This window comes from Cupriavidus sp. 01T418, from assembly GCF_056398885.1.
Genome location: NZ_JBFTQG010000012.1, coordinates 1 through 56,607, shown reverse-complemented (window position 1 = coordinate 56,607; position 56,607 = coordinate 1). Strand labels below are relative to the sequence as shown.

The following is a 56,607-nucleotide window of genomic DNA, read 5'->3' as shown; positions in this document are numbered from 1 at the left end:
CCGAAAGTGCCCGCGCATAACCTGAAGGAGCTGATCGAGTACGCGAGGCAAAAGCCCGGCAAGGTGACGTTCGGTTCAGGCGGGCCAGGCAGCGGTCCCCATGTCGCCGGGGAACTGCTCAAGTCCGTGGCAAGAATCGACATCAGCCATGTCCCCTACAAAGGCTCCGGGCCGGCTTTGAATGACCTGCTTGGAGGGCAGATCGACATCCTGATTACCGCCGCGCCGACTGTGGCCGGCTTCATCGAGTCAGGCAAGCTACGCGCCATTGCCGTGGCAAGCGACAAGCGTATTCCGATGATGCCATCGGTGCCGTCCTCGGCCGAATCAGGTGTGCCGGAGTTCAAGGTGAGCAACTGGTTTGGCCTCACGGCGCCGCGCGGCACACCCGTGGACGTGCAAAAAAGCCTACATGCGAAGGTGAGGGAGATGCTGAAAAATGCCGCTATGCTGAAGAACCTCGAATCCGCCGGCGCACTCCCTGCCGAACTTGGCCCGGAGGATTTTGGCAAGAAGATTGCAGCCGAGGCGCAACGCTGGAATAAATTGCTGAAATCAACCGGGGCCAAGCTGGACTGAGCGGGCGCAATGCCTACGCTGCGGGGCCGCGCCTTGCTGTCCGACGAAGCGGGGTAACCTCAGTTCGACTTTCTGTGCTACACGTTCAGGCCGCGAAGTGTCAGGAATCGGGCCGGTCGGTGGGTTTCGTGCCGGCGGTCAGCAACAAGGTTGCAAAATCGATGCGGCGGGAAATGCGTCGCCGCAGTATGTTGCACCGTTATGAGCATGAGGTCAGGCGCGTTGCCGGACACATTCATGGCATCACGCGCGGCCCGATCTTGGCGCCCGCCTTGGCGCGCTCTCCAGTTCGCTAGTGGCTCTGGGCGAAGAGCCGTGTGACGTAGGCCGGCCGCTACCCCTGACGCTTACCCCCACTCCGCTTAACCACCTCCCGCCCGACCACGGGCGCCTTCTCCGCCGGCACCTCGATACTCTCCCGGAAGGAGACCACGCCAAAGCGCGGCTGCAGGCGAGCGAGGCGGAGGCCCAGCGCGACCAGGCGCGCCCCGCGGTGGTGGTCGCTGAGCAGGAGACGGCGGCAGTGCAAGCCGAACTCGACGGCGCGCGGCGAGCAGGTGGCCGTCGCGCAGGAGCGGGCCAGCGCCACCGAGCGCCGCGCACTGCGGGAGATCGACCAGCCAGAATGCCGAGCAGGCGCTCGCGGGAATTGCGCGCTGAGCTGGCGGCAGTGCAGGCGAGGGCGCGGCGTTTGATATACTTTCACGATAGTGAAATAACCGGGAGAGCAGCCCCAGTGCTGGATCTCCCAGTCTCCCAAATCTCCGGACCTCCCCCAATGCCACGACCGCTAGCCGATGCCGCGCCACCATCGCGGGCTGCCATCCGCACCATCGACCAACTGGGTGATCGCATTCGGGCGACGCGGGTTGCCGAGGGGATGCCAATTGACCAGGCGGCCAGGCATTGCGGCGTTTCCGTCGGCATGCTGTCCAAGCTGGAGAACGGCAAAGGGGTGAATCTGGAGCACGCACTACGCGCGCTGGAAGGACTGGGATTGACGATGCTCGTTGTCCCAAAGGCGCACGCGCCCCTGCTCGAGCAGGCCGCGACCCACGCGGCCAAAGCCTCCCAGCTCGCAATGAGGGCGGATGGCACCCACATGGAAGAGGGCGAAGCCCAGTACTTTTGAGCGGTCACGCTAGAGCGAATCAAAATCGCCCGCGGCGGGAACCCCTTCGCCGATCAGTTGGCAGTGGCTTGTATTTGCTCGGTTCTTCGTTGACCGGCGTGGCCGCACGTCGTTGCGGGCGGACAGCAGCCATCTGGCCTCGGGAAGCCGGTACAACCCGTCGTGCCCTTCCAGGGACGTCGGCAGGCTAGCTTGTCGAGCGGGACCAGCGCGACCGAACCGCACAGACTCAGGCTATGCAAACTCGCTCTTAAGGCAGTTCTCTTGTGGGTGATCCGGAAACGGGTTRAGTTCAGGTTGCATTCGAAGCCATATCGAACTCAAGTCMCTCATTCAAAACAATACACTCTTCAATCCACAGACAGTGCTGATATAGATCAATAGATTGAATCACAGATTGCTTCCACTATCGAAATTCATGAAGGCATTTTTCAGTACACTGACCAGATCTGCCACGATCTCCACGTTTTGGAGAACAGGGAATTCCTTTCGGAGCTTGTTCGAGACTACTCCCTGGTTGTCCCTGACCGACCGGATGATCCGATCGATATCGGCGTCAGGGCCGTCGATGATGTCCTTCACCATCCGTCGAGCGGTGGTCCATTCCTGCAGAATCCCGGCCTCCGTCCTCATTTCTTGCCTGATGGTTCGGTCGATGACGTCGGCCATGTACTCTACCTGCACAGTCAGGTCAGGGTAACGCCAAGCCGGCAATGCGGCGTCGTAACCGGCGAACTCAAAGTTCGATTGGACGCCATCTGGATAAAGCATGCGAGTTGGCGCGAACTCGCAAAATTTGCCATATGTGAGCATTAACGGCTTCGAGAAGCGTTCGAGGATTTGGTCGTAGCGCGCGATGTTCTGCGGTTTCTCTGTGATGACAGCCGAGATCGGCAGGATAAATGGCCGCGGAACGGCGCCATCTCTTCGAAGGACGTCGTTAATGATGAAGCGGTGGATACGCCCATTGCCGTCGGCCAGCGGGTGGATGAACACGAACGCGAACGCGGCCGCTCCAGCGCGAATTACCGAAGATTGCCCGGCTGTACGCTCGAGAAAGACCTCGAGCCCGCGTAGCATGTCATGCAGCCGATCCCAATGCGGGGCGACATAGTGGACGATATGCTCAAATCGATGCGTTTCGCCGACGAACACAGGCGATGCGCGCAACCCGAAACGGGAAATGGTGCTGCGTTCGCTCACGATCTCTCGCTGCAATTCGGCTAGCGTGTCAGGGGACAGCAGCGCGGGATACTCACCGATCCGGCGTTCCATCACTGCCGCGAATCGGCGAATTCGGTCCATCTGGTCCTGCTCGTGTTCGATCGCAAACGACGACTTGGATTCCTTGATAGTTAGCCAGACGGCACTGCGCATCAAGACGTTGCCGCCGAACTCCGCGTTGAGCTCGTCGAGCCGGGCCGCGCAGTCGTAGTCCTGTGCCGCGCGAACGTCCGGGGTCTTTCGAACCAGCGGGCAGAAATCCCGATTGCCGGGCAGGTTGTCTCTCACGCGCCAACGTGTATTTCGAGTTGGCGCCGTCGCGACGAAATAGGCCCCAGGGTCGATCGCGTCGACGTAGTTGCCCCCGGTCACGGCATCGATGCCTTCGATCTGGCGGCCGGTTAGCCATTCATATAGAAAGCCAATCCGTCTGGCATACTGGCCTGTGCGCTCCCGATTCAGCCAGGCGGATAACTCCGCCTGCGGAAGTACATCGAAGAGTCGCGCCAGGAACTCTAGATGGACCCCTTCCTGTCGGAGCGCGTAAGTCAGGTGGGCCTGCAGCGTTGGCGCCGGGCGAGAAGCAGCGGGGTAGGTTTCGAGCGTTCGACCATAGGTTACCACGGAGCGCCTAGCGGCGCCGATCTCGCTGGCAATCTGAAAATCCTGTACTGGGGCAACGTCGTAGTGCTCCGAGAGCCATTTGTACCCGATCCATTCTGCTGTCAAAGTGCGCTCCAGTCGTTTAATCGGCCAGGCAGGCGTTTAAAAAAACTCCCGTTTCTAAATTATCGTTTAAACGGCACATTTTTGCTGCGCCTTTCCCATCGACTGGGGCGAGGGCCGATCAGGCCAAGCAGCTGCGGCATGATCTGCCGGCCAACCCGGCGCACGAAGTTACCGCGACGTAACCGCGTAAGTCGCGGGCGTCCATGATTCAACATAATAAACGGTCCGCGAAAAATGGATGTAGCGGCAAAGTTGTAATGTCCGTCGGCGAGCGGTTGGTTGGAACCGGTGCAAAGTCGAAATGGGCGGCGGCATACACTGCATTGCACGCCCATACTTCTTCCCCGTCCTTATAGAAGGTGACCCATTTGCCGTCGCTGATGCAGTAGGCGCCGGGGAAGACCTCATCATGGCCATTGGGACCGTCCAGCGGGAAGGGCGCGCGTGGCGTGGCCCAGTAGCGGCCGGTCGGTAAGGCCTCGATCGCTTTTCGGGACATTCTTTTCAGTACCGCCATGCGTTGTCACGCAACGCGCGATCCGACCCGCCGCGGCGAACCGGATTGTGTCAATCCCGCAACGGCGTGGCGCCGTCCCGAGACATCCTCGTGTAGCCTCACTGCCAATTACCTTCTGTTATACGGTGCAAGTTCGCTATGGCGCAATACCTACAAATTGCAGTCCGAGCCGTCGGCGTCGGCGCCATCCTTGTGATCGTCGCCGTTGCCTCCCGGCAACTATATCTGCGGGTCGCTGCTGAGGCTGGCATTGCCGGCGGTGAAGAGGATCCCGCGGCAATGATGTTGATCCGATGCGATGCCATGCACAGCCGCCTGCAGAGTCGGCATATTTCCGAAGACGCTGCGGATGCTGACGAGGGGCCGCGTGCCCGGTGTATGGAGTCCTGAGCTCGCAGCGAACCTAAGCGGTCTGCAGTTCAAGCTCCGTGTGTGACGCTAATGGACCGTCCCGCGCGCCAGCCCTGGTTCCATTCAACTCCGGAATCACGGTCGGCGCGCATGTGGCTGGCATGCGGCTGGAACCTCCCCGCAAGCGCCCCTCGCACGCGCCCAGCCTTGGCGCATATCCTCCCCAAGGGCGCTTACCGCAGTGGGGCGACAAGGTGAACATCAGAGGCGTGTCATGCCGAGCGGCAAGCGCATGCCGCAACCCAGGCGCGGCTGGAGGCCGGGCAGGCGGTAGCTGGTCGTCAGCTGCTGGAGCTACGTACCTAATTCTCGACCGAACTGGAACGGGCGCGCGAGCAGGTGAGCATCGCCCAGGAACGCGCCGAAGCCAGCGAGCGGCGCGCGCTGCGCGCTCGGGCAGACGGTGGAACATTTCCGCGTCAAGCAGACCGGGTGATTTGAATAATGCTCAGACCTGCTGCATCGTATAGGGCACATAGAGGTTGCAAACTCGTTTGCTCAAAGTAAGGAATCGCGTTACACTCGGCAAATGATCTTGTATGCACGATAAGGCATGTCTGCGCTAGGGCCCGATCGGAGTCAGGTTGCGTTGCGCGCTATCCAGGCGCAGGCACGTTACCTCTTCACACCCCAAGAATTCGCCCGCGCGACCGGTCGGGAGCCGGGTAGCGCCGCCGTCAGAATGGCCCTCCAACGTCTCGCGCGGCAGGGGCACGTGGTCAATGCGACCAAAAGGCCGGCGCGGTGGCTCATCATTCCGCCCGAGCAATCTCACTACGGCGCGCCGCCGGTGGACTGGTGGCTGGACGACTGCCTGAGCGACCAGGAGCCCAACTACTATGTGGCGCTGCTCTCAGCCGCTCGCCACTGGGGCTCATCGCACTACGCCGTGCAGACGACCCAGGTGATGATAGGCAAGCCGCGATCCTCACTTGCAGTAGGTCGCATCCGGGTCGACTTCTATGTGAAAGAACGGCTTGCGGAAACCCCGGTAACTCGAGTGCGAACGCACGTTTCACGCTGGCGCGTGAGCACGCGAGAGGCCACACTCCTGGACCTGGTCCGACACCAGACCGCGATTGGGGGAATTGAAGCGGTGGCTCGGATTGCGAGGGACTTCGCGAAGGATCTCGACCTCGACGGTTTGACTCTGGCATTGGATGCGCTGGGGCAGGTCGCCGCGGCACAGCGCCTCGGTTTCGTCTTAGACCGCCTTGGCCAGACCAGGGCCGCGAAGAGCGTGGCCGCCTGGTTGGACGGCCGGCGCCGCGCAGTTCAACTACTTGAGACGGGCCCCGTCGATCGCATGAAGCACGCGCTCATGCAGGATCCGAGATGGGCCGTCGAATACACCACAGATCAAATGGCACTCTTCAAGGAACTTCAATGATCTCCGCGCGAGAGCTTGCACAGTGGCGCACGCAGGCGCCGTGGAGCAACGACCTGATGGTCGAGCAGGACTACCTGATCAGCCAGGTCGTAGCGGCGATTTTTGAAGACAAGTTTCTGTCAGGGCAGGTTGCCATGCGCGGCGGCACGGTCCTCCACAAGGGGCATCTGGCGCCAGCCAGCCGCTACTCGGAGGACATCGACCTGGTGTTGGTAGGTGATCGCCCGGTCCGGCACATCCAGAAGGCGCTCGCCCGCGTCGTCGCGCCAATCCTCGGGGAGCCGACGGAGTCGGTCATTGCAAGCATCCAGCTTGCCGTGCGCAATCTCGTTGCGAAGTCGAAGATCATACGAATGGTCTATACCTACGACCCGGCAAGCACCGAAGCCGTGCTCGCGCAACTAAAGCTCGAAGTCAATTTCAACGAAAACAAGAGCTTCTTTGATCTGGTGCCTATCCAGATAGCCGTGCCCACCGAGCAGGGCATCAGGCAGGTCGATGTTGTGTCCTACGATCTCGATGAGATGCTCGGCACTAAATTGCGAGCGCTCCTGCAGCGCGAGCATGGCCGTGACCTGTTCGACCTGTGGTGGGCGTGGTCCTGCAGCCAGTCGCCGGGCTCAACGTCCAAAGTCGACCCGGCCCGGGTGGGCGCGGCCTTTCGGTTCTACATGAACCAGGAGGGCAGTACGTTCAGCCCCGAGGACGTGCGCGCTGAACTCGCGCGGCGGATGACCTCGCGGAAATTCCTGTCGGACATGGATGGGTACCTTCCATTTGGCAAGGAATACTCGCCAATACGCGCGCATGAGGAATTCTGCGACGTTTTCCTCCCGCACTTAGCCGGCTGAACCGACCAGAACAGGTCGAGGGAATGCTGCCAGGGGGCGGATCGATGCTGCTAGACTTCCTTGCTCTGCGCAGCGGAGCAAAGGATGGAATTGGAATCGGATGTTGTAGCGCTCGGGCGACTAATGGAAGGCGATTTCGACGTCGACGCCACACGCGCGACCGAATACCTTGCCTGGGAGTTAGCGGCGGGCGTCATCGCACCCCAGGTTGTCAACGGGCTCGCCTGCCAGCTCCTGGACTCCGCGAATCCAGTCGGGGAGGCGGTGGCACGCGGACTTTGGGAAACACTTTCCGAGGGGCCTTCGCCATTTCCCGACGCACTCGCCAACCTGGCCATCGCCTGCCCGAATAGCGCCGGTGGGAATTGTGATCCCGCGTACCCCAATCGCCTTTTCGAGAGGATCCTCTCCATTCCGGGCGCGCCCGCGCAGGTCCGTCTGCGGTCTCGGGGACAGTCTAATGCTGGGACGCGGCGCCCATGTGGATCGCTACCGCGCGCTGGTACTCCATGAGGAAGCCGCGGGCCAGGGGATTTCATCGGCCGCGATGAACGCAGCAGTGGCGTGGGACGATTATCCCGGACAGAGCAGGGAGAATTTGCCACCGGTCGACTAATTAAGGCGGCCCATTTCTATGGCCTCGTTGCGGCCGGCGGGATTGTTCACGCGACGGCGCGACTGGCTCTCCTGCATCTGCATGGGCGACACTCCGCCGCCGATGCCAATCACGGATTTTCGCTTCTGCGAAAAGCAGCGAAGCGCGGCGATGCGGCGGCCCGGGCAGCGCTTCAGGAGATTGGGGTAGCTTTGATTTCGGTGCAATGTGTGCCAAGAACGTGAGCATCAGATGACCGATGCCTGCGATGCTTTATCGAAGATGAGGGACGGCCCCTCGAAGTCGGCTTGCGGGAGCAGGCTTCAAACCGCCACAAGCTGCGTGGGTAAAGAGCCGTCGTGGTGAGCGTTGTTGGAAAAGTCGGGGGCAACCCCGGCAGGTGGGAGTCAAAGAGACGAACGCGAGTGAACCGCTGATGACGTGTCGTAAAAATCATAATCGATGTCAAAACCGGGGGGATTGCACGCTCCGGGACAAGTTTGGGCGATGCCTGCTGACGGCCCAATCGGCATCCGGCATAAAGGTGGCGTGACTTTGATTCAGGCTTCGATAAGGAACTTGGGAACCTGTCGTCCCGATGCGAAGGGAGAAATCCAAGCGGAAGGCCTCCGCAAGGATGAGAGTACCGATGCGGGGCACAGGGGCGGAGACGTCCGTAGTAGGGTTGAAGGTCCTGTAATGGGGCTGGACCGAAGGGGCGTCATCGTCTGGCTTTATGCTGCGGGCAACCCGCAAGGGGAGGACCCGCATGGATAAGGCAAAACCGTTTTGTATTTCCAAACGTGAGGTGTGGGAAGCGTATCAGCAGGTGAGGGCCAACCGTGGGGCGGCGGGCGCGGATGGGCAGTCGATGAAGGAATTCGAGGCGGATTTGAAGAACAATCTGTATCGGATCTGGAATCGGATGTCCTCTGGCAGCTACATGCCGCCGCCGGTGCTGCGGGTTGACATACCCAAAGCGGGAGGTGCGGGTACGAGGCCGTTGGGGATACCCACGATCTCTGATCGCATCGCGCAGACGGTGGTCAAGCGATATCTGGAGCCGCTCGTGGAACCCGTGTTTCACCGCGACTCATACGGCTATCGTCCCGGACGGTCGGCGCATCAGGCGCTCAACGTGGCTCGGCAGCGATGCTGGGAGTACGAGTGGGTGCTCGACCTCGACATCAAGAACTTCTTCGGCAGTATCGATTGGGAATTGATGATGCGAGCGGTGCGTCGCCACACGGATTGCGCGTGGGTGCTGCTGTATATCGAGCGCTGGCTCAAGGCGCCCGTGCAAATGCCTGACGGGACTGTGGTGCACCCGGACAAGGGCACGCCGCAAGGCGGTGTCGTCAGTCCGGTGCTGGCTAACCTGTTTCTCCACTATGCGTTCGACCGGTGGATGCGGAAGCATCACCCGGACGTGCCATTCGAGCGTTATGCTGATGACGTCATCTGTCATTGCAAGAGCGAAGCGCAGGCGCGACGGCTTCAGCAGGGGCTTGAGATGCGGCTGGCCGAATGCAAGCTGGATCCGCATCCGGAAAAGACCAAAATCGTGTACTGCAAGCAGGCCAACCGGCAGGCAAGCTATCCGATCTGTCGGTTCGACTTTCTGGGCTATACGTTCAGACCGCGAAGTGTCAGGAATCGGGCGGGCAAGTTGTCGGTCGGCTTCTTGCCTGCGGTCAGCAACAAGGCTGCGAAGGCGATGCGGCAGGAGTTGCGTCGCCGCAGTGTGTTGCACCGCCATGACCTGAGTCTGACTGAGTTGGCGGACCGAACACGTCCGACATTGCTGGGTTGGATTCAGTACTACGGTCGATTTTATCGGTCTGCGCTGGGGCAAGTGCTGCTTGCGGTCGATGCCGCGCTGGTCCGCTGGGCCCAAAGGAAATACAAACACCTCCGCGCTCGGAAGGTGCGTGCAGCGGCATGGCTGAAAGACGTCAAGTCTCGGCAGCCAGGCTTATTTGCGCACTGGGCCATGGAAACCACGGTTGGACAATAGGAGCCGGATGAATCGAGAGGTTCATGTCCGGATCTGTGAGGGCGTGAGGGTGCGATTCCCTTGCGCTACTCGACTTGCGACGGTTCGCAAGCCCAGCATCAGCGCGGACGGTTTCTCGTAAGCTGTTGATTAATAGAGGATTTCTGTTGGGCCATCGATCAACCGCAAACGGCGTCATTGCGAGCTCGATTTCAGCCCGCAGCGCTTGTTTTGGGTGCAGTTTGTGACGGCAGTAGTTGTCCGACGTAGCGCTCCACTGAGAAGCGGAAGACGCCCCGGAGATTGATGCCCTCTAGCCGTGTTGGGGCGATTCGCCCGAACGACTCGGGTGGCACGGGCTGCCGTCGGCTCACTTGCCGATCGAGCACTGTCTGCATCTGAGCGGTATTCCACGCCATCACGATGTTAGCCAGCAAGCTTAGCGCGTCGGCGTCGTCGGCGCGCCTAGCCTGCGTGGGTGCGACTCGGCCTGTATAGATCGCCCGCTTTAGCGAGTTGACCGCCTCGCCGCGATTAAGCGCGCGTAACAGCTCACGCCGGAACCCGGCATCGACGAAGTAGTCGGCAAGGAACGCGGTGCGCAGCAGCTTGCCTAGCTGCACGCCGGCGTCATAGATAGGGTCGCCCCGCGCGGCCAGCGCCAGCAGGAGTTCACAATCGCGTCCGAACCGTTTGCCAAAGCGCTGCGGCTTGGCGGATGGAACAGTACCGAAGTCCGAAATCTGCGCCTGGCATGGGCCGACAGCGAACTGAGTGCCGGGCACCCCTAACAGGCGCTGGAAGCTATCGAACCGCTTGCCTCGCAGACGGAGTTCGCCAGTGACAGCGAGGTGCAGTCACGCGTCGAACAGGCTAAGCGCGGCATCGAGGCGGGACAGAAGCGAGGGAGTCAATCTGATTCATCCTGACTATATGTGCTGCGGTTCGCTTTCCCCGCAGACCTTGTGCCGCGTTCGCGAAAAGACCTGCCTGTGAAGGCCGACCGCGTTCCGTGATCGCACGCGGCGGTCGGGGTGAGGGGAGGTTGCCGCTTACACCGCTGAGACGCCGCTCGCTTGCGTCGCTGCGCCGAAGATCGGCGGCGCAGTGACGATAGAACGAAGCGCGGGCTCGGCAGGCCTGAGCGCGGCGAGGTCGGGAACGGGACGGCGCAATGCTGCCGATGCGGCAAACGCCGTTTCCATCGCCTGGGCCACGCCCAGGGTTTCACCGTCGCCCCGGAACCGGCCGGTCACCTGCAGGCCGAACGGCATGCCGAGGTCGTCGGTGCCGCAGGGCAGCGAGATGGCAGGGTGCGTAGTCAGGGTCACGACATACGTCAGGGCCAGCCAGCGGTAGTAGTTCTCCTGTTTCTCGCCGTTGATGGTATCCGCGTACAGACTGGTCCACGGGAACGGCGAGACCGGCGTGGTGGGCGACAGGATGACGTCGTAGTCCCGATAGGCCTGCTGGAAGCGCTGCAGGATGCGGTTCTGCTCGGCCTGCGCCCACGCGCTATCGGCCAGCGACATCTTCGCGCCCATCTCGTAGTTCGCACGGGTGTTGGGGCCGAGGCTGGCGGGATCGCGCTGGTAGGCCTCGTGCATGCCGGCGACGAAGCTCTCGGCGCGCAGCACGTCGAAGCAGCGGTGCACATCGCCCAGGTCAAAGGTCACCTCATCGCACTGCTTGAACAAATGCCGCATCGCAGCAATCTTCGCGCGGAACACGCGGCGGATACCGTCGTCCACCGCGCAGCAGCCGAAGTCCTCCGTCCAGCCGACCCGCAAGGCCGACAGGTCCACGCGTGCCGGCGAGAGGAAAGCGGCCGGATTTACCTCGTAGCTCAGCGGATCGGTGACCGATACACCCGCAGAAGCCGCGAGCTGCAGGCAGGCATCGGCGACTGTGCGGCCCATTGGGCCGACCACGGAGATCGGGGTCCAGCCCAGCAGCTTGCGCGAGTTGGGTACGATGCCTGGCGAGGGCCGGAAGCCGACCACGCCGCACTTGGACGCGGGAATGCGCAGCGAGCCACCGGTGTCGGAGCCGGTGCAGACCGGCAGGAAATCGGCCGCCAGCGCGGCGGCCGAGCCGCCGGAGGACCCGCCCGCATTGAGGTTCGGGTTGAAGGGGTTGCCGGTCGCGCCCCAGACGGCGTTGCGGGAGTTCGCGCCGGCGCCCATTTCCGGGATGTTGGTCTTGGCAACGACGATGGCGCCGGCCGACCGCAGCCGTGCTACCAGCACGTTGTCCTCGGTGGGTAGATGCCCGCGAAACAGCGGCGAGCCGTAGGTGGTGAGCAGCCCCGCGGTTGCCTCCAGGTCCTTGACGCCAAGCGGCAGTCCGTGCAGCAGGCCGAGTGATTCGCCGCGCATGACCCCCTGCTCGGCGGCCCGGGCTTCCGTGCGTGCCCGCTCGTAGCAGGTCCCCGTGATCGCGTTGATGGCCGGGTTGTAGGTTTCGATGCGGGAAATGCACGCGTCCAGCAATTCGACCGGCGAGATTTCCTTGGTGCCGATCAGGCGGCGAAGTTCGACTGCGGAAGCCGAGGTCAGCTTGTCTTGCTCGTTCATGAAGTAGGGGTCTCCTCGGGCCGTTTCGTCCTGGAACCGGCGGCCCGCGTCTGGAAGGTCAATCGAGCTTGATATTGGCGCGTTGCGCGATGGCGCGCATCTGCGGCATTTCCTTTTCGATCATGCTGGTGACTTGCTTGCCCGGCGCGTAGAAGGGCTCGATGCCGTTGTCAGCCAGTTTCTTGCGCGTAGCCGGATCGGCGATGGCCTCGGCCAGCGCCTTCTCCAGCTTTGCCTTGACTTCGGGCGGCAGGCCTCGCGGCGCGACGAGCGCGATCCAGGTGCTGGTGTCCATGCCGGGATAGCCACTTTCCGCCACGGTCGGCACGTTCGGCAGCAGCGACGAGCGCTTGGCCGTGGTGACTGCGATAGCCTTGATCTTGCCGGATTTGAGTTGCGGGATGGCCGCGGCCACGGTGTCCACGCTGAAGGGGATCTGGCCGCCGATCAGGTCGGTCATGGCCGGAGAGCTGCCCTTGTAGGGCACATGGAGCATCTTGATGCCGGTGAGGTTCAGGAGCGCTTCGCCGGCGAAATGCGCGGTCGTGCCGGCGCCGAACGAGCCGTAGGAGTACTTGCCGGGGTCTGCCTTTGCCGCGGCGACGAACTCCTTGAGGGTGTTGACGGGAACGTCGTGGTTCGCGAGCAGTATCAGGCCAGTCGAGCCGATCAGGCCGATCGGCTCGAAGCTCTTCTGCGGGTCATAGGGGAGCCGCGGGTAGACAGCGGGGTTGACCGTGAACGTGGTGCCGGAAGTCGCCATCAGCGTGTAGCCGTCCGGCGCGGACTTTGCGACATAACTCGCGCCGACGACGGTGCCGGCGCCGGGACGGTTGTCGACTATCACGGTCTGGCCAAGCCGTTCTCCCAGTTTCTGGCCGACCACGCGGCCAACGACATCGGTGGCGCCGCCTGGCGGAAACGGCAGGACAAGCTGGATCGGTTTCGACGGGTAGCTTCCCTGCGCGGCGGCGAGGGCTGGCGCCAGGCCAGCCCCGGCGGCAAGGCTGCAGGCCATGAGGAGGGACAAGACGTGGCGGGCAGGGGATCGCATATTGATGCTCCGGCAGGATGGGTAAGCGACGCGCGACAGTGGTGCGTCGAGTAACACCTTCATCGTACGATCAAGTCGGAATGAAATCGTAGCAATGTTTAGAACTATTGATTGCCAAATCGGCAATCCGTAGAATTGACCGCATCCCCGTTCATTTGCGCCGAGGCGCCCCCATGTCCTACCGCATCCTGCAGGAAACCGCCGTGCGTTACTTTCTCGAGGTGGTGCGCACCGGCACGGTCAAGGACGCTGCCCTGAAGCTGAACGTCGCGCCGTCGGCGGTGAGCCGGCAAATCGCCAAGCTAGAAAGCGAGCTCGATACCCTGCTGTTCGACCGGCGGGCGAGGGGGCTGGTCCCCAATGCGGCAGGAGAGCTGCTGGCGGCACACGCCAAGCGCACGCAACAGGACATCGACCGCGTGGCGGGCGATATCCAGGCGCTGCGCGGCTTGCGCGTGGGGCGGGTGCGGCTGGCGAGCGTGGAGGGCATCGCGCACGAATTCATTCCGATGCTGGCGGCGAGCTTCAGGGAAAAGTACGTCGGGATCCGCTTCGACCTCGACGTCTGCCCGCAAGGCGACATTGCCCGGCGTATCCGCGACGGCGAGGCCGACGTGGGTATCACGCTGAGCGGGCTTCCCGAGCCGGAGATCGAAGTGGAACTGCGTCATCCGGCCCCCGTGCTCGCCATCATGGCGCCCGACCATCCGCTGGCTGGACAGCGCCAGATTTCGCTGTCGCAGGTCGTCGAATATCCGCTAGCGCTGCCGCCCAAGGACAGCTCGCTGCGGCAGTTGCTCGACACCAGCTGCAGTCGCCAGGGCCTGCGCTACCAGACCGTCTTTTCCAGCAACCATCTGGACTCACTGGCCGGATTCGCGGTAGCGGGGGGCGGTGTCATCACTTTCTACGGCGAACTTTCCGTGCGGGGCCGCCTGAAGGCCGGCACCGTCGCCGCCGTGCCGTTGCGCGACCGGGAGCTGAACGAGCGCTATATCGAGATCCAGACCCTGGCCAAGCGAAACCTGCCGCCGGCAGGGCGGGCCTTCGTCCAGCACCTGGCGGAGGCCATCACGGCGTGAGCGATGAATGATTGCCTTATCGGCAATCATTTATTCGATTAATTGCTCGCGAGGCATATTCCGTTTAGCCGGGCCAGCGTGGAGAATCGGGGGCAGGGATTCTCTCCCTCCTGCTACCCTTCCGGCTCGCCATGACCCAGATCGCAAACCTGCCCTTTTCCAAAATCCGCATCAGCAACGGCCTCGCCTTCCTCTCCGGCGAGTTGCCGCTCGAGGCCAACGGCAGCATTCCCGAGGGCATCGAGGCCCAGACGCACCTGGTGCTCGCGCGGATCGCGGCCACGCTTGAAGAGGCCGGCCTGACGCTCGGCGATGTGGTCTCGGCAACGGTCTATCTCACCGACAAGACGGATTTCGCGGGGTTCAACCAGGCGTATCGCGAGCATTTCCAGGATCCACTGCCGGTCCGCACCACGGTCTGCTGCGACCTGGTGCTGCCGGCCCGCCTCGAAATCTCGGTGGTCGCCGCGATCCGCTCCTGAACCACGGACTACCGGCATGACAACGGACATCGTGGTACTTGGCGCCGGCATGGTCGGCGTGTGCACGGCAGTCGCGCTGCGCCAGCGCGGGCATGCGGTCGTGCTGGTCGACCGGCAGGCGCCCGGCAGGGAAACGTCGTATGGCAACGCGGGCATCATCCAGCGCGAAGCGGTTCAACCCTATGCTTTTCCACGCGAATGGATGGCCGTCCTTCGCGTGATCAGCCGCCAGGGCAACGATGTCCACTACCACCCTGGCGCGCTCGCGGGCCTGCTGCCGACGCTGGCCCGCTACTGGCGCGAGTCGGCGCCCAAGCGGTATGCGGGCACGGTGACAGCCTACAGCGCGCTGATTCGCCACTGCCTCACCGAGCACGACCGGCTGATCGCGCTGGCCGGCGCGCAGGACCTCGTGCGCAAGTCGGGGTGGCTGCAGGCTTATCGCAGCAGCTCGCCATTCGACCATGCGGCGCGCGCCGCGAGCGCGGTCGCGCGCGAGCACGGACTCGATTGCCGGATCCTCGACCGGGCCGGGCTTGCCGCTGCCGAACCAGCGCTGCACGGGACGATGGCCGGTGCGATCCACTGGCGTGATCCCTGGACCATTGCCGACCCCGGTGAGCTGGTGAACCGCTACGTCACGCTCTTCGAGAAAGAAGGCGGCATCATCCGCCGCGGCGACGCCACCACGCTCAAGCCAGCCGGCACCGGCTGGACCGTGGCAACGGAAGACGGCCCGCTCACGGCGGCGCATGCCGTGATTGCGCTAGGCCCGTGGGCACCGGCTGTGACGAAGCCGCTCGGCTATCGTTTTCCGCTTTTCGTGAAGCGCGGATACCACCGCCACTATGCGGTCGAATCGATGCCGAACCTGCCGCTGCTGGATGCCGAGAACGGCCTTATGCTGGCACCGATGACGCGCGGCTTGCGCCTGACCACGGGTGCTGAGTTCGCGCACCACGAAGCGCCGCCGACGCCCATTCAGTTGCAGCGTGCCGAACACTACGCCCGCGAGTTGGTGCGGCTGGGCGCGCCGGTGGAGAACACCCCCTGGCTCGGCGCCCGGCCGTGCGTCACCGACATGAAGCCCATCGTCGGCAGGGCGCCACGCCATCGCGGGCTGTGGTTCAACTTCGGGCACGCCCATCAAGGCTTCACGCTTGGCCCCGTCACGGCGCGGCTGATCGCTGAACTGGTCGAGGGCGAAGCGCCCTATATCGATCCCCTCCCGTACGACCCGATCCGCTTCGGGCGCTGACACGCAGGCATCAATACCGGTGTGATCTCCTCGGCGGTGGCACCATTCGGCGGCGTCAAGGAATCGGGGCTGGGCCGCGAAGGTTCACACCACGGCATCGACGAGTTCCTGGAATCGCAGACCCTGCATTTCGAGATCGGCTGATACCGGCTTGAAACCATGCACTATGGCTTAGGCCCAATACTGTTCACTTCACAACCATTTTGGTGACGATTCGCTGATTCAGCGGCTCGGATCGCTGCCGGATTCGGAAATTCGACATCTTTCGTTTCACACCGCGGGGATTGCGCTTGCCGCGGCTTTGCACCGCGCGGCCGCTGGCGAGTTCGCGCAGCAGGCTTTGTTTCCAGCTTTGCCACTGCTCAGGGGGAAATAGCCGCCGCCTCGGGCAGGCGTCGGTTGAGCACACGCACGGCATGAACAAAGGATAAGTCTTCGGGTCGCTGCCCGCTGTCCTGTGCCGCTTCGTACATCAGTCGACGAATCGCCGCGTGCGTGAGCATTAGTGCATAGAACTCCTGACGTACCAGATCAGGCGTCTTGCTGCGCAGCACCTTCTTTCCATCGCACAGATGTGTCTTGATCTCGTCGAACATCTCCTCGATCTTCCAGCGCCGATGGTACAGCGCCGCCAGCTCGATGGCAGGTGCCAGCGCCGGGTCCAGCAGATTGGTGATCAGGCGATACTGCGGCTCAGCGTCAGGCACGCCTTCCAGGCGATACTCGATGACCCGCACCCGCATGCCGTTGCGCTGGTGTCGCCGGTCGGTGTCGCTGGCATAGACGGTGCTCAGGTACGAACCGTCTGCCAGCGGCACTTCGCACGGCAGTCGCACATTCGACTTCACGCGCCACAGCAGCTTCGCTCCGGTCGCTACCGCCTCGCGCCACATGTCATAGCCGTAGAACAGGCGATCGGCCAGCACCAGCATCTCGCTCGAAAACGCCGGAAACAGCTGCCGCGTGAGCGCCTGTTCGCTGTCCTCGCGTACCCCGCCCATCTGCACCTCACACAGCGCGCGTCGCACATTCGGCCAGCGCCACAAAGCGGATCTGCGGATACGCGCCTTCGCCGCGCCCGCCCTGGGCATACCCGAACGCCTGCGCATTGACCTGTTCATCGGGCACATCCAGCGTCGAGCCATCCACGCTCATGACCCGATAGCCCGCATAGTCGCCGCCTGCAGTTCGTGGGCGTTGCGCTGCCTGTCTGGCGAACAGCTCGCGCATCACCTGCCAGCCCAGCCGTGTCCGCCCCTGCGAGATCGCCGCCTTGCTGACCTGCGCATCGCGCACCTGATCGCCGTAGATGCGCCGCAGCCCCTCGATCACCAGCCGAAACACTTCCTCATAGGCCACGCGCGGATACAGGCACATCGCCATCACGAAATACACCAGCACTTCCCGCGGCATATCCCGGCGCAGACGCGTCTGCACACCGCACTTCACGAGCGCCTCCTTGACCTGCCCCAGGGAGCAGTTCAGCGCCAAATACCCCACCGCCAGATGGTCCGCGAGCCTCGCACCGCCGGGCAGCGTTGCCTCCGTTCTTGCCATCCTTCAAGCTCTTCTTGTTGTTGCAGAGGCTTGAAAGTTAACACAAATTCGAATTTGTTAACAGTATTGAGGCTAGCTGGAACACCAGCAACTTTGACCTGCATGTAGAAGTGAACTACAATTCTGTAACTACAGAGATGGGGTGACAGTTTTGTATTCTTGGGATCACAATAAGGCCGCGACCAACCTAGCCAAACACGGGGTGAGCTTCGAAGTTGCGCAGCTCGTGTTCGAGGATCCCTACCATCTTAGCCATCAGAATCGGATCGAGAACGGCGAAGAGCGCTGGCAGACGCTCGGCATGGTCGAAGGTGTGGTGCTGCTGCTGGTGGCCCACACCTGGTCACAGGACGATAGCGGAGAGGAGCACATCCGCATCATATCGGCGCGACGCGCCACCAAGTTGGAAAGGAAAATCTATGAGCAAGGTGCCTGAAAAAGTTCGCAAGGAGCTCGCCGCGTTGGCTGCAAAGCCTGAGGCCGAGATCGACCTCTCCGACATGCCGGAGACGACCTCCGCGCAGTGGCTGGACGCGGAGCGGGGCAAGTTCTATCGCCCGATCAAGCAGCAGCTCACGGTTCGGCTCGACTCCGACATCCTGGCCTGGCTGAAGGGGCAGGGCGATGGCTACCAGACCCGCATGAATGCCATCCTGCGTGCTGAGATGATCAAGAGCGGCCGGCGGTGATTGCTCTGACGCAGGCCCAGATCGACGTCGCCGTCCGCGGCGACGCGATCCTGAAGCAGATCCAGCTGGCGCGGCCGGACGTGGACCGCGAGCTGCTCCTGATGCAGGCCCGTATGGCCGCCGGGGTCTCCCCGACCCAGACGCTGCTCGACGTTTTGGAGGAGTACCGAGACTTGGTCATCCGAGCAGAACCGCTCCCCTGGGGGTAGAACGCGAGACGTCAGAGGTGACGCCAAGCCGCCGCCAGCAAGGTACCAGCGCTCATCCAGTAGATCCATCCGAGCCGCGCGTTGGCCTTCTCAATGCCGGCCCGCAGTTGGCGGAGGGCGCACCAAAGCGGGGGCAGACGACCGGATCGCTGCCGAGAGGCCAATGATGCACCTACAATGCGCGCATGGCTTCCGATCGTGGGCCGGCGATCTCCGTCCTTCAACAGGTTCCGAAAATTCCTAGAAACAAATACTAATGATTAGCATTTAAATTCTCAAATGCCGCGAAGTGATGCCCTCGCGCTGTGGGGTTTTCTTGACGGACGTGCAATGCGGCGATGGCGCGGCAAGGAGGGGCCGAGGAGGCAGCGCAGCGGAAGGCGCTCCTAGGCGCCATGGAGGCGATGGCGGAAAAGGTACTTCGCTCACACAAACGAAAGTGTGGCGAAGCGAGGCGTGCCGAGGAAAGACAATGCCGCCCGGTGCTCAGAACCCGGGTCTGTCAGTCGGATGGCCTCGGCGGAGCGCCAGGCGGTGTCTTGTCGCGGCTGTAGCACTTTGGGTAATGCGCGAGAATCGGAGGCACCGCCACGTGGGTGCTCGTGTTCGCTGGCTGATCGGACAGGGCCGCTGCCCCGGCGAGGAGAAGCTGGCTCCCTTTAACGAGTGGCAATTTGTGCAGCAAATTGCTGCACAGTTGTGCTTAGCACCCATCGCGCGACAACCCAATCAATCAGATCAAAGCGCCTAATTGTTTACATGTATTGTTACGTGACAACCATAACATGATGAATGGCACACTACAAAGTGGCATTTGGTTATCTATACGGCACATTTTTGTGCATGTTGCCCCCAAATGATGGGCAGCCAGGATTCATAAACGTTGGCAATCCGTAGGGTTGCGACCGAACGTCGCGTGTTTCAGCGGTGGCCGTGTTTTGCAGCTCTGATTGAGCCTCCCGGCTGCGCTGTATCGTCAACGCTCTGGGTAACAGGCCCCCTTTGCATACTGTAAAAAGGTGCTTGCGGTTACCTGAAGGTGACCGACACGCAGGTCCAGCCAGGTGGGTTCATGAGCGCAGCCTCAATGAATCTGAATGTAGACCAGATCAACGCCGTCAATGATGCGTTTCATGATGGCAATGATTAAGAGGTTTTCCCCGATGGCGCCATTCTGGGTAGAAGACAAAGGCATATAAATATGCCTTATTTAGCATTTTGTGGTGCGGCACTAGTGAGACTCTCGTCGAAAATGTCGACTATAGTGAGCACCAAAGTAGGTGCCGGGCAGTCTCACCTACTTTGCTGCTCAAACTTTGTGCAAGGCAAAAATGAGAACTAAAGTAGGATAAATACAAGTTATCCTACTTCGTTGCGCTATTCATCTTGACTTGCCAGAGCAGTAAAGTATGATGAATTGACGAATCCCTACTTTGTTGCCATGAAAAGCCTGTTGGAAATCGCCTCTTTCCTACGAGAGAGGCTCAAGACGAACAATCTGACGCAGCGCGAGCTCGGCGAGCAAGCTGGATTGGCTCGGCGCACGCTCACGGGCGTGCTTAGCGGGGAAAATGACTACAAGGTCACTACTCTGATGTCGGTGCTCGACCGCCTCGGATACGAATTGGCCATCGTACCCAAGGGTGCAGCTGCAGGGCTCTCGGTCGAGGCCTCCTTCACTCCGACCAAACCTACTGTGGAAACTGTCGTTCAGGCGGCCCGTAACAGGCTAATGAACATGGAAGAGAAGAATCGTATTGCTCGTGGTGTCTCTGCTTGGAAAATCGCCAAATCGCGAAAGGCCGACAATGAACGTTAGAGCACTCGGCATTTTCATTGGACAGGAGCGGCGCGTTGGCGTGCTGTTCCAGTACACGTTGGGCGATTCGCAAGTCGTCAATCGATTTGTAGCAGATGATGCATTTAGCGCTTTTGCGCATGCACCGACTCTCTCCCTGTCGATGAGAGCCGCCGACCCCGCCACGCAGAAGGCTCTCTGGGCAGACATCGGCTCGACCCTATTCAACGGTGTATACAGCCCAGCCAACGGCTGGCTGTTGCCCGCTTTCTTCCAGAATCTGCTCCCCGAAGGGGTATTCCGCGACCATGTCGCAGAGCAACGCAAATGCGATCCCAAGGACCATTTCGAGTTGCTAGCGGCCTGCGGGCTCGACCTGCCGGGAAATGTCTACGCACGCCCGCTCGAGCTGACGCGCGATGAACTCGCGCACTACGTCACGCAAGATGCCGACTCCCTCGAGATGTCAGTGACGGCCGAGCCGATGGAAGATGGCGTGTCTCTATCTGGCGTTCAGCCGAAGGTCGGTGTCATTTACGAAGGTGGCCGCTATGTAGGCCGTACAAAGATGGATGCCACGCACATCATCGCGAAATTGCCGGTGGTTGCGCAACCTATGCTGCCCGAGCTCGAAGACCTTTCGCTGCGGCTCGCTGCCGCGGCAGGGGCGTCAGTTACAGAGGCTCGCCTGGAGCCACTGGAAAAGCTAGCGGTAGAGCACGGCTACGATTTGGGAGACGCCGACAAGAAGACCAACTTCCTTGCCGTGATTCGATACGACCGGGCTCCCGGCAAAATGCGCATCCACAGCGAAGATTTTGCCCAAGTTCTCGGCGTAGCCCCGGAGCAGAAGTACGTGGGTGCTACCTACCTGGATGTCGCCTCCGTCCTGATGGCCGCCCCATCGCTCGGCGAGGTAACGGTGCACGAACTGCTTCGTCGATTGGTCATCAACGAGATGCTGGGCAACCCGGACATGCATCTGAAGAACATCGGTCTCTGGTACCGGGACGGCATCACGCCGGAACTGCCACCGGCCTACGACATCGTCGCGTACGCCGCCTACAACAAGCGCATCGGGCATGCGTTGCACATCCTGCCGCCGGAACTAATGGCGAAACCCAAGAAGGATGAGGCACACGGGCGGGCAGCCAAGCCGAGCATCAGCCCCGCAATCATTCGCACGTTCTGCGGGGAACTGGGCATCCCGGAAAAACCAGCATCCAAGGTCGTTCGCGACACTGTGGCCAACGCGGTCGAGAAATGGCCCCTGATGATTGCCGAGTCGTTGCTCACCGAGCAGCAGAAGGACCGGTTACTCGCGCATTTTAAGAGCCATCTTCTGGTGGAGTCGCTTACGCGTCGACATGGCTCGCGTGGCGCGGAAGCGCCTCAGCTTCGGTGACGCCAAATCGATAGGCTGTCGAGCCTTAATTTAGGCCTACAGCCGCCGATGGCGTGTACCGCACCGATCATCACCTGGCTGTCTGCCAGAGTCAGGCCACACTCGGCTGCGACCCGCGCGAGATCGTGGCGGCGCACGTGCGCCGACTGGAAGCCGGGGTAATCGTACTTTTCGTGCAAAATCTGGCGGTTTCCCTGAAAGCCTTTGTCGGCAAGGTTTTCCGGCAAGCCCACACCTGCTGGTCGCTGCGAATGAGAGGAGGGCGTAACATATCTGCCCGCGATTCAGATCGCGCCATCTCGATGGGGGCAAGAGATGCCGGGCTTGGGATTTCGCTATGTGGGAAGTGACCAGTTGCCGATGCGGCTGCCGGAATTGGGGTCTGAGGCGCAATGGAACGGAAAACCGGGTTAAGCATTCATCATGAGTCGCTGTCTGCCGGATCGCGCAAGGGCCGCAACTCACCCTTAGCCACCGCTTCCGGCACCGAGAACGAATACCGCCCCAGCATATTAATGTGCTCGTGCAGTAGCGGCGAGAGCCGCGCCACATCTTCGTCATTCACCGGATAACCTTCCGCTCGCAGTTGATTCAAGACCGCCTCCATGTAGATGATGTTCCACAACACGATCATGTTGAGCACCAGGTCGAGCGCGCCAATTGGTCTTCCTGGCCCTCCCGATAATGCTGCCGCAGCTCGCCACGCTTGCCGTGGAACACGGCGCGGGCGACGCTGTGGCGCCCTTCACCCCGGTTGAGCTGGGTCAACGTACCCCGGCGCTTGGCCTCGTCGTCGATGTAGGTCAGCGTGTGCACTGTCTTGTCGATGCGGCCATACTCAGCAATGGCTTGAGCCAGCCGCGTCGGCCGGTCTCCCACCTGGAGCGTACGCATGATGCCGGCGGCCGATACGCGGCCAAGCTTGAGCGAACCGACCAGCCGCAGCATGTCATCCCAATGAGGCACAATTTTTTGCAAGCTGAGGTGGTGCGCCGAGATTGGATTGAGCTGGCCGTAGTCGGCCTGTGGATCGATCCGCCAGAAGCGCGTGCCGCCCACATCGGCGAGGCGCGGGACGGAGGTAGTTCTGGTCCACCCAGGACAGCCGGTCGCGCTTGAGCGCCGACATATCACCGCGAATCAGCGGTTCCAACCCGGTATTGCAAGCTTCCGCCATTAGTACCGCGCACAGGCTGACATGCAAGTCGGCAGCGCGAGCGGTACGCTCGGAGATGTGGGAGAAGGCGTCGGTGAAGCCGGTACGCGCGGCAATCTCCAGGATCAGCCCCGGCAGGTTTACGCGTGGCAGCATGCCAGCCACCTTTTCACGCAATGCGACCAGCGAGGCCGGTTCCTCAAGCTTGTCGAACGGACTGAGCACAAGCTCGTGCTTGTCGCCGGTTATCTCGAAGCGAACCGCTGGGTTGTCGGGCAGCCTAGCTGCTACGGCGCGATAAGTGCGGTCCAGCTCGGCGGCCATGGCGGTCAGCGTCGGTTCGGGGTTGGCCGATAGTCCCAGCGTCCGGCAGATGATCGGGCGGTTGGCTTCCCATTCGGGACCGTCGAGCAAGCCGCTGCGAGGATCGGCATAGCGCCAACTCGGCGCCACGAACACGTCGCGCCGTTTCAGCGCGGTCTGTAGTTCCTCCAGTATGCAGAAGGTATAGGCGCGAAGACCGACGGCGCCATCGTCTCGGAGAACATGTCGCTGCCAGGACTTGCCGACGACGTCGAGCGGAGCGTCGTTGCTGGGCTTCTTCCGCATCATGTTGGCCCGCAGCCAATCGAAGGCGGCGACGACCGGTTTGCCGGCGGCATTCGCGCCGAAGTAAGGGCCGGCAGCAATGCGCCAGCCAAGGAGGCTCAATTGGTGACAAGAAAACTCAAGGTCGCGATCATCGGATCGGGCAATATCGGCACGGACCTGATGATCAAGATCCTGCGCCATGGCAAGCACCTCGAAATGGGCGCGATGGTCGGCATTGATCCGGCCTCCGACGGTCTGGCGCGCGCTGCCCGCATGGGTGTGCCGACCACGCATGAAGGTGTGGAAGGGCTGATCAGAGATCAACCTCGACGGCGGCGGTCGGATCCTGTTCGCATCCACCGCGATAGACATGATTTAGTGAGGCGGCATACGGTTGGGACATGGTGCCGTTTCATTTCGTTGGGCGTTTGTTTGGGTACGGGTATCTGGCCTTGCATTGCTTACCAGCAACACCGCTCCACCTGGACGTACTCGCCGGAGCACTCCGGACTGGTGTGCAAGCCCGTCATCCTGCTCGTAGCCCGTGAGCAGTTTCTCTCGTACTATCTGCAGGGACCCCCAAGTTTCCGCCGGCCACAGGCCGCGCTCCGCGCTAGCCGGACGGCGCCCCCGGCAGGCCAAGCTGAGGTCCATCCAAAGCGACGGACTCAAGGTCGGCAACGGTGGACGGCCGGGACGGCCGACAACTTACCGGCCGAGGCGGCTGTTCCAGTGACCGCACGTTGCAAGTGGCCGTTGATCGCGCGAGGAGGCGAAGGGCCGAAGTGGGTCGTTTGCGGTCGGTAAAAATTTCGGATTATTTTCGCCGATTTCCCCTTGTTCCGCAGGTTTTTGCGTGTACAAGTCTGCCGAATTAGTGACAATGACTTAACCCGGTTTTTCCGTTCCATTGCACCTCAGACCCCGGGAACTGGAAGCGGAGCGCCAGGCCCACGTCGCCGCGCGGGCGCGCCAGGAGGAGGGTCTGTGCCAGATCGAGGCGCTGGAGCGGCAACTGGGCGAGATGCATACGCAGTTCTCGGCGGACCTGGAACGCACCCGCGAGCAGGTGGTGGTGGCACAGGAGCGCGCCAGCGCCACCGAGCGCCGCGCGCTGCGCGAAATCGACCAGGAGCGCACGCTGCGGCAGAAGGCCGAGCAGGCGGTCGCGGACCAGCGCACCGTGCTGGCGGCCATGCAGGCGAGGGCGCAAGACGCCGCCGTGGCCGCCGCGGAGGCGCGGGTGCGACTGCAGGCCGAGCGCGATACGCTTAGCCTGCAACTGGCGGCGGCCGAGCAGGCGCTCGGCCGAGGGCTGGCGGCACAAGACGGGCTGCGGGCCGAATTGGAAGCGGCGCTGCGGCAGGCCGAGCGCGCACAAGTCGAAGCCACCGCGTCGCGCCGTTTGGCAACGACCAGGCGCCAGGTGCCAGCGACCAAGACCAAGTTGAAGTTCAAGGCGGGGCCGGCCTGAGGAGGGGAGGGGGCGAGGATTTGTCCACCGCACGCGGGGACAAGCCTGTGGACAAGCCGCGCGGGGGCAGACAGCCGACGGCCTCTGCGGTTTTGATTAAAATTTAAGCAGAGAGGGTGGCCACGTCGTCCTGTCGGCGCTGATTCTCACAGCAACCACCACCTGGAACAACCTGAAGTCCAACACTCCCTACCAGACGGCACCACGCGGGATCCGGCGCCGCCCCAAATTCCATTCACCTACACCATGTCGATCGAAATCGAGCGCTCGCAAGCGATTACCTGGATCCGCATCCAGATGGCCCAGCACGGGCTGACCCTGGCCGACCTGCAAGCCGGCGGCTGCTTTGCCGAGCCGCCGCCAACCCCAACGCCAGGAGCGGTGCGCTACCGCAATGCGCACGGGCAGGGCTGGGACGGGCGCGGCACCATGCCGGACTGGCTGCAGCGGGCGATCCACGCCGGGCAGACGGTGGAACATTTCCTCGTCGATTCGTAGAGATCAGTCGCTTGTTGACATAGTGACTACTCCCGTACGACAATTACCTATCCCGCCCTTGGCAGTAAGCCGTCCCAACCATCCTGGACGCGCCGACCCCTAGGGCGTTTTGCGTTCCTGGGCCACTGTTCGGCTCTGGTGCAAATTACGGGCGCGAGCGAAAAACGGCGTATTCGCCGTTACATCATCGTGCTGAAAGGACTGCCTTCCAAACAGCAGGCGCAGTGGTATCTTTGAGGCGCAACTTTGTGAGGTTGAACTGCCCTTTTCGAATGCGATGCATCAGCTCGATGCCGGAGATCGTAAAGACCGCATTCCTGAAGCGTTTGAAGCCGAGCATCGCATTGATCCTGGACTTGATGTTGCGATGATCCTGCTCGATCAAGTTGTTCAAGTACTTCGACGATCGCAACGTCGTGTCCTCGGGCAGCAACTCGTCCGTCTTCATTTCGCGCACCGCGCGGCGAGACGCCGCGTAGCCGTCCAGCGTGATGGTTTTCGGAGCGAGCCCTTGACTCTTGATCGCCTTCGCGAAGAAGGCCTTGGCTGCAGCGACATCGCGCTTGGCGCTGTCTCGTCGACCCGCCATGAACGACCAGCGGATCTCGCAAACCGATCCCAGCGCTTCACGAACTCCGGCGTGAAGCGTTTGACCCAGCGCATGATCGTCGTGTGCGCTAGCGACAGGCCGCGCTCGGCCATCATTTCAACGAGGTCTCGAAGGCTGAGCTTGTAACGCCGGTACCAACGCACGCACAGGACGATGACTTCGCGATCGAAGTGTCGCCCGTTGAACAGCCAGTCGATGGCTCTCAGCGTACTCATTGCGGGCTCGCGCTTGTCAAAAACAAGAGCGTAACCCATCGGCTCCTCTGATTTGCACCAGAGCCGGCAATTGTTTCGTTCGACGTCTTTCCTGCATTCAGGATTCCATTCAGCTCAAAAAATCACCTTCTCGAACAGATCAGTGACCCTGCTGAACAAGGCGCTGTCTGGTTCCGTGAACTGCTGCAGCAGGCTGAAATGGTCGGCACCCTGTGCGATCTCCAGTGCAGCATCATTGCCGGCCTGCTGCCAGCCCTCGCACATGCGCCGGCTCTGTTCGATGAATGCCGGCGTCTCGTCCGCGCCTACGGCAAACAAGGCCGCAGGACAGCCCGGCTTCAGCCGGTGCAGTGGCGAGTGCTTCGCCGCGCTTGCGGCGTCCAGCAGCAAGTTCCGGTTCAGCGAGGTGCCGACCAGCGGGACGAGGTCATAGATGCCGCTGAGTGCCACGACGCCCGCGATGGCGGGCGCATGCGTCTGTGCCCCATCTGCTTGTGCCAGTGCCAGTTCGACTGCGATATGGCCACCGGCCGAATGCCCGGACAACACCAGCGGCAGCGCACGCCGAACGGGGGTGGCGTGAGCGACGATTGGCCCGATCGATGCGCTGGCGGCTTCAACCAGCGCGCCAAGTGAAACACCTGGGCACAGCGGATAGTTGATCAGCGCTACGTTCAGCCCGAGCCGGTTGAAGGCCGGCGCGATGAAGCGGAACGATGCCTTGTCCCTCGACTGCCAATAGCCGGCATGGAAGTAGGCGAGTGTCCCTCTCGGCTGGCCTGGCGCGGTAAAGAAGTCGAATGTCTGGCGTGGCGCAGGCCCATAGGCGAGGTCGAGCCGGCAGTTCCCGGTATGGATGGCTGCCGCGCTGCGTGCCTCGAATCCGGCGAGCAGCGCGGCAAAGGTTGGCCGGGATTGTCCGGCCACATACTGGAAATCAGCGTCGGTCATGAGGGTGATGGTTTAGTGCTGCTGCGATGACTCAGTCGCGTGCTGTTGCAACAGGGTAGCCGTGCGCTCCGGATTGATCAGCATCATAGCCGCAAGACCGGTAGCGAGCAGCAGCAGTCCGGTGAGCGAGAATGCACTGTTCAGGCCTTGCGCAAGCAGCGTCGTGTCACCCGTGCCGCCCCGGGATGCGACATAGCCGGCCCTCTGCACCAGCCAGCCGAACACGGCGGGCGACAGCACGCCGCCGATCGAGGCGACGCCGACCATGGTGGAGATGACGGCAGCCCGCTGGCCAGGATTCACGGCATAGGCAACCGCCGTCGGGGCCATCGGAAACACCAGGAATGCACCCCAGCCGACCGTCGTCAACGCCATCGCGAGCGGCCCGGACGTATGCGGCAGCCAGAGCAGGCATGCGCCGGACACCGCCAGCGAGGCGCCGAACAGGCCGGCCACGGCCACCCGGGCAGAGCCGCCGCTGCGCATGAGGTGGCGGCCGGCAAATCCCAGTACCACGAGCAGGATGGTGCCGAACAGCCAGGGCAGGGCGTACACCAGGCCGACCCGTGACGCTTCGACGCCGAGCACGCTGCCGATATACTGCGGCACCCAGGTGGTCATGGCACCCTGCGCCCAGAAGCAGGAAAACCCCGCCAGCGTGGCAGCCAGCCACATCCTGCCGCCGAACACGCGCCGCAGCGGCACGGACTTGAGCTTCTCGGTGGCCGAGCTTGCCACATGTCCGCCCTCGCTGGCGCCGTGGCCGCTCCGGTAAGGACCGTCCTTGCCGATGCAGGCCCAGCCGATGCCCCATGCGATGCCGGCGATGCCGAGCAAGCCGAAGGCCCAGCGCCAGCCCAGCGCCGGCGAGGCGATGACCCAGGACAGCACCGGCGCGGCGATGGCGGCACCGATGGTCGGCCCGATGGCGATCAGGTTGCTGGGCAGGGCGCGGTCTTCGGCGGGGAACCAGCTGTGTGTGGCGTGCAAGGCAACCGGCAGCGCGGGCCCCTCGCCGGCACCCAGGATGATCCGGCAGACGAGCAGCACGGTGACGCTGCCGCCGGCCACGATCGGGAACTGGACTGCGGCCCAGATCAGCGTCAGCGCCAGGATCAGCCAGCGGCTCGACACGCGGTTGGCCAGGAAGCCGACCACGATCGCACTCAGGCTGAACAGGAAGAAGAAGCTGCTGCCGATGAACCCGAACTCGACCGGCGTCAGTCCCAGCTCGGCCATCGCTGGCCTGGCTACCAGGCCAAGCACGGCCTTGTCGGCGAAGTTCAGCACCATGAAGAGCGTGAGCATCGCCGTGACGCCCCAGGCCTTGCGCCGCGTCGCGGCTGCCATATTTATCGTGCCAACCGCGACACCGTTATTTGCCAAGGTATTCATCGCATCGAACCTCTGGTTATCAAGCCTGGGTGACGTCCATACCTGCTGCGTGGGTTGGCGTGCTAGGCCGCGGCCGAGACCGGGGGGAAGAACACGACATCGTAATCGCGCGCGACCCGCATCACCTCTACCGGGCTCGACATGTTGTGGATGCGGCGGTAGAGTTCAAGCAGCTTGCCGGCAGGCGCGGCCCAGAACAGGGCCGTGACGGGTTTGCCTGAGTTGTTGAAGAATGCGTGTGGAACGCCGCGTGGCATGCGTACCAGGTCGCCTGTGCTGGCCGAAGTCTTGCTGTCGCCGAGCAGCAGGTCGATCTGCCCGTCGAGCACGAAAATGTATTCATCCTGGTGCGGATGCACGTGCGGGGGCACGAAAGTCTCCACCGGAAAGGTGGCGTGCCAGGCAATGCTGTCGTCGCTCACTTGCTTGGGCACGTAGACCTGTCCGAGGATATTCCACGATACACCGTCGATACCCGTCTGGGTGCGCGTGACGTCGGGCGTTTCAGTCATCATTTTCGACTCCTTGGGGATGCGTCAGCCGGTCCAGCGTGGGCTTGACCAGCGGGTTGGTGGATGCGAAGCGCGGCTTGAAGGACTGGCGTGCCTGTGCAAGGTCTGCTTCGTCCCAGTAACCGATCAGGATGCCGCCTTCGGAGATGCGCGGCTGGATCTCGGTGGATTCGATGGTGCCGTCGGCGATGGTGACGCGCTGACGCGGCTGCCGTGCCCAGCGGAACAGGGCCTCGTGCAGCCGCGCGCGCACGGCTGCGTGCTCCGGGTGGTCGGATGCGCCGAGATCGTCGAACTCGTTCGGGTCGGTGGCCAGGTCGAACAGCATCGGCCGGTAGTGCTCGAACAGCACGTACTTCCAGCGGCCGTCGGAGATCATGCGCATCCATGCATCGCGCGGCCTGGTGCCGAGCGCGATGCGCGAGTCCTGGAATGCGAAGTCGTATTCGCAGACGACATGCTCGCGCCAGTCGGCAGGGTGCTGACCGAACAGCAGCGGGCGCAGCGAACGGCCGTCGATGACGTGCGGCACCGCCTCGCCACCGTAGACGTCGAGGAAGGTTGGGGCCAGGTCGACTGCCTCGACCAGTGCGCCGCAGCGTGTGCCGCGTGTGGCATCGGCGCGGGTGTCGGGGTCGTAGATGATCAGCGGGGCGCGGATGACGGGTTCGTGGAACAGGTCTTTTTCGCCCATCCAGTGGTCGCCCAGGTAGTCGCCGTGGTCGCTGGTGAAGACGATCATGGTCGAGTCCATCAGGCCGCGCGCTTCGAGAAAGGCGAACAGGACGCCCAACTGGTCGTCGATCTGCTTGATCAGGCCCATGTAGCCCGGCATCACTGCGTCGCGCACGCCGTCCTGCGAGAAGGTGCGCGACACCCGGTGGTCCATCATGGCCGCATAGACCGGGTGCGGCTTGTGGCGCTCGGCTTCCGAGCGGACCACCGGCAGCGCATCCTCCGGCTGGTACATGCTGGCATAGGGCTCGGGAACGATGTAGGGCCAGTGCGGCTTGATATAGGACAGGTGCAGGCACCACGGCTGGTCGTCGGCATCGCGGATAAAATCCATTGCGCGCCGGGTGATATAGGGGGTTTCGGAGTGCTCGTCGGGCACGCGCGCCGGCCGGTTTGAATACTTGAGGAACCAGCCCGAGCGGAGGGTGCCGTCGTCGTCGACGGTCGAGTTGGCCCAGTTTTCCCAGGGGTTATCGCCCTCGAAGCCCTGCTCGCGCAGATAGGCGCTGTAGGCCGGGTCAGGATCGTGGCCCGAATACGGGTGGATGCCATCGTCGCGCTCGTACGGGTCGAAGCCGCATTCGGCAATACGCACGCCGATCTGCGACGCGGGGTCGATGCCCAGGCGCGACATGCCGGCCAGGTCGGCACGCATATGAGTCTTGCCCACCAGCACCGAACGCACGCCCAGCGGCCGCAGGTGGTCGCCGATCGTTATCTCGCCGGCCTTGAGCGGCACGAAGTTCCAGCTCGCGCCGTGCGCATGCACATAGCGGCCGGTGTAGTAGCTCATGCGCGAAGGACCGCACACCGGTGACTGGACATAGGCACGGTCGAAGATCACGCCGCGCGCGGCCAGGCCGTCCAGGTTCGGAGTCTTCAGCGCAGGATGGCCGAAGCAGGACAGGTGGTCGGCGCGCAACTGGTCGCACATGATGAAGAGGATATTCTTCACTCGCTTTTGCAATTGACGCTCCCGAGGTGAGAGGAATGATGGCATCGGCGGCTGTCGCGCCACTGGGACAGCGTGGCTGGTTGCCGACGATGCCGGGTTCGACAGATCGTAGATGGCCGCCAGCCAAAAATCGCTTCACATTTTGCTAAGTCGATTACCATGGGTTATCGCCCCCACGGAGAGCGCCTGTGCGCCTGCAACACTTGCACCTGCTGCTGGCCATCGCCCAGACCGGCAGCCTGCGCGCTTCGGCGCAGGTCCTGAACGTCTCGCAGCCGGCCCTGACCAAGGCCCTGCGGCAACTGGAAGATGAGTTTGGCGCCGCACTCGTGCTGCGCACCCCCAAGGGCGTGCGTCTGACGCCTGCCGGAGAGCTCCTCGCGGCGCGGGCCGGCACGGCGGTGCGCGAGCTGGAGCGTGCGCGGGAAGAAGTGGCATGGCACCTGCGGCATGCCGAGGCGCAGGTGACCGTGGGGGTGTCGCCGGTGGCGGCGATCCTGCTTGCGCCGGGCGCGGTGGCGCGCTTCGGCGCCAGGTGGCCGCAGGTCAGGCTGCGTGTGCGCGATACCCTGTACCCGCGTGCACTGGAGCAGATCCGCGCCGGCGAACTGGACCTGGCCCTGGGGCCGCTGCCAACCGCGGGTGCGGGGCGCGATCTGCTGGTACAGCCGCTCTTTGACAGCCAGATAGTCATTGCCGCGCGGCGCAGCCATCCGCTTGCACGCGTGAAGAAGCTCGCGCGGCTGGTTGACGCCGACTGGGTCCTGACCGGCCCCGCGGGTGGACCCGGCGATCCGCGCAACCTGCGTTTCGACCCTGCGGAGGATCGCACTCCGCAAGTACGGCTCGAATGCGAGTCCTTCGCCACGCTGCTGGCTCTGATGCCCCGGCTGGACGTGATCGGAATCATGCCAAGGGGCTTTTTCGACCGCTACGCGCCGGCCATGGACCTGATCGAACTGCCGATTGCGGACGCGCTGCCAAGCACCACCATCCACGCCCTGTATCGGGCCGACACGCCGCTGACGGTGCCGGCACAGCGGTTGCTGGAGGCCTTTGTCGCGGAAGCCATGGCGCAGCGCAATGTCGTGCCGCATTGAGGCGGGCGCGGCGAGGGCTCTGGTGCAAATCAGAGGAGCCGATGGGTTACGCTCTTGTTTTTGACAAGCGCGAGCCCGCAATGAGTACGCTGAGAGCCATCGACTGGCTGTTCAACGGGCGACACTTCGATCGCGAAGTCATCGTCCTGTGCGCGCGTTGGTACCTGCGTTACAAGCCCAGCCTTCGAGACCTCACCTGCCGCTACTGCTCGATGAGCATGAACTGAGCAGCCGATGCATCTGCCGGCTGGCCGTGACCGATCGTCGACCTTTAGTGCTCGCTGACCTTACCGGTCCGCTGACTACCGTTGGCATGGACGCTCGCGTGTTTTCGGTCACTGATTACCTTGGCCCGAACCTGTGGAGTTCGGCGCTGCATGCGGAATTTCCTCGGATCGACGGCTTGTATTTTCAGTCACGCCTAGCGGGAGCCTAGCGTCGCTATCTTCGATGACCGTGCCCAACTGGTACCAGCAGGTATGCCAACTCAGCTGTTCGACTTTCCCGGATTGGGTCCCTATCTGACGGCCAATCGAATTGGCCTCGCGCCAACCAACGACGATTGGACATCGAACGGCTAGCGCGGTCAGGCGACGGCGCGACACTGCGGCCATGCCGAGGTCTGAGTGGGGTCTGAGAGGCCCTCACGGCTTCCGGCTCCTGATTCTCCCTACCGCTGGGTTGGACACAATTGCCGGTTATATCGCACGACCTGACCGCCGTCACCGCAAACCATCCCGGTTTCCCCCGAACCTGTGAAGTGGAGCGAGGCTGAGCAGCGCGGCGCCGCAGCCGGTAGCAGCGAACGTCCCGACTTTTGCAGAACTCGGTTCGGGATGGCTTGCTGCGGCTCGCGGCATCGATCAAATCCGGACGTCTAAGCGCTATTGTCGCGTTGGAGCTATTCGGCAGCGCGGCACACGGCGACCGGCGCGATTCGCCGGGGCACAGCCGAACAGTGCCGCTAGGTCTTCGCGCCGCCGGCGTCGGGCGAACTCCGCAAGCTGACGGCGGATATCGCCGATCACGCTGCGCGACGTGCGGCCTGGTCCGGGCGCATCGGGAAAGTACCGTTCGACCGCCTGCCGCGATGATGCACCTGCGTACCAGGCACGCAGAGCGGCCAGGGAAGTTGTGTCGGGGAAATCGGATGGGATGGAAGAGTCTGGCATCGAGCGTCGATTGGCGCGCGATAAGTCCTATCTGACGGTGGTCAAGCGGCGTGCTGCAGTTGAGGCAAATCGCAAGACGGCAGTTTGCCAGAAAAATGTGCCCATATCGCTAAGACCGGTTATCGATATAGGGCCAATGTAAACGATACGCGTTGGTGCAAACTGCTTGCCACCGCATTCATGTGGAGCATGAGCATGCGCGGTGCGCAGACGTTTGCCGGACATGGATGCGTGCCGCGCATCCGCTAAAATACCCTCTGCCTACGTTTCCCGCCTCATTCATAGGACACGCATCCCATGACCAGGACAAACCTCAAGTCCGTCAGCATTGCCCCCGGCCTCAACAGGCCGATCCTGTCGAAAGGACAGAAGGCGTTCAATGCGCTAATCAAGCAACTCGAAAAGCGACGCGCGCGGCTGGGCGCCTGGGAAGCAGTGACCCCCGCTTTCCAGCAAAAATACAACAGCACATTGCTGCCTCTCGAACAAACCTATACGGACTTGCAAATCAGAATGGTGCATTGTCTGGACCAGGTCCACGGCCAGAAGGGATTGACCAAGTCGGAGCGACACAAGATCGCACGCCTCATTCCCGAGTTGGCTGGTGACCTGGTAGCCGAGCGTGACGATACAGAGTTGAAGGCGATCCACAACAGATACAGCCAGTCCGACTACGACAGCGAAGCGGCCGCCGAGCTTGAGGACATGAAATCGGCGCTGGAAGCCATGCTCGGTGTCGAACTGGGCGACAACCTGGACATGAGCTCACCAGAAGAGGTGCTGCAGCGCGCCCAAGCGCAGGTACAACAGAGGCAGGCGAAAGAAGACGCCGATCACCGGGCGCGGGAAGAACGTCGCACCGAACGGAAAAAGTCACCCAGGCAGATCGCGGCGGAAGCGCGGGCGCACGCGGAACAAGCCCAGATCAGCCTTTCCATCCGCGAAATCTACCGCAAACTGGCCAGCGCCCTGCATCCTGATCGCGAAACGGATCCGCTGGAGCGGGACCGGAAAACCGCGCTGATGCAGCGTGTCAATCAGGCCTACAGCAAGAACAACCTGTTGCAACTGCTAGAGCTACAACTGGAACTGGAGCACATCGACCAGAGCGCGATCAATAGCATCAGTGAAGACCGGCTCAGGCACTATAACAAGATCCTGAAGGGGCAACTGCGCGAACTGGACCACGAAATTGGACATGTCGAAACCGACTTCCGGCTCAGTTATGGCATTCCTCCTTTCGTTGAACTGTCGCCCAGCACAATCATGCGCAATCTTGCCAGTGAAATCGTCGGCCTCCAACAGAGCGTACGCGACCTTGAAGAAGATTTGCTCGTGTTCGACGACATCAAGAAGTTCAAGGCGTGGCTGAAGAACTTGCGGTACCGACCGCCGGTACCTGAATTCGAGGACATGCCGTTCTGATTGCCGCCGCCGCGCTCGCTCTGACTTCACTCGCCACGAGTGCCGTGAAATTAGCGCGCACGGTAGATTTTGTATTTAGATCAGCCATTTAGGGAAATGCTGATCAATTCACCCACAAGTCATCCGACGGAAAGTGTGGCGCGTTGAAGGGTGAAGGGATGGGAAACAAAGTACAAGCATGAAACAAACGAGCTTTGCCGATGTTGAGTTCGCGAAGAAGAAGCGCGTGACACGGCGCGAGAAGTTTCTCGGGGAGATGGATCGGATCGTGCCGTGGGCACGGTGGACCGCGTTGATCGAGCCACTGTATCCGACGAGCGGCCGTGTTGGGCGGCAGCCGATTGGCGTAGAGAGGATGTTGCGGATGTACTGTCTGCAACAGTGGCTCAGTCTTAGTGATGAGGCCGTGGAAGACGCGCTCTACGACAGCCAGGCGTTGCGTCAATTCGTGGGGGTGGATCTGTCGCAGGAGTCGGCGCCGGATGCGACCACGCTGCTCAAGTTTCGCCGGCTGCTCGAGAAGCACGCGTTGACTGCCGCGATGTTCGACGAGGTCAAGGCGGTGCTCAGTGAACGCGGTCTGCTGATGCGAGAGGACACGATGGTGGATGCGACGCTGATCGCGGCACCGAGCTCGACCAAGAACAAAGGCAAATCGCGTGATCCGGAGATGCACCAGACGAAGAAGGGAAACGAGTGGCATTTTGGGATGAAGGTGCACATTGGTGCCGATGCCGATTCGGGACTGGTGCACAGCTTGCACACGACGGCGGCGAACGAAAGCGATATTGCTCACACCCATCACCTGCTGCATGGTGAGGAAAGTCGAGTGCATCTTGATGCGGGTTACACGGGTGTGGAGCGCAGGGATGAGATCAAACAAGCCCAAGGGCAAGGGACAATCCGCGCTGACGTGAGCTGGAACGTAGCGGCAAAGCGCAGCACGATTGAAAAGATGCCGGCAGGTCGGTGGAAGGACCTGACGAAGGCAGTGGAACGCAAAAAGGCCCAGATTCGTGCGCGGGTGGAACATCCCTTTCACGTGGTGAAGAATTTGTTTGGCCACAAGAAGACCCCCTACAAGGGCTTGGCCAAGAACACGGCACAGATGTTCAGCCTGTTCGGTCTGGCAAATCTGGTGATCGCCAAAAAGCCGTTGCTGGCGTTTCAGGGGAGCAGTCCGTCTTGAAAACGCAAATCGAGCCCGAAAGGGCGCGAGATGGGGGGCATGCGGCTCGAAATCGGGCTCAGAGCCCTCCCGTCTTCCGCATGGTGAAAATCAGACGCCAAACAGCCGCCGACCTCCAGCGCGACTGTTATTGATCAGCAATTCCTTAGCGGAGATGTGGCGGATTTTTTGCGAATAGCGGCCAACCCTCATGCTGTATCGCTACTTCTTTTTCGGCTGGCTGTTCAGGGACGCGAGCCGGGGCGATCTGGTCGAACGGTCTGCCGCTTGGCGTTTCAACAGGCACACGCGCACTGGCTGCTGACCTATATGTGGCGCTGGTTCTGGTGCGGATTGCTCTTCTATGCCTTAGGTGGCGTGGTCGAACTGATGCTGCGCGCGCCATGCCTGTCCGCGCTCTTCTATGTGCCCAGTGTGCTCAGCGTGCCGGTCAATGTAGTCATCGGCGTGCTCTGGATCGGCCTGAAGGCACTTCGCGGGCCGTTGTGAGCGGTGGCTTGCCTGCGTCGGGAATAGTGCTAAGTTTTTCCGGATGAATTGGCCTGACCGCGCACCGCCGACTTCACGAGCGAACCACAGAACGCCTCGTCCCGGCCAAGCGTCGCCGCGGACATTGCGATACGTGCGCTCACTATCTCCGTCCCACTCCGACACAAATCCGGATTGCTGAACGCGGTCTCGATATGGCGCCGAACTCCGAGCCCGAAGCGCCATTAACGCGCGGCCCAAACGTCTGTATCCAGATCGCAATCAGGCGCTTCGCCCGCTATGGACATATGTAGGTGGGACCGCCAGCACAGTTTGCGCGAATCCAGTCCCAACATTGCTGAAAAGTAGCTGGGCCATAAATAGCGGGCCAGCCTGCAGTGCCGCCCTCCCCCATACGCGCAACCGCCGCATGGTTATCTTGAGGCGACTTAAAGACGTAGTAATCCATGCTTTCCTCCTGTCCCTTCGCCGTGCCGGGCGTGCGGCTGAGCTCGGTTCCAATCGCCCAATGCGCCTGCATATATCAGGATAGGCATTGCTTCTGGCACGCGATAGCTGCCTTTTGAGTAGGCTCTCAGTGTCTTCTGGCCGCGCAGTCTGTCGCGCGGGCAGGCGGCTGGCGTGCCGCCCGCGCCTGGCTAGGCCCTGACCACCGCGACGCTGAATGCGCCGTGGTCCAGCGCATCCGCAATGGCATCGCAGGCGTGCTGGAAAAAACCGTAATAGGTGCCGCGCCCGTTGACCACAATCCGGAACAGGATGATTGTCCGGCTTGGTCCGGAATCGGCTTCCGATATGTTCCCGGGTATGCAAGGGGCGCCCTTCGCAACGTCATGACCGGCGTTTAAAGTCGCGATCCAATGCATCGTGCCTCCTCGAATGGGAACCCGCGCTTACTCTGCCAAAACACCGTGATATCCGGACAGGCCGCACGTGTCTTGACGCCGTAAAGTCTGATGTATCGGTCGGGACCTTCCCCTCACCGCGTTGCTGCGTGAATCGCGGTGAATCAGTCCCCGGAAAAAATCATACTCACAATCACCTACCGAGCCATTAGCCAGATGGATTAGTGCGCCGATGCGCCGGTCTCACACCTTCTCTTTTTGCAAAGGCAGCCGCTTGTCGAGGGGCGGTGGCTCGACACCGTAGACGTCGCACAGAAGCTGGGATTGAACCGGCCCCATGGATCGGTAATCCCCCACGATCTCCTCGCCTTCGCTCGGCGGTGCGAGTATGGGCGGTTCCTCCATCAGATCCGCGGGGCGCAACAGGTCCTTGTCGGGCACGGCAACGGAGGCCTGCCACAGGGCCTGCCGCCGGTCTCCCGTGAGCGCGCGCAGGGTGTTCCCAGCGGCTAGCACCTGGACGTCGTGCCGGTCCAAGGACGCGCGGCGGGCCAGATCCGTGGCGCTTGTGAATGCGCGCACCGAGCGGGCGTCTTCGATGCGCAGAGCGGCTTCTTGCCGCATGCCACGCAGCAGGGACAGGCCAAGGCGGACCGCCGGCGGCCCGCTCTCGTGCGTCTCCAGCGCCGAATCCCAGCAACTGACGGTGATGTCCGCTGGCAGGACCTCGACGCCATGCCGCTTGGCCTCCTGCACGAGCTGAGAGGGGCTGTAGAAGCCCATGGGTTGGCTGTTGAGCATGGCGCAGAGGAAAGCCGCTGGCTCATAGCGTTTGAGCCAGGCACTGGCGTAGACCAGAAGTGCGAAGCTGGCCGAGTGGCTTTCCGGGAAGCCATATTCCCCGAAACCCTGGATCTGCCGGAAGATGCTATCGGCGAATTCGCGCTCGTAGCCACGCTCCAACATGCCGGAGATGATGCGGTCGTAATAGCGCTCCAGTCCGCCCTTACGCTTCCAGGCGGCCATGGCCCGACGCAACTGGTCAGCCTCGCCGGCCGAGAAGCCGGCCGCGAGCATAGCGACCTGCATCACCTGCTCCTGAAAAATCGGCACGCCGAGCGTGCGCGATAGGGCTTTCTCCATTTCCGGGCTGGGATAGGTCACCGGTTCCTTGCCTTGCCGGCGACGCAAGTAGGGGTGCACCATGCCGCCCTGCACCGGTCCCGGCCGCACGATGGCGACCTCAATGACCAGGTCATAGAAGGTACGTGGCTGTAGCCGGGGCAGCATCGACATTTGCGCCCGGGATTCGACCTGGAACACCCCGACGCTGTCGGCGTGGYAGAGCATCTCGTAGGTGGCAGGATCCTCGGCGGGAACGTCCTGCAGCTCGAACACCTCGCCGCGCTGCTCCGAGACGAGGTCTAGCGCGCGGTGGATGGCGGACAGCATGCCCAGCGCCAGCACATCGACCTTGAGCAGGCCCACGGCATCCAGATCGTCCTTGTCCCATTGATTCACGCTGCGATCCGGCATCGCGGCGTTCTCGATCGGCACGAGGCGCGAGAGTTTTCCTCGGGCTAGCACAAAGCCACCCGAGTGCTGCGACAGATGCCGCGGAAAGCCCAGCAGCTGCGTCGCCATGTTGGCCCACCGCTGGGTCAGCTCGCTCTCGATATCGACGCCGCTTTCCGCAAAGCGCTTGAGCAGGTCCGCCTTGCCGTCAAACCAGTGATGGGCCTTCGCGACCATGTCGACGATGGCCGGGTCGATGCCCAAAGCCTTGCCAGATTCACGCAGCGCACTGCGGGGGCGGTAGGTTGCCACCGCCGCCGCCAGCGCGGCGCGGGTCCGCCCATACTTGGCGTACAGATACTGGATGACCTCCTCACGCCGCTGGTGCTCAAAATCGACGTCGATATCGGGCGGCTCACCGCGCTCCTTGCTGATGAAGCGCTCGAACAGCAGGTTGCCGCGCGCCGGGTCCACTTCGGTGATGCCAAGGCAGTAGCAGACTGCGGAATTGGCCGCGGAGCCCCGGGGTTCGTGGGTAGCTTCAGAACAGTGAACTGTATATTTATACAGTATTCGCGCTCGGCATTAAATATGCCTCAAGAGGCGCATTTCTCCATTCGTCAGTCGGGAGCGCTGCCAAAGATCTCGGAGATCAGGTCCTGTTCGAACTCTCCGGGCCAAAACTCACGTGGGCCTGCCGCATATTGCATCAGGGCTCCTGTCTCGGGCCGAAGTACGCTGACCAAGCGGACCTGCGTTTCGGTCGTGTCGCAGACGTTAAAGTCGGCGGCAATGAACCCGTGACGCCTGCAGGCGTTGGCAAACGCTTCGCGCTCCGCAGCAGGAAATGTTCCCAGATTTGCCATGAACGTGCCTCCGCCTAGCTAGCCTGCCATCCTCCGGACGGCGGGACCCAGTTGTTGCGTATTCCTAGTAACAGCATATTCCGTCCACGGATCGACATAGCCGACGGCTTCAACGCGCTGCACGGCTGTCTGGATCGTCCAATGATCGCCTCCTGTCAACTGTCCCAGTTCCTCCCACGAAACGGGCATCGAGACCCCCCGGCCGGGCCGGGCACGCGCGGAGAAGGCGGACGCTGTCGTCGCGCCGTGACTGTTGCGCAGGTAGTCGATAAAGATCTTTCCAACCCGATTCCGCGGGCCGCTCTTGGCGACGAAGCGCTGCGGAATAGTCCGGGCAATATGAACGACGACGTCCTGCGAGAAGGACTTAACAGCGTCCCAAGGCAAACGCGGAGCGATTGGAACGACGATATGAAGGCCTTTGCCGCCGCTGGTCTTGAGAAAGCTCACGAGGCCCAGCTCATCCAACATGGCTTTGGTCAACATGGCTGCATCGAGCATGTGTTGCCATGGCACGCCCTCGCCGGGGTCCAGATCAAAGATGATGCGATCGGGCTTATCGATGCTGCGCTTGGTCGCATTCCAAGTGTGGAACTCGATCACATTGAGTTGCGCCGCACTCACGATGGCGGTTTCGCTTGGGACCTCGAGTAGTGCTGGATGGCCTTCCCAAAGCGAAGGATCCAGTAACGTCATGGCCGGGATCTTGCTCGCCTCAGCGTGCTTCTGAAAAAACAGCTCTCCACCAATACCGGTGGGGCCTCGCACCAAGGCTACGGGGCGCTCGCGCAGATGAGGAAGCAGATGAGACGCGATGGCTTCGTAGTAGCCGACCAGGTCTCCCTTCGTGAGTCCCGTCGCGGGGTCAATCACCCGTGTCGCGTTGGATACTTTCACTGAGCGAGCCGGGCGCGGCCGCGGCGGTTCCACCTCCATTGGCCGCTCCCGCGTCACGCTGGCGGCCCCCTTGTCCGTGCGCAGGGCGTGGAACACGGCGTGCCGGACGCGGCCCTCTTTCGTCCATTCGGCGAATGAGACCTCAGCCACCAACTTCGGTCGGACCCATCGACCAATCAAGCGAGGTGGCGGCTTCTCGAAGGGGCAGGTTGGCACCTCCAGTTCAGTCAGCATCGCGAACAACTTGTTGAGCATCCGCGAGTCCAGACCACTGCCGACGCTGCCCGCATAGCGCAGCTTTCCGGCTTCATCGTGGACGCCAAGCAGGAGCGCGCCGAGGCCATGCCGGCTTCCCTTTGGTGCCGTGTATCCGCAGATGACGAATTCTTGTCGTTTCGTGCATTTGAGCTTGATCCAGCTCGGCGCTCGGGCCGAGACGTAGGGCGCGTCGACGCGCTTCCCGATCAGCCCCTCCAGGCCCATCCGGCACGCAGCAGCAAGAAGGTCATCTGGAGGACCCTGAAAGGCCTCGCTGTACCTGACGCACGAGGTCTCTGGTATGGCCAGCACCGCTTCTAACAGCGCCCTGCGCTCGGCCAAAGGGACCTGCCGAAGGTCGTGGCCCCGGAAGAAGGGGAGGTCAAAGACGAAATACTGGATGTCCTCCACCCGCGCCCTTTCAAAGGCATTCTGCAGCGCCTGGAAATCCGTGGCGCCCTTGTCGCTCAGAATGACAATCTCACCATCTAGCCAACCTGAGCCAAGGTCGAGAGTCCCGATTTCTGTCGCGAGCGATTTGAGGCGAGCGGTCCAGTCATGGCCGTTTCTGGTAAAGAGGCGGATGTCCCTGCCGTCGACGCGGGTCAACAGCCGGTATCCGTCGAACTTGATCTCATAGGCCCATCGTTCGGCGTTGCGCGGCACCGCTGAAGCGAGCATCGCGAGTTGCGGGGCCAACGCAAGCGGAAGGGGGGCAGGGCGTGCTGCAGCGGGAAGTACCCGGCGGCCCCGCCCCGCGCTCGAGCGACGCTGCTTCGGCACGGTGGTCTTCGCTTTACTACCGGCAGCCGATCTGCTGTTGACCTTGGCCAGCACGCTGTCCGGCAGGGCTTCGGTGATGTCGTACTCCGCCGCGGAGCGCGCAAACGCATCCCGCTCCTTGATCAAAAGCCACGGTTCCTGACGCTCGTCGCCGCGGCCGTGCATCCTGACCAAGGTCCAATGATCATGTAGCTTCTCCCCTTGCAGCTCGAACTTCAGCTTGCCGCTGTGGTAGCCGGCCACCGGATCGCCGACCGGCTCCACGTCCCTCGATCCCAAACGATGACGGTGCCGGCCCCGTACTGCTTGGGCGGGATCACGCCTTCGAAGCTCGCATAATCCAGCGGGTGATCCTCGACATGTATAGCCATCCGCTTCTCAGCAGGATCCAAGCTGGGTCCCTTGGGGACCGCCCAACTCTTGAGGGTACCCTCCAGTTCGAGACGAAAGTCGTAGTGGAGTCGGCGAGCCGCGTGCTTCTGCACGACAAAGCGCAAGGCGTCGTCGGCGGCGGCCGCCACCGACCGCGCGGCCTCGTCGCTCGGCTCCGTCGTGGAGGCGAAGTCACGCTTCTGGCGATACCGCTCCAAGCTGCGCGTGTTGATAGATGCCGACTTCGCCACGGATTGAGGTCCTATCCTTTCATCCATGGGGATCGTGTTCGTAGCTGTTGCGCATCCGGATTTTCCCATCTCGCCCATGCACGAGCAGTTCGACCTTGTCTTGCTTTGCCTCGACAGTGCCGGCGGCGATCACCTGCTCTTGGTCGTCATGCTGGGAGAAGGACGGTTGATTGGCGCCCTCGCGAATGACGTGCCATTTATCGCCGTGTGGAACGACGTGCGCATTTCTATTTACCATGAGTCTATCTCGGGTGAGTAGCTGTGATCGGACATGCGCGCATTGTAGGTGGCTTATTGGCCTCTTACGGGTAGAGCTGATTTTAGCCCCCGCTTTGGCGCGGTCTCCTTCTTGGGGTCCCCTTGTCTTCCTTCCCTGCAAAAAGTAACGGTAGGAGATCGAGCACTGGCGTGGGACTCAGGCCGTAAGCGCTTGAATAGTTTGTGAGTTCTGTTCGTTGTCTGACGCGCCGGAAACCCGCATGTTTATTCGACTGATATTGCACGCCGAGAGCTTGCGTCGAGCACGCAAAATATGCAGCGATTGCTGCACGGCACACCGCGGAGACCCGCAACAATCCAAGGCCTGACCATCACTCTGTGCACAGAATACAAGGGCAGGGTGCCCTGAACCGCCGCGGGTAAACACGGGGCGAAGAATCCTTGCCCCCGACATAGTGTCGACCTACTATTGTCCGTACAAAACGCCAATAAGGATAAAAGCGACGAATCGTCAACGCGCCCGCCGCTACGCCCCCCGGCATTGGTTTCCCCGTTACACCTAAGTCATCACCAGGACATCGCAAATGAGCACCGCTACCGCCATCAAGACCAACCGCATCCGCGCCAGCTACGGCCGCTACCTGGAAGACTTCAACGTCGGCGACATCTACGAGCACCGCCCGGGTCGCACCATCACCGAGAACGACAACATCCAGTTCTCGCTGATGACGATGAACTTCCACCCGATGCACTGCGACAAGGCCCACGCCGCCAAGAGCGAGTTCGGCCAGTTGCTGGTCAACAGCGGCCTGACAGTTGCCATTGTCCTCGGCATGACGGTCAACGACGTCAGCGGCAAGGCCATCGCAAATCTTGGTTGGAAAGAGATCAAACTGACCGCCCCGGTTTTCTGTAACGACACCCTCTATGCCGAATCGGAGGTGCAGGAGAAACGTGAATCGAAATCGCGGCCAACACAGGGCATCGTCACCGTCCATACCCGTGCCTTCAATCAGGATGGCGTCCAGGTAATGGAGTTCGTGCGCAGCGCGCTGATTCCGAAGCGCGGGCATGGTGTGGACGATCTTTGATGTCTGCGAACGAGGAGTCGAGCATGACGGACCAAATACACTGCGCGCAGATATTCGCAACCCGATTTTCAGGGGCGGCGCTCGCTGAGCAAAACCTTATGGACGCGGTTGCGGCGGCACATCGCGTGGTGTCCATCTGCGCACGTATCGCAACAGAACAGCTTCCATGGGACAGCGTTGTTGCCCCGTTTGGTAGCGTGATGTTGCGGCTGTCTAAAAGGTCAGATGTTATGGAAGGAAAGCAATGAGCGAGCCATTGCATACCACCCAGTCCACCACGAGAGCCAAGGCGCTCACCGTAGTCGATGCGGCTGAGGCCTGCCGAACCGGAGAGCTTACTGCCGTTGACCTGACCGAGCGCGCCCTGGCTGCCGCCAATCGGTTCACTGGTACCGGTTTTGTGCGATTGCGCGAGCGCGGAGCCCTGAGCGACGCCGCCCAGCGCGATCGCAATCCCATGCAAGAGGCACTACTGGCTGGCGTGCCTGTTGCGCACAAGGATATGTTTTACCGTGCAGGGGAACTGAGTGAATGTGGTAGCGCGATCCTAAATGGATTCACGCCAGATATCACCGCAACGGTGATCACGCGCCTCGAGGCTGCCGGCGCTGTCGACATCGGTGCATTGCATATGGCCGAGTTCGCCATGAGCCCGACAGGCTATAACGAGCAGATCGGACACGGTCGCAATCCCTGGTCGGACAGCCATGTGTCTGGCGGCTCGTCCAGCGGCAGCGGCGTGGTGACGGCCGCGCGTCTCGTGAGCGCAGCGCTGGGTTCGGACACCGGCGGATCGGTGCGAATTCCGGCCGCGGTGTGTGGCGTGACGGGTCTCAAGCCGACGCAGAACCTAGTATCGGTCTACGGCGTGATGCCACTTTCGCCGAGCCTGGATTGTGTCGGCTTTCTGGCACAGACCGCCCGGGATTGCGCGAGGCTACTGAGCGCCGTGACGGGGCCCGACGTCAACGACCCTACCTGCGTCGCAACGGAAAAACGGGACTATGAGGCCGGGATCGAAGTTGGCCTGCAAGATGGGGTCCGGATCGCGGTACCAGCATTTGACGAAAGCAGCCTCATCTCCACCGAAGTCCGCGAGTGCCTGGAGGAATCGGCCTGTACCCTGGCGGGTGCAGGTGCGACCCTTGTCCGCGTGCCGGTGCCGGACTTCAATGATCTCGGTGCCCTCGCCAACCTGATCCTCGGTGCGGAAGCCGCATCGGTCCATCAGCGGTGGCTTGCGTCGCGTGCCGATGACTATGGTCAGCAGGTCAGGCGCCGGATTGAACGTGGACTGCTGTATCCGGCGGCGCGCTACATTGATGTATTGCGGCTGCGCCCGTTGATGCTGGCGCGCTTCCTGGCGCAGTTCCTGCCGGATGTGGATGCGTTGCTCCTGCCCGTCTTGCCCTATGCCGTCCCAACGATCGAGGAAACAACAAAGGGCAGCGAAGGCGAGATCGAAGCACGCTTTGGTGGCTTCTCCTATTGGACCCGTGGCATCAACTATCTAGGGCTGCCCGCCCTGGCATTGCCTGTCGGCAAGACGGCCAATAGCCTGCCATGTGCCGTGCAACTGGTCGGCCGGCCATTTGGCGAAGCTGCTTTGCTGCGTATTGGCCACCAATACCAGCAGAGGACCGACTGGCACGAGCAATCCCCTGTATAGCAATCAAGGAAACTGTAAAGCCGATCAAGGCTCGAGGAGACAACAATGAGTAACGGAACCACAAGCACGGTGAACGCCGGCGCGCGGCTAGATCGCCTTCCGATCTCGCGTTTTCACTGGCGCATCCTGATGCTGATCAGCATCGGCGCATTGCTGGATGCTTTCGACGTGTACCTCGCTTCTGGGGTGCTTGCAGCTACGCTGAAGGAGGGGTTTTCCACGCTCCAAAGCAACGCGGCCTTCATCTCGGTGACGTTCTTCGGCATGTTCATCGGCGCCGGCTTGGCTGGCTATGTCGGTGATCGTTTCGGACGCCGCTATTCGTATCAGGCCAACCTTGCCGTGTTTGGCGTCGCATCGCTGCTCGCATGCTTCGCGCCAAACATCGAGACCCTGATTGCCTTGCGTTTCGTCATGGGGGTCGGACTCGGTGCCGAACTCGTCGTTGCCGCAGGGACGCTTCTGGAGTTTGTTCCGCCGGCATATCGGGGCCGATGGATCGCGCTGCTTGGGCTAATGATTAACTCAGGCTTGCTGATCGCAACCAGCGTCGGCTACTTTGTGATTCCGAATCTTGGCTGGCGCTGGATGTTTGCAATTGCAGGTACGGGCGGCATCGTGGTCTGGCTGATGCGCAAGAGCATGCCCGAGTCGCCTCGCTGGCTCGAATCCGTGGGTCGCACGCAGGAAGCCGAGGCAACGTTGGCAGCAATCGAGGCTGATGTGGCTGCCCGTACTGGTCCTCTGCCACCTGTAAAGACCGTGCAGGTTGTCCAGCTGCGGAAGACGCCATTTTCAGCGCTCTTCACGCGTGAAATGATTGGTCGCACGCTGGTTGCATCGCTGACCTGTGTCGCCATTAATATTGCCGTGTATGGTTTTGTTGCCTGGTTGCCGACCTTCTTCGTCAAGCAGGGGCTTACTGTTGTCCAGTCGCTCGGCTTCACAACGCTGATGGCCTTCGGTGCGCCTGGTGGCGCGCTGGTGGGTTTCCTGCTGGGTGACAAGATCGGCCGCAGGCGCGGGCTGATCCTCTTTTCGCTCGCGACCATCGTGCTCGGACTGATCTACCCAAATATGCGCGACGCCATCAGCATCACCATTGTCGGCTTTGCTCTTGTTACGTCGATATATACGGTGGTGACGCTTGGCCTGTACGGGTACATTCCCGAACTTTTCCCCACACAGTATCGCTTGCGTGGCACCGGTGTCGCCGGCATGTGCGGTCGTGCCGCCTCGATGAGCACTCCTTATCTGGCAGTGATGCTCTTCCAGCAATTTGGGCTGCCTGGCGTGCTGGCGATGGTGATAAGCATCCTTTCTCTGCTGATCGTTGCGCTGCTGGTGCTGCGTGTCGAGACCAATCAGCATTCGCTTGAGGACATTACCCCTGAAGTAGAGGCATCCGGGCCCATGCGCCAGTCCCCCGGTGCATCCGTACACATCGGCTAAATCACTTGCGACACCGTAACAATCCAGGACTTAATGATGAATGCACCAGAACAGCATATCGCGACTGAAACCATTTCCGGCGCTCTTGCAAACTTCACAACGACCATTTCGGCCGATGCCATTCCTGCATCGGTGAAGGAGCGCGCCAAGTACTTGATCCTGGACGCCATCGGACTTGCATACGCGTCCCATGGCTATCCCTATGAGAAGGTCTCGCTGCAGGCGTTGAGCGACTTCGGCAGCGGAACCGCCTCTGTCATCGGGCATGGCCGCATTCTCGGCATGCGGGATGCCGTGCAGATGAACGGCATCCTGATCCACGGCCTTGATTTCGACGATACCCATTCGCGAGGCGTGATCCACGCTACGGCCAGCGTGCTGCCAACGGCCCTGGCAGTGGCTGACCGCGATGGCGCCTCGGGCGCTGATTTGCTGACGGCTTATATCCTGGGGATGGAAATTGCAACACGGGTAGGCATGGTGGCCCAGGGCGGCTTCCACCAAGTCGGCTTCCACCCCACCGGCGTAGCAGGCGCCTTCGGATGCACGATCGCAGCTGCGCGACTGCGTGGGCTGGACCAGGAGCGCACGGTGATGGCACAGGGTATCGCGTTGTCGATGGCCAGCGGCAGCCTTGAGTTTCTTGAAGACGGTGCATGGACCAAGCGTCTGCATCCGGGCTGGGCCGGCGTGGCAGGCATTACCGCTGCCACGTTTGCCGAACATGGGTACATCGGGCCGCGCCGCGCCTATGAAGGTCGCTTTGGCCTCTATGCCAGCCACCTTGGTGAGTGCTTTTCGCAAGCCGATCTAACCCTGGCCACCGAGGCACTAGGCCAGCTCTGGCAGGTGGAAGAGGTGGCGGTCAAGCCGATACCGGCGTGCCACTTTACCCATGCTGCTGCCGATGCCGCGATTGCGCTGTCCAGCAGTCTGGGCTCAGACTCGGCTGCCGACAAGGTCAACCGGATCCGCCGCGTGCGCGTGCTGGTGCCGCAGCAGGTGGTCTCCACCGTCTGCGAGCCGGTGGCGAACAAGCGCAGCCCGGACAATGGCTACGACGCGCAGTTCAGCATCCCCTACATCGCGGCGACCGGGCTGCTCAAGGGCCGTTTCACGCTCGACGAACTGGACGACGCAGCGCTGGCTGACCCCGACGTGCTGGCGCTCGCCGCGAAGGTTGACTACGAGATCGACCCGGCCTCCACCTTCCCGTGCCACTACACGGGCGAGGTGGTAGTCGAAATGGCGGACGGCCGTGTGCTGCGCCACCGCGAGGCGGTGAACCGCGGCAACACCGACCGTCCCCTCACCAACGAGGACATCGTGGCGAAGTACCGCGAGAACGCCACCCGCACCCTCGACGCCGGCCGCGCGCAGCGCGTGGCCGACGCCGTGCTCGGCCTCGACCACGCCGATGCCCGCACGCTGGCCGACCTGCTGGCCGAGCCGGTCTGAACCGACCCGCCACGCCCCACCACACTACCTGCATCCGGAGAACCCGACATGACGTCCCAACTGCCTGACAACGATCAGGAACAGATCATCCTCGATACGGTCGACCGCTTCCTCAGGACCGAGGTCAAGCCCTACGTCCGCCAACTCGACAAGGACGACGAATACCCGACGGAAATCGTCGAGAAGATGAAGGACATGGGCCTGTTCGGCCTGCTGATCGACCCTGAATACGGCGGCCTCGGCCTGAGCACGCGGGTGTACGCCCGCATCATCGAGCGCATGTCGGCGGTGTGGATGTCGATCAGCGGCATCGTCAACTCGCACCTGATCATGGCGATGGCGGTGCAGCGCAACGGCACCGAGGAACAGAAGCAGACCTGGCTGCCGCGCTTCGCCACCGGCGAACTGCGCGGCGGCATCGCCCTGACCGAGCCCGACTGCGGCACCGACCTGCAGGCCATCCGCACGGTGGCGCGCCGCGAGGGCGACGAATACGTCGTCAACGGCGCCAAGACGTGGATTACCAACAGCCTGTACGGCAACATCGTGGCGCTGCTGGTCAAGACCGACCCGACCACCCAGCCGGCGCACAAGGGGATGAGCCTGTTCATCGCCGAGAAGGGCCCCGGCTTCGAAGTAAGCCGCAAGCTGGAGAAGCTGGGTTACAAGGGCATCGACACCTGCGAGCTGCGCTTCGAGGGCTACCGCATCCCGGCCGACCGCCTGATCGGCGGGAAGGAAGGGCGCGGCCTGCAGCAGATCCTGGGCGGGCTGGAGTTGGGCCGCATCAACGTGGCGGCGCGCGGGCTGGGCATCGCGGTGGCGGCGCTGGACGAATCGGTGGCGTATTCGCAGATGCGCAAGACCTTCGGCAAGCCGATCTGCGAGCACCAGGCCATCCAGCTCAAGCTGGGCGAGATGGCCACCCGCGTGCAGGCCGCGCGCCTGCTGGTGGACGCCGCCGCGCAGGCCTACGACCGCGGCGAACGCTGCGACATGGAGGCTGGCATGGCGAAGTACTTCGCCACCGAGGCCGGCGTGGAAAACAGCATGGAAGCCATGCGTATCCACGGCGCCTACGGCTACTCCAAGGAATACAACATCGAACGCCTCTACCGCGATGCGCCGCTGCTGGTGATCGGCGAAGGCACGAACGAAATGCAGCGCATCATCATTGCGCGCCAACTGATCGAAAGGAACCCGATATGACTACCGCCACCAGCCTCCCTCTCGCGGGCATTCGCATCGTCGCTATCGAGCAGTACGGCGCGGGCCCCTTCGCCACCCAGCACCTGGCCGACCTCGGCGCCGAAGTCATCAAGATCGAGAACCCTAACGACGGCGGCGACGTAGGGCGCGTGGTGGGGCCGCACTATTTCGGCCCCGGCGACAGCCACTTCTACGAAGCGTTCAACCGCAACAAGCGCAGCATGTCGCTGGACCTGAAGAAGCCGGAAGGCCGCAAGGTCCTGCTCGACCTGGCCGGCCGTTGCGACATTGTCTTCAACAACCTGCGCGGCGACCTGCCGGCAAAGCTCGGCATCGACTACGCCGCCCTGAACGCGTGCAACCCCGCCGTGGTCTGCGTGCACCTGTCGGCCTACGGGCGCACCGGCTCGCGCGCTGCGTGGCCGGGCTACGACTACCTGATGCAGGCCGAGGCGGGCTACCTGTCGCTGACCGGCGAACCCGACGGCCCCCCGGCGCGCTTCGGCCTGTCGATCATCGACCTGATGACCGGCACCACCGCCGCCATGGCGATGCTGGCCGGCGTGCTGGGCGCGCGCACCAGCGGCAAGGGCCGCGACCTGGACGTGAGCCTGTTCGACGTGGCGCTGCACAACCTCGCCTACGTGGCGACGTGGTACCTCAACGGCAAGCACACCACCACGCGCGAGCCGCGCTCCAGCCACCCGTCGCTGACGCCGAGCGCGCTGTATCGCACCCGCGACGGCTGGATCTTCATCATGTGCAACAAGGAGAAGTTCTGGGGCGTGCTGGCGCAGGTGGTCGGCAAGCCGGAATGGATTACCGACCCGGAGCTGTGCGACTACAAGGCGCGCCTGAAGCACCGCGACCGCGTGCAGCGGGAGCTGGACGGCGTGCTGATGGCGGAAGACACCGACGAATGGATTCGCCGCTTCGCCGGCAAGGTGCCAGTGGCGCCGGTGTATGACGTGGCGCAGGCACTGGAGTCGGAGTTCGTAGCGGAGCAGAAGCTGGTGGTCGATTTCATCCATCCGGAGCACGGTCCGATCAAGAACGTGGCCTCGCCGGTGCGTGTGGGCGGCGCCAGCCTGCCGGCCCGCGCAGCCCCGCGCATGGGCGAGGACACCGACGCGCTGCTGCACGAGCTGGGCTACGCCGCGTCGGACATCGCCGCCTTGCGGGAGCAGGTTGTGGTGCAATAGCGGGTCGGCGCCCCAGCGAGGGTAGCCCCATCCCTGCAATCACCCTAGATAGGCGGTATCCCATGGCGTCCCTGATCGGCCAGCAACCACGCTACATGCAGCTCGCGCAGACGCTGCTCAACGAGATCCAGTCCGGCACCTATCCGCTCGGCGGGCAGCTTCCCACCGAGTTCGAGTTGTGCGAGCAGTTCGGCATGAGCCGCTTCACGGTGCGCGAGGCGATCAAGCAGCTAGTGCAGATGGGCCTGCTGTCGCGTCAGCCCCGACTGGGCACCCGCATCGTGGCGACGGCGCCGGTGGGCGGCTACCGGCAGGTGATGGGCGGCGTCACCGACCTGCGCCAGTACACGGCCGAGACCGAGCTGGACATCGAGAGCACCGAACTGGTCGAGCTGGAACCGAAAATTGCCGCGCTGGTCGAGGCACGGCCGGGCGAGCGGTGGCTCCATGCCCTCGGCGTGCGCCGCACGCCCGACCGGCCGGCGCCGATCTGTTTCACGGAGGTCTTCGTCCACCCGGCCTTCCGCTCGCTGGCCGGGCTGGAAGGCCACTCGCATACGCCGGTCTTCATGATGATCGAGCAGCAGTTCGGCGAGCACATCGCCAAGGTGGTGCAGGAGATCCGCGCTGTGGCGATACCCGCCGCGATGGCAAAGCGGTTGTCCGTCGTGCCCGGCACGCCCGCGCTGCAGGTGACGCGCCACTACATCAACAGGAAGGAGCAGATCGTCGAGGTCGCCATCAGCACGCACCCCGAGGACCGCTTCGTGTATTCCCAGACCTTCCAGCGCGACTGGCAGGCGGGATAAATACCAGAGATACAGAGACAGAGGTTTTCATGAGTCATCCCCGCAGTTACCTGTTCGTGCCGGCCGACCGGCCCGAGCGATTCGCCAAGGCGCTGGCCAGTGGCGCCGACGAGGTCGTCATCGACCTGGAAGACGCGGTGAACCCGCAGGACAAGGAGCGGGCGCGGGCGGGACTGCGATCCTGGCTGGAGGCGGCAGCGCCGGGCACCGGGGTGTGCGTGCGTGTCAATGGCACGCAGACTGCGTGGCATGCCGAAGACCTGGCTCTGGCGGCGCTGCCGGCGGTGCGCGCCATCATGCTGCCCAAGACCGAAAGCGCGGCAATGGTGAAGGCCGTGCGCACCGGCATGCGCGCGGACCAGGCGCTGATCGGGCTGGTCGAATCGGTGGCGGGCATCCTGGCACTGCGCGAGATCGCCCAGTCCGGCGCCGTCGCCAGGCTGGCCTTCGGCTCGGTCGATTTCTGCACCGACGCGGGCATGCAGGACGCCGACGGGTCGCTGCTTGCCGTGCGCACCGCGCTGACGCTGGAATCGCGCTTCGGCGGCCTGCCCGCGCCGGTGGACGGCGTTTCGGTCTCCATCGCCGACGCCGACCTGATCGGCCGCGACCTGCGGCAGGCGCGGGCGCTGGGCTTCGGCGCCAAGCTGTGCATCCATCCCCGCCAGGTGGAGGTGGTCAACGCGGGCTTCCTGCCCTCGGCGCAGGAGCGCGACTGGGCGAACCGCGTGATGGCCGCAGTGCAGGCCGGCGGCCACGGCGCGATCGCGGTGGACGGCAAGCTGATCGACAAGCCGCTGATCGAGCAGGCGCGCCGCATCCTCGAGCAGCCACTGGCCTGACGCCATGGCGATATCCGTGCCCGCCGGCGCGCCCCTGACCCGCCAACGCCTGCTGGGCGAGGTGCGCCGCCATACCGAGCAACTCACGCGGCGCGCGGAGCGCAGCGGCATCTTCTCGCGCGTGACGGGGGACGGACTCGCCCGCGCCGAGCTGCAGCGGTGCCTGCGGGGCGAGGGCGGGGACGACGTGGCATGTCATTGCCTGGTGCTGCTGGCCTGCGCCGTGCACGGCGGGGCGGTCATCCCCCTCGACGTGCTGGAACAATGCCGCGAACTGGCGAACCGTTCCCACGAGCCGGCGCTGCGCGCGCTCTATTTCACCTGTGCCCGCCGCGTGGTGCTGGCCGGGATACCCATGGAAAGCTCAGATGGACAATTCCTTGCCTGACCCCTGCGCCGCGCCTCCCGTGCCGCGCGGCGACTGCTTCCAGGCGCAGGCCGTGACGCTGGCCTGCACGCTGGCGATCCAGGTGGTCGCTACCGCCAGCACGCTGGCTTTCGCGGTGCTGGCCCCCGCCATCCCGGACGTGCAGCCGTCCGCCGTGGGGGTCTTTCTTGCCGTCGTGTATCTGGGTGCGATGGTCAGCAGCGTGCTGGGCGGGCCGGTGGTCAACGCCCTCGGCCCCGTCCGGGCGTCGCAGGCCGCACTGCTGCTGCAGGCCGTCGCCCTGGCCCTGCTGACCATCGGCACGCCCGCCACCCGGATGGTGGCCGCGCTGTTGTGCGGGCTGGGCTATGGGCCGGTCACGCCGGCCAGTTCGCAGATCCTCGCGCGCACGACCACGCCCGAGCGCATGGGCATGGTGTTCTCGCTGAAGCAGACCGGCGTGCCGCTGGGCGGCCTGCTGGGTGGGGCCATCCTGCCGGTGCTGGCCACGGCTTTCTCATGGCGGGCCGGACTGGCTGGGCTGGCGGTGCTGGCCGTGCTCGTGGCGGTGGCCAGCAACCGCCTGCGCGCGGAACTGGACGACGGCGCGACCGGCCGCCTTGCCGTGGCCTCGGGCTGGTACCGGCCCATCGCCGAGGTACTGGCTCACCCGCCGCTGCGCTCGCTGGCCGGCGTGTCGCTGCTGTTTTCCGCCTGCCAGCTTTCCGTCAGCGGCTACATGATGGTGTACCTGCACCGCGAGATCGGCGTGGGATTGGCGCAGGCCGGGCTGGTGTATGCCTTCGCGCAGGGCGCAGGCATGGCCGGCCGCGTGCTGTGGGGCCAACTCGCCGATGCCACCGGATCGCCGCGCGGCGTGCTGATTGGCATCTCCGCGCTGATGGCCGCCAGCGCCGTCGGCACGAGCCTGTTCACGGCCCACTGGCCGGTGGTGGCGCTGTGCGGGGTGGCGGCGCTGTTCGGGGCGACGGCGATCGGCTGGAACGGGGTCTATCTCGGCGAGGTGGCGCGGCTCGCGCCGCCCGGCCGGGTGGCCGCGGTGACGGGCGGGGCCTTGTTCTTCACCTATTTTGGGGTCGTGGTCGGGCCTCCGGGATTCGGCTATCTGGCCGAGCGGACAGACAGCCTCGGGCTGGCGTATGGGGCGCTGGGGGTGCTGCCGGTGATCGCACTGGTGCTGCTGGTGCTCCTGCGAGGGCGAGGGGTGCGTCAGTAGGTTTTGTCGCAATAAGGACGGTTTGACGAAGCCAGCGGGTGAACCGCGCTGGTTCATGAAACCAGGGAATAGAACTGTTGTGCCGCCCGCCGGGACTTGGGTCACGGCTTACTCAGGCCATCAGGCTCTTCGCAATCCGCTCTGCTGCCAATACAACGGAATGTCCAAGGCGCTGCGCCTGTCGGGCGTCCATACGTGTTACGGGCGTGGAAATACCGATCGCAGCTACGGCGCCGCGCGTGGGGTGCCGAACGGCAGCGGCCACCGAGCAGACCCCAGACTGACTCTCCTCGAAGTTCGTGGCGTAGCCTTGTGCTCGCACTTCGGCCAGCGCGTCATCGAGCGCGAGTCGCTGAGTGATCGTGTTGGCGGTGTAAGACTGAAGTGGATCTCGCGGATAGAGGGCACGAACAGCTTCTGGCGGCAGATCAGCGAGCAGCGCCTTGCCGACACTCGAGGCGTATGCCGCAAAGACGTTCCCCACAGGGACAGAGACGCGCAGCGCCTGGTTGCTCTCGATCGCATCGATGTAGCGCACGTTTCCGTCTTCAAGGATGGCCAGAAGAATGGTTTCACCAGTGTCCGATGCCAGTTCTTCGAGGACAGGTCTCGCGATGGTTCTGATGTCAATGCGTTGCACCGCCGCCAGACCCACGTCTACCAATGCGCGCCCAGGTTTGTAGATGCGAGAGATGGGGTCTTGGGTCACAAAGCCGTGGTAGACGAGCATCGCCAGCAGACGGTGAACCGTTGAGTGTCCTACGCCAAGCTCCTCCTTCGCCTCGGACAGCCGGATCTGGCTGGACTGTCGAAACATCAGCAGCAAACGCAGTACGTTGTTCACCGACTCCAGCATGTATCGCGGTTGCTGCACTTGGCCTTGCGCGACTTCGCCTTCGCCTTGGCTCGTCGGCTCGTCTTCTTTCTGCCCGATGGAAAGTGCTTTGTCGGCGTGTGTGGCGTCTGAAGCTAAGATGTTCACCGGAATGTGCTCAATCGCTTCCATGCGTCGCTGTTGGGGTTACGGAAGACACGCCGTGGAAGTACCCCAACAGCGACGCACGCCTGAAGGACAACCTCGAGATGTTCACTATGGCCCGCGAGATTGCAGCCCTGCATGGTCGCACCCCGATGACGGCAAACGAGTATCGCACCCTGATCGGCAAGCCTGAGCGCAAGTAAGCGTTCTGAAGAGGCGCCCCGCTCGGGGCGCCTCCCGACTGAAAATGAAACAACCTGCGGAGGAGACAAGATGACAAATCAGAATCCCGCTCATGCCTTTGCGTCGCGCGTCTACGAGGCGTGCGACTCGATGGACGAACAACGCTTTGCTCGCTTTCTGACGATTGGTTGCACGTTCGTCTACGCCAACTGTGCCCCCGTGACCGGCCGGGACCAGGCCGCCGCATGCGTAAAGGACTTCATGAGTCTTATCGCAGGAATTCGCCATGAACTGCTTCAGGTCTGGGACGTAAGCGGGACCATCATCTCGCGTATGAACGTCACGTACACGCGAAAGGACGGATGCAAGCTGACGGTACCCTCCAGCTCGAGACGAAAATCGTAGTGGAGCCGGCGAGCCGCATGCTTCTGCACGACAAAGTTCAGCGCGCCGCTGGCGGCGCCCGCGGCGGACACCTGGCCGCTCGGCTCCGTCGTCGTAGCGAAGTCACATTTCTGACGGTATCGCTCGAGGCTGCGCGCGTTGGAAGAGGCCGACTTAGCCATTGACTGGGTTCACAGACCGGGCGGCGCTAGCTTTACCCTTTCACGCCGCGGGGATCCTCCCCGTAGCTGTTGCGCATGCGGATCTGCCCATCTCGCCCATGGACCAGCAACTCGACCTTGTCCTGCTTTGCCTCCGCCGTGCCGGCCGCGATGGCGTCCTCTAGGTCGTCATGCGCAGAAGAGGGCTCTTGGGCGCCCTCGCGCAGGACATGCCACTTATCGCCGTGTGGAACGACATGCACATTCTTGTTCGCCATGACCGTCTCCGTTTCCTCGTCTTCTGTAATCGCAGTATTTCTCCATCCTATGGAAGCGGCAATAAGTGGCTGTCCGACAGTCGCACTGGTCGCCATGTAGGTCCGACAAAAACTACGCGCACATGTTCTTCCAAAAAGTGATCGTCGGTCCGCAAAATGGCAGCGGAACGCCGCCGATTCGTTGGGCACGATCTAAGCTAGATCGGTGTACTCCCCACCTGTACGGTGATCGCCATGGCTGCCCCTTCCATTGCTTCCCTCTCTCTCAGCTTCGGCCTCGTGTCAATCCCCGTGAAGATCTTCAGTGCAACGGAAAGCAACTCGGGGGTCGGCTTCAATCTGCTGCACAAGGGATGCGGCTCCAGGCTCAAGCAGCAGTATGTGTGCATCCGTGGGCTTGGATGTCCACCAGGAAACGATCGCCGTTGCGGTGGCGCAGGCAGGCGGTGAAGTCCGGTACGTGGGGGAGATCGTGAATACTCCGGAGGCCATCAAGAAGCTAGTCACACAGCTCAAGCGAGACGGGGCTCGCCTTTCATTTTGCTACGAAGCCGGACCAGGTGGCTATGTGCTGTATCGGCAACTGCACGACCTGAATCAGGACTGTCAGGTGGTGGCTCCCTCACTGATTCCGAAGAAGCCTGGCGAACGCGTCAAGACCGACCGTCGCGACAGCCTGAGCCTGGCCCGCCTGCATCGGGCCGGCGAGCTGACAGCGGTCTGGATACCCGGCGAAGCGCAAGAGGCATTGCGCGACCTCACCCGTGCGCGCGAGGACATGAAGCATCTGCAACGGCAGGCCAAGCAAAGATTGTTGTCGTTCYTGTCGCGGCATGGCCATCGCTATGCAGGCAAGTGTCGCTGGACCCAGGCGCATTGGCGTTGGCTCGAAGGAGTGAAGTTTGCGCAACCGGTGCAGCAGATCGTTTTGCAGGAATACATGGATACGGTCAAGGCTTGCAGCCAACGTGTAGCGAGCCTGGAGCAGGAGATCGAACGCGCGGTGCAAGACTGCCCGGTCTGGACGGTGATCGAGGCATTGATGGCCTTGCGGGGTGTCAGCCTGATTGCTGCGGTAACCGTAGTCGCCGAGCTTGGCGATCTGCGACGCTTCTCCGATGCGCCGCAACTGATGGCGTATCTGGGCCTGGTGCCAAGCGAGCATTCCAGCGGCAAGCGCGAACGACGAGGCGGCATCACCAAGGCCGGCAACAGCCATGTGCGGCGGGTGTTGGTCGAGGCGGCCTGGACTTATCGTCATCCGGCGCGTAAGACGGCC

At 62.7% G+C, this 56,607-nt stretch carries 50 protein-coding genes and 10 pseudogenes (1 of these 60 only partly in view); 37 read left to right on the top strand and 23 right to left on the bottom strand.

Features of this window, described 5'->3' with window-relative positions; translation table 11 throughout:
* Positions 1-579: the 3' portion of a Bug family tripartite tricarboxylate transporter substrate binding protein gene (locus tag AC1DQ3_RS14740; protein ID WP_477120920.1), read on the top strand. Its footprint begins 300 nt before the window's first position; the window shows 579 of its 879 coding nt (coding positions 301-879); its start codon lies beyond the left edge, outside the window; the stop codon is at positions 577-579.
* A gap of 334 nt (positions 580-913) precedes the next feature.
* Here AC1DQ3_RS14740 and AC1DQ3_RS14735 read toward each other — a convergent pair whose 3' ends face one another.
* Positions 914-1,285, bottom strand: a complete 372-nt coding sequence (locus AC1DQ3_RS14735; protein WP_477120919.1) for a hypothetical protein — start codon at positions 1,283-1,285, stop codon at positions 914-916.
* 72 nt (positions 1,286-1,357) lie between these two features.
* Here AC1DQ3_RS14735 and AC1DQ3_RS14730 point away from each other — a divergent pair, with 72 nt between their 5' ends.
* Positions 1,358-1,711: a helix-turn-helix domain-containing protein gene (locus AC1DQ3_RS14730; protein WP_276290344.1), complete on the top strand. Its 354-nt coding sequence runs from the start codon at positions 1,358-1,360 to the stop codon at positions 1,709-1,711.
* Between the two features lie 390 nt (positions 1,712-2,101).
* Here AC1DQ3_RS14730 and AC1DQ3_RS14725 read toward each other — a convergent pair whose 3' ends face one another.
* The gene (locus AC1DQ3_RS14725) at positions 2,102-3,664 is read right to left on the bottom strand and encodes a Fic family protein (RefSeq protein WP_477120918.1); all 1,563 of its coding nucleotides are present in this window, start codon (positions 3,662-3,664) and stop codon (positions 2,102-2,104) included.
* A 208-nt stretch (positions 3,665-3,872) separates the two neighbouring features.
* Positions 3,873-4,181, bottom strand: a complete 309-nt coding sequence (locus AC1DQ3_RS14720) for a hypothetical protein (RefSeq protein WP_477120917.1) — start codon at positions 4,179-4,181, stop codon at positions 3,873-3,875.
* A 627-nt stretch (positions 4,182-4,808) separates the two neighbouring features.
* On the opposite strand from AC1DQ3_RS14720, the pseudogene AC1DQ3_RS14715 reads away from it, so the two are divergent.
* The 4 genes and pseudogenes from AC1DQ3_RS14715 to ltrA form a co-directional block, all read left to right on the top strand.
* Positions 4,809-5,024 (top strand): annotated as a pseudogene (locus tag AC1DQ3_RS14715) (DNA-binding protein); the annotation flags it as partial.
* 250 nt (positions 5,025-5,274) lie between these two features.
* Positions 5,275-5,982, top strand: a complete 708-nt coding sequence (locus AC1DQ3_RS14710; RefSeq protein WP_477120916.1) for a type IV toxin-antitoxin system AbiEi family antitoxin domain-containing protein — start codon at positions 5,275-5,277, stop codon at positions 5,980-5,982.
* Positions 5,979-6,833, top strand: coding sequence for a nucleotidyl transferase AbiEii/AbiGii toxin family protein (locus tag AC1DQ3_RS14705; RefSeq protein WP_477120915.1), 855 nt, complete (start codon positions 5,979-5,981; stop codon positions 6,831-6,833). Before AC1DQ3_RS14710 ends, AC1DQ3_RS14705 begins: the two co-directional genes overlap by 4 nt.
* Before the next feature lie 1,364 nt (positions 6,834-8,197).
* A complete protein-coding gene (gene ltrA, locus AC1DQ3_RS14700; protein WP_477120914.1) occupies positions 8,198-9,445 on the top strand; it encodes a group II intron reverse transcriptase/maturase in 1,248 nt (415 codons plus the stop codon).
* A gap of 191 nt (positions 9,446-9,636) precedes the next feature.
* Here ltrA and AC1DQ3_RS14695 read toward each other — a convergent pair.
* From AC1DQ3_RS14695 to AC1DQ3_RS14685, 3 genes and pseudogenes are all read right to left on the bottom strand, one after another.
* A pseudogene (locus tag AC1DQ3_RS14695) lies at positions 9,637-10,080 on the bottom strand (Tn3 family transposase); the annotation flags it as partial.
* Positions 10,081-10,476: 396 nt separating this feature from the next.
* The gene (locus tag AC1DQ3_RS14690; protein ID WP_477120913.1) at positions 10,477-12,000 is read right to left on the bottom strand and encodes an amidase; all 1,524 of its coding nucleotides are present in this window, start codon (positions 11,998-12,000) and stop codon (positions 10,477-10,479) included.
* Between the two features lie 58 nt (positions 12,001-12,058).
* Positions 12,059-13,054 carry a Bug family tripartite tricarboxylate transporter substrate binding protein gene (locus AC1DQ3_RS14685; RefSeq protein WP_477120912.1) on the bottom strand — a complete coding sequence of 332 codons (996 nt, stop codon included), beginning with the start codon at positions 13,052-13,054 and terminating at the stop codon, positions 12,059-12,061.
* Positions 13,055-13,227: 173 nt separating this feature from the next.
* On the opposite strand from AC1DQ3_RS14685, the gene AC1DQ3_RS14680 reads away from it, so the two are divergent.
* From AC1DQ3_RS14680 to AC1DQ3_RS14665, 4 genes and pseudogenes are all read left to right on the top strand, one after another.
* Positions 13,228-14,136, top strand: a complete 909-nt coding sequence (locus tag AC1DQ3_RS14680; RefSeq protein WP_477120911.1) for a LysR family transcriptional regulator — start codon at positions 13,228-13,230, stop codon at positions 14,134-14,136.
* A gap of 131 nt (positions 14,137-14,267) precedes the next feature.
* Positions 14,268-14,618 (top strand): RidA family protein, encoded by a 351-nt coding sequence (locus AC1DQ3_RS14675; protein WP_477120910.1) that lies wholly within the window; start codon positions 14,268-14,270, stop codon positions 14,616-14,618.
* Positions 14,619-14,634: 16 nt separating this feature from the next.
* Positions 14,635-15,876, top strand: a complete 1,242-nt coding sequence (locus tag AC1DQ3_RS14670) for an NAD(P)/FAD-dependent oxidoreductase (protein ID WP_477120909.1) — start codon at positions 14,635-14,637, stop codon at positions 15,874-15,876.
* A gap of 6 nt (positions 15,877-15,882) precedes the next feature.
* Positions 15,883-16,020, top strand: a pseudogene (locus AC1DQ3_RS14665) (aldehyde dehydrogenase family protein); the annotation flags it as partial.
* Between the two features lie 218 nt (positions 16,021-16,238).
* On the opposite strand, the gene AC1DQ3_RS14660 reads toward AC1DQ3_RS14665, so the two are convergent.
* Entirely contained in the window at positions 16,239-16,922 is a 684-nt protein-coding gene (locus AC1DQ3_RS14660) for an IS4 family transposase (RefSeq protein WP_477120908.1), read from the bottom strand.
* Positions 16,885-17,433 (bottom strand): transposase domain-containing protein, encoded by a 549-nt coding sequence (locus tag AC1DQ3_RS14655; protein ID WP_477120907.1) that lies wholly within the window; start codon positions 17,431-17,433, stop codon positions 16,885-16,887. The genes AC1DQ3_RS14660 and AC1DQ3_RS14655 overlap by 38 nt, the downstream gene beginning before the upstream one ends.
* 142 nt (positions 17,434-17,575) lie before the next feature.
* On the opposite strand from AC1DQ3_RS14655, the gene AC1DQ3_RS14650 reads away from it, so the two are divergent.
* The 5 genes from AC1DQ3_RS14650 (at position 17,576) to AC1DQ3_RS14630 (ending at position 21,534) form a co-directional block, all read left to right on the top strand.
* Positions 17,576-17,869, top strand: coding sequence for a BrnT family toxin (locus AC1DQ3_RS14650; RefSeq protein ID WP_477120906.1), 294 nt, complete (start codon positions 17,576-17,578; stop codon positions 17,867-17,869).
* Complete coding sequence (locus AC1DQ3_RS14645) at positions 17,853-18,122, top strand: BrnA antitoxin family protein (protein WP_267601041.1); 270 nt, start codon at positions 17,853-17,855, stop codon at positions 18,120-18,122. Before AC1DQ3_RS14650 ends, AC1DQ3_RS14645 begins: the two co-directional genes overlap by 17 nt.
* Entirely contained in the window at positions 18,119-18,331 is a 213-nt protein-coding gene (locus AC1DQ3_RS14640) for a hypothetical protein (protein ID WP_477120905.1), read from the top strand. Before AC1DQ3_RS14645 ends, AC1DQ3_RS14640 begins: the two co-directional genes overlap by 4 nt.
* A gap of 1,417 nt (positions 18,332-19,748) precedes the next feature.
* Positions 19,749-20,150 carry a helix-turn-helix domain-containing protein gene (locus tag AC1DQ3_RS14635; protein ID WP_477120904.1) on the top strand — a complete coding sequence of 134 codons (402 nt, stop codon included), beginning with the start codon at positions 19,749-19,751 and terminating at the stop codon, positions 20,148-20,150.
* A complete protein-coding gene (locus tag AC1DQ3_RS14630; RefSeq protein ID WP_477120903.1) occupies positions 20,140-21,534 on the top strand; it encodes a type II toxin-antitoxin system HipA family toxin in 1,395 nt (464 codons plus the stop codon). Before AC1DQ3_RS14635 ends, AC1DQ3_RS14630 begins: the two co-directional genes overlap by 11 nt.
* Here AC1DQ3_RS14630 and AC1DQ3_RS14625 read toward each other — a convergent pair.
* Positions 21,522-21,761 carry a hypothetical protein gene (locus AC1DQ3_RS14625; RefSeq protein ID WP_477120902.1) on the bottom strand — a complete coding sequence of 80 codons (240 nt, stop codon included), beginning with the start codon at positions 21,759-21,761 and terminating at the stop codon, positions 21,522-21,524. The two genes, AC1DQ3_RS14630 and AC1DQ3_RS14625, sit on opposite strands and share 13 nt — an antisense overlap.
* A gap of 194 nt (positions 21,762-21,955) precedes the next feature.
* A pseudogene (locus AC1DQ3_RS14620) lies at positions 21,956-23,107 on the bottom strand (Tn3 family transposase); the annotation flags it as partial.
* A 354-nt stretch (positions 23,108-23,461) separates the two neighbouring features.
* Between AC1DQ3_RS14620 and AC1DQ3_RS14615 the strand changes: the two are divergent.
* From AC1DQ3_RS14615 to AC1DQ3_RS14605, 3 genes and pseudogenes are all read left to right on the top strand, one after another.
* Positions 23,462-23,596: pseudogene (locus AC1DQ3_RS14615) on the top strand (acetaldehyde dehydrogenase); the annotation flags it as partial.
* A 595-nt stretch (positions 23,597-24,191) separates the two neighbouring features.
* Positions 24,192-24,755: a hypothetical protein gene (locus tag AC1DQ3_RS14610; protein WP_477120901.1), complete on the top strand. Its 564-nt coding sequence runs from the start codon at positions 24,192-24,194 to the stop codon at positions 24,753-24,755.
* 246 nt (positions 24,756-25,001) lie between these two features.
* Positions 25,002-25,253: an H-NS histone family protein gene (locus AC1DQ3_RS14605; RefSeq protein WP_477120900.1), complete on the top strand. Its 252-nt coding sequence runs from the start codon at positions 25,002-25,004 to the stop codon at positions 25,251-25,253.
* 184 nt (positions 25,254-25,437) lie between these two features.
* On the opposite strand, the pseudogene AC1DQ3_RS14600 reads toward AC1DQ3_RS14605, so the two are convergent.
* The 5 genes and pseudogenes from AC1DQ3_RS14600 to AC1DQ3_RS14580 form a co-directional block, all read right to left on the bottom strand.
* A pseudogene (locus tag AC1DQ3_RS14600) lies at positions 25,438-26,078 on the bottom strand (IS6 family transposase).
* Between the two features lie 114 nt (positions 26,079-26,192).
* Entirely contained in the window at positions 26,193-27,029 is an 837-nt protein-coding gene (locus tag AC1DQ3_RS14595; RefSeq protein ID WP_477120899.1) for an alpha/beta hydrolase, read from the bottom strand.
* 12 nt (positions 27,030-27,041) lie between these two features.
* Complete coding sequence (locus AC1DQ3_RS14590; protein ID WP_477120898.1) at positions 27,042-28,379, bottom strand: MFS transporter; 1,338 nt, start codon at positions 28,377-28,379, stop codon at positions 27,042-27,044.
* A gap of 107 nt (positions 28,380-28,486) precedes the next feature.
* Positions 28,487-28,939, bottom strand: coding sequence for a cupin domain-containing protein (locus tag AC1DQ3_RS14585; protein WP_477120897.1), 453 nt, complete (start codon positions 28,937-28,939; stop codon positions 28,487-28,489).
* The gene (locus tag AC1DQ3_RS14580; protein WP_477120896.1) at positions 28,929-30,626 is read right to left on the bottom strand and encodes an alkaline phosphatase family protein; all 1,698 of its coding nucleotides are present in this window, start codon (positions 30,624-30,626) and stop codon (positions 28,929-28,931) included. The genes AC1DQ3_RS14585 and AC1DQ3_RS14580 overlap by 11 nt, the downstream gene beginning before the upstream one ends.
* A 188-nt stretch (positions 30,627-30,814) precedes the next feature.
* Here AC1DQ3_RS14580 and AC1DQ3_RS14575 point away from each other — a divergent pair, with 188 nt between their 5' ends.
* From AC1DQ3_RS14575 to AC1DQ3_RS14555, 5 genes and pseudogenes are all read left to right on the top strand, one after another.
* Positions 30,815-31,726, top strand: coding sequence for a LysR family transcriptional regulator (locus tag AC1DQ3_RS14575; protein ID WP_477120895.1), 912 nt, complete (start codon positions 30,815-30,817; stop codon positions 31,724-31,726).
* 80 nt (positions 31,727-31,806) lie between these two features.
* Positions 31,807-31,920 (top strand): annotated as a pseudogene (locus AC1DQ3_RS14570) (IS6 family transposase); the annotation flags it as partial.
* A 1,275-nt stretch (positions 31,921-33,195) separates the two neighbouring features.
* The gene (locus AC1DQ3_RS14565; protein WP_477120894.1) at positions 33,196-34,323 is read left to right on the top strand and encodes a molecular chaperone DnaJ; all 1,128 of its coding nucleotides are present in this window, start codon (positions 33,196-33,198) and stop codon (positions 34,321-34,323) included.
* A gap of 178 nt (positions 34,324-34,501) precedes the next feature.
* The gene (locus tag AC1DQ3_RS14560; RefSeq protein WP_477120893.1) at positions 34,502-35,512 is read left to right on the top strand and encodes an IS5 family transposase; all 1,011 of its coding nucleotides are present in this window, start codon (positions 34,502-34,504) and stop codon (positions 35,510-35,512) included.
* 190 nt (positions 35,513-35,702) lie between these two features.
* Positions 35,703-36,001 (top strand): annotated as a pseudogene (locus AC1DQ3_RS14555) (hypothetical protein).
* A 638-nt stretch (positions 36,002-36,639) separates the two neighbouring features.
* On the opposite strand, the gene AC1DQ3_RS14550 reads toward AC1DQ3_RS14555, so the two are convergent.
* The 6 genes and pseudogenes from AC1DQ3_RS14550 to AC1DQ3_RS14525 form a co-directional block, all read right to left on the bottom strand.
* The gene (locus AC1DQ3_RS14550; RefSeq protein ID WP_477120892.1) at positions 36,640-36,867 is read right to left on the bottom strand and encodes a hypothetical protein; all 228 of its coding nucleotides are present in this window, start codon (positions 36,865-36,867) and stop codon (positions 36,640-36,642) included.
* Positions 36,868-37,179: 312 nt separating this feature from the next.
* A pseudogene (locus AC1DQ3_RS14545) lies at positions 37,180-38,886 on the bottom strand (error-prone DNA polymerase); the annotation flags it as partial.
* A 95-nt stretch (positions 38,887-38,981) separates the two neighbouring features.
* Positions 38,982-39,227, bottom strand: a complete 246-nt coding sequence (locus AC1DQ3_RS14540; RefSeq protein WP_477120891.1) for a hypothetical protein — start codon at positions 39,225-39,227, stop codon at positions 38,982-38,984.
* Positions 39,228-39,245: 18 nt separating this feature from the next.
* Entirely contained in the window at positions 39,246-41,429 is a 2,184-nt protein-coding gene (gene ligD, locus AC1DQ3_RS14535) for a DNA ligase D (protein ID WP_477120890.1), read from the bottom strand.
* Positions 41,381-41,788: a DNA polymerase ligase N-terminal domain-containing protein gene (locus tag AC1DQ3_RS14530; RefSeq protein ID WP_477120889.1), complete on the bottom strand. Its 408-nt coding sequence runs from the start codon at positions 41,786-41,788 to the stop codon at positions 41,381-41,383. The genes ligD and AC1DQ3_RS14530 overlap by 49 nt, the downstream gene beginning before the upstream one ends.
* 19 nt (positions 41,789-41,807) lie before the next feature.
* Positions 41,808-42,026 (bottom strand): DUF2188 domain-containing protein, encoded by a 219-nt coding sequence (locus AC1DQ3_RS14525; RefSeq protein ID WP_477120888.1) that lies wholly within the window; start codon positions 42,024-42,026, stop codon positions 41,808-41,810.
* 565 nt (positions 42,027-42,591) lie between these two features.
* Here AC1DQ3_RS14525 and AC1DQ3_RS14520 point away from each other — a divergent pair.
* The 11 genes from AC1DQ3_RS14520 (at position 42,592) to AC1DQ3_RS14470 (ending at position 53,343) form a co-directional block, all read left to right on the top strand.
* A complete protein-coding gene (locus AC1DQ3_RS14520) occupies positions 42,592-43,098 on the top strand; it encodes a MaoC family dehydratase (protein ID WP_477120887.1) in 507 nt (168 codons plus the stop codon).
* A 23-nt stretch (positions 43,099-43,121) separates the two neighbouring features.
* Positions 43,122-43,346 (top strand): hypothetical protein, encoded by a 225-nt coding sequence (locus AC1DQ3_RS14515; protein WP_477120886.1) that lies wholly within the window; start codon positions 43,122-43,124, stop codon positions 43,344-43,346.
* The gene (locus AC1DQ3_RS14510; RefSeq protein WP_477120885.1) at positions 43,343-44,767 is read left to right on the top strand and encodes an amidase; all 1,425 of its coding nucleotides are present in this window, start codon (positions 43,343-43,345) and stop codon (positions 44,765-44,767) included. The genes AC1DQ3_RS14515 and AC1DQ3_RS14510 overlap by 4 nt, the downstream gene beginning before the upstream one ends.
* Before the next feature lie 45 nt (positions 44,768-44,812).
* A complete protein-coding gene (locus AC1DQ3_RS14505) occupies positions 44,813-46,219 on the top strand; it encodes an MFS transporter (RefSeq protein ID WP_477120884.1) in 1,407 nt (468 codons plus the stop codon).
* A 36-nt stretch (positions 46,220-46,255) separates the two neighbouring features.
* Positions 46,256-47,677, top strand: coding sequence for an MmgE/PrpD family protein (locus tag AC1DQ3_RS14500; RefSeq protein WP_477121024.1), 1,422 nt, complete (start codon positions 46,256-46,258; stop codon positions 47,675-47,677).
* 48 nt (positions 47,678-47,725) lie between these two features.
* Positions 47,726-48,886 carry an acyl-CoA dehydrogenase family protein gene (locus AC1DQ3_RS14495; RefSeq protein WP_477120883.1) on the top strand — a complete coding sequence of 387 codons (1,161 nt, stop codon included), beginning with the start codon at positions 47,726-47,728 and terminating at the stop codon, positions 48,884-48,886.
* The gene (locus tag AC1DQ3_RS14490; protein ID WP_477120882.1) at positions 48,883-50,088 is read left to right on the top strand and encodes a CaiB/BaiF CoA transferase family protein; all 1,206 of its coding nucleotides are present in this window, start codon (positions 48,883-48,885) and stop codon (positions 50,086-50,088) included. Before AC1DQ3_RS14495 ends, AC1DQ3_RS14490 begins: the two co-directional genes overlap by 4 nt.
* A gap of 62 nt (positions 50,089-50,150) precedes the next feature.
* On the top strand, positions 50,151-50,897 hold the full coding sequence (locus AC1DQ3_RS14485) for a GntR family transcriptional regulator (protein WP_477120881.1): 747 nt from the start codon (positions 50,151-50,153) through the stop codon (positions 50,895-50,897).
* A 29-nt stretch (positions 50,898-50,926) separates the two neighbouring features.
* Positions 50,927-51,739 carry an HpcH/HpaI aldolase/citrate lyase family protein gene (locus AC1DQ3_RS14480; protein ID WP_477120880.1) on the top strand — a complete coding sequence of 271 codons (813 nt, stop codon included), beginning with the start codon at positions 50,927-50,929 and terminating at the stop codon, positions 51,737-51,739.
* 4 nt (positions 51,740-51,743) lie between these two features.
* Entirely contained in the window at positions 51,744-52,127 is a 384-nt protein-coding gene (locus tag AC1DQ3_RS14475) for a hypothetical protein (protein WP_477120879.1), read from the top strand.
* On the top strand, positions 52,108-53,343 hold the full coding sequence (locus AC1DQ3_RS14470) for an MFS transporter (protein ID WP_477120878.1): 1,236 nt from the start codon (positions 52,108-52,110) through the stop codon (positions 53,341-53,343). The genes AC1DQ3_RS14475 and AC1DQ3_RS14470 overlap by 20 nt, the downstream gene beginning before the upstream one ends.
* 112 nt (positions 53,344-53,455) lie before the next feature.
* On the opposite strand, the gene AC1DQ3_RS14465 is transcribed toward AC1DQ3_RS14470, so the two are convergent.
* Positions 53,456-54,349 (bottom strand): IclR family transcriptional regulator, encoded by an 894-nt coding sequence (locus tag AC1DQ3_RS14465; protein WP_477120877.1) that lies wholly within the window; start codon positions 54,347-54,349, stop codon positions 53,456-53,458.
* 246 nt (positions 54,350-54,595) lie between these two features.
* Here AC1DQ3_RS14465 and AC1DQ3_RS14460 point away from each other — a divergent pair, with 246 nt between their 5' ends.
* Positions 54,596-54,910: a nuclear transport factor 2 family protein gene (locus AC1DQ3_RS14460; protein ID WP_477120876.1), complete on the top strand. Its 315-nt coding sequence runs from the start codon at positions 54,596-54,598 to the stop codon at positions 54,908-54,910.
* Positions 54,911-55,103: 193 nt separating this feature from the next.
* Here the strand turns inward: AC1DQ3_RS14460 and AC1DQ3_RS14455 are convergent, their stop codons facing one another.
* Positions 55,104-55,328, bottom strand: a complete 225-nt coding sequence (locus tag AC1DQ3_RS14455) for a DUF2188 domain-containing protein (protein WP_477120875.1) — start codon at positions 55,326-55,328, stop codon at positions 55,104-55,106.
* Between the two features lie 234 nt (positions 55,329-55,562).
* Here AC1DQ3_RS14455 and AC1DQ3_RS14450 point away from each other — a divergent pair.
* Positions 55,563-55,712 (top strand): annotated as a pseudogene (locus AC1DQ3_RS14450) (Ku protein); the annotation flags it as partial.
* The coding region (locus AC1DQ3_RS14445; RefSeq protein ID WP_477120874.1) for an IS110 family RNA-guided transposase at positions 55,708-56,607 on the top strand (900 nt) is incomplete at its 3' end. The pseudogene AC1DQ3_RS14450 and the gene AC1DQ3_RS14445, both read left to right, overlap by 5 nt.

Coding starts and splice junctions, on each gene's coding strand:
- AC1DQ3_RS14730 (WP_276290344.1), top strand. CDS start 1,358: ATGCCACGACCGCTAGCCGATGCCGCGCCACCATCGCGGGCTGCCATC.
- AC1DQ3_RS14720 (WP_477120917.1), bottom strand. CDS start 4,181: ATGGCGGTACTGAAAAGAATGTCCCGAAAAGCGATCGAGGCCTTACCG.
- AC1DQ3_RS14710 (WP_477120916.1), top strand. CDS start 5,275: ATGGCCCTCCAACGTCTCGCGCGGCAGGGGCACGTGGTCAATGCGACC.
- AC1DQ3_RS14705 (WP_477120915.1), top strand. CDS start 5,979: ATGATCTCCGCGCGAGAGCTTGCACAGTGGCGCACGCAGGCGCCGTGG.
- ltrA (WP_477120914.1), top strand. CDS start 8,198: ATGGATAAGGCAAAACCGTTTTGTATTTCCAAACGTGAGGTGTGGGAA.
- AC1DQ3_RS14690 (WP_477120913.1), bottom strand. CDS start 12,000: ATGAACGAGCAAGACAAGCTGACCTCGGCTTCCGCAGTCGAACTTCGC.
- AC1DQ3_RS14685 (WP_477120912.1), bottom strand. CDS start 13,054: ATGCGATCCCCTGCCCGCCACGTCTTGTCCCTCCTCATGGCCTGCAGC.
- AC1DQ3_RS14680 (WP_477120911.1), top strand. CDS start 13,228: ATGTCCTACCGCATCCTGCAGGAAACCGCCGTGCGTTACTTTCTCGAG.
- AC1DQ3_RS14675 (WP_477120910.1), top strand. CDS start 14,268: ATGACCCAGATCGCAAACCTGCCCTTTTCCAAAATCCGCATCAGCAAC.
- AC1DQ3_RS14670 (WP_477120909.1), top strand. CDS start 14,635: ATGACAACGGACATCGTGGTACTTGGCGCCGGCATGGTCGGCGTGTGC.
- AC1DQ3_RS14655 (WP_477120907.1), bottom strand. CDS start 17,433: ATGGCAAGAACGGAGGCAACGCTGCCCGGCGGTGCGAGGCTCGCGGAC.
- AC1DQ3_RS14645 (WP_267601041.1), top strand. CDS start 17,853: ATGAGCAAGGTGCCTGAAAAAGTTCGCAAGGAGCTCGCCGCGTTGGCT.
- AC1DQ3_RS14630 (WP_477120903.1), top strand. CDS start 20,140: ATGAACGTTAGAGCACTCGGCATTTTCATTGGACAGGAGCGGCGCGTT.
- AC1DQ3_RS14605 (WP_477120900.1), top strand. CDS start 25,002: ATGTCGATCGAAATCGAGCGCTCGCAAGCGATTACCTGGATCCGCATC.
- AC1DQ3_RS14595 (WP_477120899.1), bottom strand. CDS start 27,029: ATGACCGACGCTGATTTCCAGTATGTGGCCGGACAATCCCGGCCAACC.
- AC1DQ3_RS14590 (WP_477120898.1), bottom strand. CDS start 28,379: ATGGCAGCCGCGACGCGGCGCAAGGCCTGGGGCGTCACGGCGATGCTC.
- AC1DQ3_RS14585 (WP_477120897.1), bottom strand. CDS start 28,939: ATGATGACTGAAACGCCCGACGTCACGCGCACCCAGACGGGTATCGAC.
- AC1DQ3_RS14565 (WP_477120894.1), top strand. CDS start 33,196: ATGACCAGGACAAACCTCAAGTCCGTCAGCATTGCCCCCGGCCTCAAC.
- AC1DQ3_RS14560 (WP_477120893.1), top strand. CDS start 34,502: ATGAAACAAACGAGCTTTGCCGATGTTGAGTTCGCGAAGAAGAAGCGC.
- AC1DQ3_RS14550 (WP_477120892.1), bottom strand. CDS start 36,867: ATGCATTGGATCGCGACTTTAAACGCCGGTCATGACGTTGCGAAGGGC.
- AC1DQ3_RS14540 (WP_477120891.1), bottom strand. CDS start 39,227: ATGGCAAATCTGGGAACATTTCCTGCTGCGGAGCGCGAAGCGTTTGCC.
- AC1DQ3_RS14525 (WP_477120888.1), bottom strand. CDS start 42,026: ATGGTAAATAGAAATGCGCACGTCGTTCCACACGGCGATAAATGGCAC.
- AC1DQ3_RS14520 (WP_477120887.1), top strand. CDS start 42,592: ATGAGCACCGCTACCGCCATCAAGACCAACCGCATCCGCGCCAGCTAC.
- AC1DQ3_RS14515 (WP_477120886.1), top strand. CDS start 43,122: ATGACGGACCAAATACACTGCGCGCAGATATTCGCAACCCGATTTTCA.
- AC1DQ3_RS14510 (WP_477120885.1), top strand. CDS start 43,343: ATGAGCGAGCCATTGCATACCACCCAGTCCACCACGAGAGCCAAGGCG.
- AC1DQ3_RS14505 (WP_477120884.1), top strand. CDS start 44,813: ATGAGTAACGGAACCACAAGCACGGTGAACGCCGGCGCGCGGCTAGAT.
- AC1DQ3_RS14500 (WP_477121024.1), top strand. CDS start 46,256: ATGAATGCACCAGAACAGCATATCGCGACTGAAACCATTTCCGGCGCT.
- AC1DQ3_RS14495 (WP_477120883.1), top strand. CDS start 47,726: ATGACGTCCCAACTGCCTGACAACGATCAGGAACAGATCATCCTCGAT.
- AC1DQ3_RS14490 (WP_477120882.1), top strand. CDS start 48,883: ATGACTACCGCCACCAGCCTCCCTCTCGCGGGCATTCGCATCGTCGCT.
- AC1DQ3_RS14485 (WP_477120881.1), top strand. CDS start 50,151: ATGGCGTCCCTGATCGGCCAGCAACCACGCTACATGCAGCTCGCGCAG.
- AC1DQ3_RS14480 (WP_477120880.1), top strand. CDS start 50,927: ATGAGTCATCCCCGCAGTTACCTGTTCGTGCCGGCCGACCGGCCCGAG.
- AC1DQ3_RS14475 (WP_477120879.1), top strand. CDS start 51,744: ATGGCGATATCCGTGCCCGCCGGCGCGCCCCTGACCCGCCAACGCCTG.
- AC1DQ3_RS14470 (WP_477120878.1), top strand. CDS start 52,108: ATGGACAATTCCTTGCCTGACCCCTGCGCCGCGCCTCCCGTGCCGCGC.
- AC1DQ3_RS14465 (WP_477120877.1), bottom strand. CDS start 54,349: ATGGAAGCGATTGAGCACATTCCGGTGAACATCTTAGCTTCAGACGCC.
- AC1DQ3_RS14460 (WP_477120876.1), top strand. CDS start 54,596: ATGACAAATCAGAATCCCGCTCATGCCTTTGCGTCGCGCGTCTACGAG.
- AC1DQ3_RS14455 (WP_477120875.1), bottom strand. CDS start 55,328: ATGGCGAACAAGAATGTGCATGTCGTTCCACACGGCGATAAGTGGCAT.